At 45.5% G+C, this 57671-nt stretch carries 55 protein-coding genes and 1 pseudogene (1 of these 56 running past the window's edge); 14 read left to right on the top strand and 42 right to left on the bottom strand.

Going from position 1 to position 57671, the window contains the following annotated elements:
• From secG to rlmE, 5 genes and pseudogenes are all read right to left on the bottom strand, one after another.
• Positions 1-249: the 5' portion of a preprotein translocase subunit SecG gene (gene secG, locus H592_RS0106110; RefSeq protein WP_028867988.1), read on the bottom strand. The gene continues 75 nt to the left of window position 1, outside the view; the window shows 249 of its 324 coding nt (coding positions 1-249); the start codon lies at positions 247-249; the stop codon falls past the left edge of the window.
• A gap of 211 nt (positions 250-460) precedes the next feature.
• A complete protein-coding gene (glmM, locus tag H592_RS0106105; protein WP_028867987.1) occupies positions 461-1792 on the bottom strand; it encodes a phosphoglucosamine mutase in 1332 nt (443 codons plus the stop codon).
• Positions 1793-1994: 202 nt separating this feature from the next.
• A complete protein-coding gene (gene folP / locus H592_RS0106100; protein ID WP_028867986.1) occupies positions 1995-2825 on the bottom strand; it encodes a dihydropteroate synthase in 831 nt (276 codons plus the stop codon).
• Between the two features lie 270 nt (positions 2826-3095).
• Positions 3096-4955 (bottom strand): annotated as a pseudogene (ftsH, locus tag H592_RS21620) (ATP-dependent zinc metalloprotease FtsH); the annotation flags it as partial.
• Positions 4956-5006: 51 nt separating this feature from the next.
• Positions 5007-5660: a 23S rRNA (uridine(2552)-2'-O)-methyltransferase RlmE gene (gene rlmE / locus H592_RS0106090; protein ID WP_028867985.1), complete on the bottom strand. Its 654-nt coding sequence runs from the start codon at positions 5658-5660 to the stop codon at positions 5007-5009.
• A gap of 111 nt (positions 5661-5771) precedes the next feature.
• On the opposite strand from rlmE, the gene yhbY reads away from it, so the two are divergent.
• Positions 5772-6068 carry a ribosome assembly RNA-binding protein YhbY gene (gene yhbY, locus H592_RS0106085; protein WP_028867984.1) on the top strand — a complete coding sequence of 99 codons (297 nt, stop codon included), beginning with the start codon at positions 5772-5774 and terminating at the stop codon, positions 6066-6068.
• Between the two features lie 61 nt (positions 6069-6129).
• Here the strand turns inward: yhbY and greA are convergent, their stop codons facing one another.
• The 4 genes from greA to H592_RS0106065 form a co-directional block, all read right to left on the bottom strand.
• Positions 6130-6612: a transcription elongation factor GreA gene (gene greA, locus H592_RS0106080; protein ID WP_028867983.1), complete on the bottom strand. Its 483-nt coding sequence runs from the start codon at positions 6610-6612 to the stop codon at positions 6130-6132.
• Positions 6613-6690: 78 nt separating this feature from the next.
• The gene (locus H592_RS0106075; protein ID WP_028867982.1) at positions 6691-7476 is read right to left on the bottom strand and encodes a TatD family hydrolase; all 786 of its coding nucleotides are present in this window, start codon (positions 7474-7476) and stop codon (positions 6691-6693) included.
• Positions 7477-7792: 316 nt separating this feature from the next.
• On the bottom strand, positions 7793-9379 hold the full coding sequence (prfC, locus tag H592_RS0106070; RefSeq protein ID WP_028867981.1) for a peptide chain release factor 3: 1587 nt from the start codon (positions 9377-9379) through the stop codon (positions 7793-7795).
• Between the two features lie 256 nt (positions 9380-9635).
• Positions 9636-10283 carry a LexA family protein gene (locus H592_RS0106065; RefSeq protein ID WP_000854920.1) on the bottom strand — a complete coding sequence of 216 codons (648 nt, stop codon included), beginning with the start codon at positions 10281-10283 and terminating at the stop codon, positions 9636-9638.
• A gap of 117 nt (positions 10284-10400) precedes the next feature.
• Between H592_RS0106065 and H592_RS0106060 the strand changes: the two genes are divergently transcribed.
• The 7 genes from H592_RS0106060 to eexR are packed head-to-tail and all read left to right on the top strand — an operon-like array spanning position 10401 to position 14073.
• The gene (locus H592_RS0106060; RefSeq protein WP_022609764.1) at positions 10401-10652 is read left to right on the top strand and encodes a helix-turn-helix domain-containing protein; all 252 of its coding nucleotides are present in this window, start codon (positions 10401-10403) and stop codon (positions 10650-10652) included.
• 55 nt (positions 10653-10707) lie between these two features.
• Positions 10708-11577 carry a hypothetical protein gene (locus H592_RS0106055; protein ID WP_028867980.1) on the top strand — a complete coding sequence of 290 codons (870 nt, stop codon included), beginning with the start codon at positions 10708-10710 and terminating at the stop codon, positions 11575-11577.
• Entirely contained in the window at positions 11564-12226 is a 663-nt protein-coding gene (locus H592_RS0106050) for a DUF6475 domain-containing protein (RefSeq protein WP_037071081.1), read from the top strand. Before H592_RS0106055 ends, H592_RS0106050 begins: the two co-directional genes overlap by 14 nt.
• Positions 12213-12761: a lytic transglycosylase domain-containing protein gene (locus H592_RS0106045; RefSeq protein WP_025610846.1), complete on the top strand. Its 549-nt coding sequence runs from the start codon at positions 12213-12215 to the stop codon at positions 12759-12761. The genes H592_RS0106050 and H592_RS0106045 overlap by 14 nt, the downstream gene beginning before the upstream one ends.
• Positions 12758-13057, top strand: a complete 300-nt coding sequence (locus H592_RS0106040) for a flagellar transcriptional regulator FlhD (RefSeq protein WP_000210563.1) — start codon at positions 12758-12760, stop codon at positions 13055-13057. The genes H592_RS0106045 and H592_RS0106040 overlap by 4 nt, the downstream gene beginning before the upstream one ends.
• Positions 13054-13587 carry a FlhC family transcriptional regulator gene (locus tag H592_RS0106035; RefSeq protein ID WP_000566755.1) on the top strand — a complete coding sequence of 178 codons (534 nt, stop codon included), beginning with the start codon at positions 13054-13056 and terminating at the stop codon, positions 13585-13587. The genes H592_RS0106040 and H592_RS0106035 overlap by 4 nt, the downstream gene beginning before the upstream one ends.
• A gap of 54 nt (positions 13588-13641) precedes the next feature.
• A complete protein-coding gene (eexR, locus tag H592_RS0106030) occupies positions 13642-14073 on the top strand; it encodes an entry exclusion protein EexR (protein WP_028867978.1) in 432 nt (143 codons plus the stop codon).
• Between the two features lie 105 nt (positions 14074-14178).
• On the opposite strand, the gene merA is transcribed toward eexR, so the two are convergent.
• The 8 genes from merA to H592_RS0105990 form a co-directional block, all read right to left on the bottom strand.
• A complete protein-coding gene (gene merA / locus H592_RS0106025; protein WP_028867977.1) occupies positions 14179-15852 on the bottom strand; it encodes a mercury(II) reductase in 1674 nt (557 codons plus the stop codon).
• A gap of 37 nt (positions 15853-15889) precedes the next feature.
• Positions 15890-16303, bottom strand: a complete 414-nt coding sequence (merC, locus tag H592_RS0106020) for an organomercurial transporter MerC (RefSeq protein WP_154622165.1) — start codon at positions 16301-16303, stop codon at positions 15890-15892.
• 9 nt (positions 16304-16312) lie between these two features.
• Entirely contained in the window at positions 16313-16588 is a 276-nt protein-coding gene (merP, locus tag H592_RS0106015) for a mercury resistance system periplasmic binding protein MerP (RefSeq protein ID WP_028867975.1), read from the bottom strand.
• 59 nt (positions 16589-16647) lie between these two features.
• Entirely contained in the window at positions 16648-16995 is a 348-nt protein-coding gene (locus H592_RS0106010; RefSeq protein WP_028867974.1) for a mercuric transporter MerT family protein, read from the bottom strand.
• An 84-nt stretch (positions 16996-17079) separates the two neighbouring features.
• Complete coding sequence (merR, locus tag H592_RS0106005; RefSeq protein WP_028867973.1) at positions 17080-17469, bottom strand: mercury resistance transcriptional regulator MerR; 390 nt, start codon at positions 17467-17469, stop codon at positions 17080-17082.
• Between the two features lie 97 nt (positions 17470-17566).
• Complete coding sequence (locus H592_RS0106000) at positions 17567-21136, bottom strand: conjugal transfer protein TraG N-terminal domain-containing protein (RefSeq protein WP_028867972.1); 3570 nt, start codon at positions 21134-21136, stop codon at positions 17567-17569.
• Positions 21137-21139: 3 nt separating this feature from the next.
• Positions 21140-22528, bottom strand: coding sequence for a conjugal transfer protein TraH (locus tag H592_RS0105995; protein ID WP_028867971.1), 1389 nt, complete (start codon positions 22526-22528; stop codon positions 21140-21142).
• 2 nt (positions 22529-22530) lie between these two features.
• Positions 22531-23475 carry a thioredoxin family protein gene (locus H592_RS0105990; RefSeq protein ID WP_037071061.1) on the bottom strand — a complete coding sequence of 315 codons (945 nt, stop codon included), beginning with the start codon at positions 23473-23475 and terminating at the stop codon, positions 22531-22533.
• A gap of 529 nt (positions 23476-24004) precedes the next feature.
• On the opposite strand from H592_RS0105990, the gene H592_RS23205 reads away from it, so the two are divergent.
• The 5 genes from H592_RS23205 (at position 24005) to H592_RS0105965 (ending at position 30671) form a co-directional block, all read left to right on the top strand.
• The gene (locus tag H592_RS23205) at positions 24005-24595 is read left to right on the top strand and encodes a TetR/AcrR family transcriptional regulator (RefSeq protein ID WP_028867969.1); all 591 of its coding nucleotides are present in this window, start codon (positions 24005-24007) and stop codon (positions 24593-24595) included.
• A gap of 34 nt (positions 24596-24629) precedes the next feature.
• Complete coding sequence (locus tag H592_RS0105980) at positions 24630-25760, top strand: efflux RND transporter periplasmic adaptor subunit (RefSeq protein WP_028867968.1); 1131 nt, start codon at positions 24630-24632, stop codon at positions 25758-25760.
• Entirely contained in the window at positions 25760-28801 is a 3042-nt protein-coding gene (locus H592_RS0105975) for an efflux RND transporter permease subunit (protein ID WP_028867967.1), read from the top strand. Before H592_RS0105980 ends, H592_RS0105975 begins: the two co-directional genes overlap by 1 nt.
• Positions 28802-29278, top strand: coding sequence for a small multi-drug export protein (locus H592_RS0105970; RefSeq protein WP_028867966.1), 477 nt, complete (start codon positions 28802-28804; stop codon positions 29276-29278).
• A gap of 244 nt (positions 29279-29522) precedes the next feature.
• The gene (locus H592_RS0105965) at positions 29523-30671 is read left to right on the top strand and encodes a GGDEF domain-containing protein (RefSeq protein ID WP_028867965.1); all 1149 of its coding nucleotides are present in this window, start codon (positions 29523-29525) and stop codon (positions 30669-30671) included.
• A 168-nt stretch (positions 30672-30839) separates the two neighbouring features.
• Here the strand turns inward: H592_RS0105965 and H592_RS0105960 are convergent, their stop codons facing one another.
• From H592_RS0105960 to H592_RS0105895, 14 genes are all read right to left on the bottom strand, one after another.
• Positions 30840-31547, bottom strand: coding sequence for a hypothetical protein (locus H592_RS0105960; RefSeq protein WP_028867964.1), 708 nt, complete (start codon positions 31545-31547; stop codon positions 30840-30842).
• An 89-nt stretch (positions 31548-31636) separates the two neighbouring features.
• Positions 31637-32704 carry a DUF7146 domain-containing protein gene (locus H592_RS0105955; RefSeq protein WP_028867963.1) on the bottom strand — a complete coding sequence of 356 codons (1068 nt, stop codon included), beginning with the start codon at positions 32702-32704 and terminating at the stop codon, positions 31637-31639.
• A gap of 90 nt (positions 32705-32794) precedes the next feature.
• The gene (locus H592_RS0105950; RefSeq protein WP_028867962.1) at positions 32795-33136 is read right to left on the bottom strand and encodes a hypothetical protein; all 342 of its coding nucleotides are present in this window, start codon (positions 33134-33136) and stop codon (positions 32795-32797) included.
• Complete coding sequence (gene radC, locus H592_RS0105945) at positions 33136-33633, bottom strand: RadC family protein (protein ID WP_000797298.1); 498 nt, start codon at positions 33631-33633, stop codon at positions 33136-33138. Before radC ends, H592_RS0105950 begins: the two co-directional genes overlap by 1 nt.
• Positions 33634-33716: 83 nt before the next feature.
• Positions 33717-35372: a VWA domain-containing protein gene (locus H592_RS0105940; RefSeq protein WP_028867961.1), complete on the bottom strand. Its 1656-nt coding sequence runs from the start codon at positions 35370-35372 to the stop codon at positions 33717-33719.
• A gap of 69 nt (positions 35373-35441) precedes the next feature.
• Positions 35442-35882 carry a hypothetical protein gene (locus tag H592_RS0105935; RefSeq protein WP_028867960.1) on the bottom strand — a complete coding sequence of 147 codons (441 nt, stop codon included), beginning with the start codon at positions 35880-35882 and terminating at the stop codon, positions 35442-35444.
• Positions 35883-35943: 61 nt separating this feature from the next.
• The gene (locus H592_RS0105930; protein ID WP_028867959.1) at positions 35944-36897 is read right to left on the bottom strand and encodes a DUF3150 domain-containing protein; all 954 of its coding nucleotides are present in this window, start codon (positions 36895-36897) and stop codon (positions 35944-35946) included.
• A 98-nt stretch (positions 36898-36995) separates the two neighbouring features.
• Positions 36996-37760 carry a hypothetical protein gene (locus tag H592_RS0105925; RefSeq protein WP_425414381.1) on the bottom strand — a complete coding sequence of 255 codons (765 nt, stop codon included), beginning with the start codon at positions 37758-37760 and terminating at the stop codon, positions 36996-36998.
• 2 nt (positions 37761-37762) lie between these two features.
• Positions 37763-38722, bottom strand: coding sequence for an AAA family ATPase (locus tag H592_RS0105920; protein WP_028867957.1), 960 nt, complete (start codon positions 38720-38722; stop codon positions 37763-37765).
• 209 nt (positions 38723-38931) lie between these two features.
• Complete coding sequence (locus tag H592_RS0105915) at positions 38932-39948, bottom strand: YqaJ viral recombinase family nuclease (RefSeq protein WP_028867956.1); 1017 nt, start codon at positions 39946-39948, stop codon at positions 38932-38934.
• 60 nt (positions 39949-40008) lie between these two features.
• Positions 40009-40152, bottom strand: a complete 144-nt coding sequence (locus tag H592_RS24190) for a hypothetical protein (protein ID WP_169727641.1) — start codon at positions 40150-40152, stop codon at positions 40009-40011.
• Between the two features lie 81 nt (positions 40153-40233).
• Complete coding sequence (gene bet / locus H592_RS0105905; RefSeq protein WP_000414662.1) at positions 40234-41052, bottom strand: phage recombination protein Bet; 819 nt, start codon at positions 41050-41052, stop codon at positions 40234-40236.
• A 78-nt stretch (positions 41053-41130) separates the two neighbouring features.
• Positions 41131-41550, bottom strand: coding sequence for a single-stranded DNA-binding protein (locus tag H592_RS0105900; RefSeq protein WP_022614424.1), 420 nt, complete (start codon positions 41548-41550; stop codon positions 41131-41133).
• Positions 41551-41565: 15 nt separating this feature from the next.
• The gene (locus H592_RS0105895; RefSeq protein ID WP_007104995.1) at positions 41566-41892 is read right to left on the bottom strand and encodes a hypothetical protein; all 327 of its coding nucleotides are present in this window, start codon (positions 41890-41892) and stop codon (positions 41566-41568) included.
• Positions 41893-42261: 369 nt separating this feature from the next.
• Between H592_RS0105895 and H592_RS0105890 the strand changes: the two genes are divergently transcribed.
• Positions 42262-42864, top strand: coding sequence for a hypothetical protein (locus H592_RS0105890; RefSeq protein WP_022614423.1), 603 nt, complete (start codon positions 42262-42264; stop codon positions 42862-42864).
• Positions 42865-42954: 90 nt separating this feature from the next.
• Here the strand turns inward: H592_RS0105890 and H592_RS0105885 are convergent, their stop codons facing one another.
• The 11 genes from H592_RS0105885 to H592_RS21605 all read right to left on the bottom strand — a co-directional run.
• Positions 42955-43617 carry a uracil-DNA glycosylase family protein gene (locus tag H592_RS0105885; protein ID WP_000342215.1) on the bottom strand — a complete coding sequence of 221 codons (663 nt, stop codon included), beginning with the start codon at positions 43615-43617 and terminating at the stop codon, positions 42955-42957.
• A gap of 30 nt (positions 43618-43647) precedes the next feature.
• A complete protein-coding gene (locus H592_RS0105880; RefSeq protein WP_001132435.1) occupies positions 43648-43980 on the bottom strand; it encodes a hypothetical protein in 333 nt (110 codons plus the stop codon).
• Between the two features lie 231 nt (positions 43981-44211).
• Positions 44212-47904: a conjugal transfer protein TraN gene (traN, locus tag H592_RS0105875; RefSeq protein ID WP_028867955.1), complete on the bottom strand. Its 3693-nt coding sequence runs from the start codon at positions 47902-47904 to the stop codon at positions 44212-44214.
• 2 nt (positions 47905-47906) lie between these two features.
• Positions 47907-48935: a TraU family protein gene (locus H592_RS0105870; protein WP_028867954.1), complete on the bottom strand. Its 1029-nt coding sequence runs from the start codon at positions 48933-48935 to the stop codon at positions 47907-47909.
• Complete coding sequence (locus tag H592_RS0105865; protein WP_275368401.1) at positions 48919-50046, bottom strand: TrbC family F-type conjugative pilus assembly protein; 1128 nt, start codon at positions 50044-50046, stop codon at positions 48919-48921. The genes H592_RS0105870 and H592_RS0105865 overlap by 17 nt, the downstream gene beginning before the upstream one ends.
• Positions 50047-50053: 7 nt before the next feature.
• Positions 50054-50566 carry a S26 family signal peptidase gene (locus H592_RS0105860; protein ID WP_028867952.1) on the bottom strand — a complete coding sequence of 171 codons (513 nt, stop codon included), beginning with the start codon at positions 50564-50566 and terminating at the stop codon, positions 50054-50056.
• Entirely contained in the window at positions 50550-50897 is a 348-nt protein-coding gene (locus H592_RS0105855) for a hypothetical protein (protein ID WP_001044650.1), read from the bottom strand. Before H592_RS0105855 ends, H592_RS0105860 begins: the two co-directional genes overlap by 17 nt.
• Positions 50890-53289 carry a type IV secretion system protein TraC gene (gene traC, locus H592_RS0105850; protein WP_028867951.1) on the bottom strand — a complete coding sequence of 800 codons (2400 nt, stop codon included), beginning with the start codon at positions 53287-53289 and terminating at the stop codon, positions 50890-50892. Before traC ends, H592_RS0105855 begins: the two co-directional genes overlap by 8 nt.
• Positions 53289-53981 carry a DsbC family protein gene (locus tag H592_RS0105845; RefSeq protein WP_001228924.1) on the bottom strand — a complete coding sequence of 231 codons (693 nt, stop codon included), beginning with the start codon at positions 53979-53981 and terminating at the stop codon, positions 53289-53291. The genes traC and H592_RS0105845 overlap by 1 nt, the downstream gene beginning before the upstream one ends.
• Before the next feature lie 131 nt (positions 53982-54112).
• Complete coding sequence (locus H592_RS21610; RefSeq protein WP_281170597.1) at positions 54113-55039, bottom strand: nucleotidyl transferase AbiEii/AbiGii toxin family protein; 927 nt, start codon at positions 55037-55039, stop codon at positions 54113-54115.
• Between the two features lie 41 nt (positions 55040-55080).
• Positions 55081-57671, bottom strand: a 2591-nt coding sequence (locus H592_RS21605) for a Tn3-like element ISShfr9 family transposase (RefSeq protein WP_037071046.1), incomplete at its 5' end; no start/stop codon positions are given.

The following is a 57671-nucleotide window of genomic DNA, read 5'->3' as shown; positions in this document are numbered from 1 at the left end:
GTCATCGTTTACAGATACTTTATGTGTAGAAAGGTTACCTAGTACTAAGCTTAATACAAAAAATGCTAATGCTAAAACACCCGTAGTACGGGTCATGAAGTTACCAGAACCACCTGCACCAAATACTGTATTAGAAGCGCCAGAGCCAAATGAAGCGCCCATGCCAGCTCCCTTACCTTGTTGGATTAAAACAAAACCAACTAAAATAATTGAAACAATTAAATAAACAACTAACAGTATTTCATACATATTTATATTACCTAATTTATCTTATTAAAACTTTATGCTCTCACAAAGAAGCGGACGAATACTACCCAATGCAAGTGCGGATCACAAGTGAATATTAATACAAATTAATAACTGTTGGTGCTTCTTTACAAAACCGCATAAAAAAGCATCAACATTTTCTATTTTAACAGTATTTTAAATAGATTTTATTATTTGACTCATTTACAAATACTTAAACTTTTACTTTGCTAGCCAATGATTTTGCATAGGCTATCACTTGCTCTTCACTTTCATCAGCTTCAACCATAACTCTAAATACAGGCTCGGTACCTGACTTTCTCAATAAAACACGACCACGGCTGCCTAATAATCCTTCGATACGAGACAGTTCTTCTAACACATCTTTATCTTGTAACGGATCTATTTGATTATTATAGCGAACACTCTCAACGATCTGAGGATATTTACGTATACCTTGTCGTAAGTCATGCAAATTCATTCGGCTACCTTGCATCGCACTGATCACTTGCAAACCAGAAACAATACCATCACCTGTCGCTAAATAATCGGCACAAATAACATGCCCTGAGATTTCCGAACCAATACTCCAACCATTCTTTTTCATGAGTTCCATTACATGGCGGTCACCCACATCAGAACGATCGAAAGGAATACCTAATGTTTTTAATGCTTGCTCCAAACCAAGGTTGGACATTACTGTGCCGACAGCCCCTCCATTTAAAGTACCTTTGCGTAATTTATCACGTGCGATAATGTACAATATCTCATCGCCATCAAGTACATACCCAGTATGATCAACCATCATCACACGATCCCCATCACCGTCAAATGCGATACCAAAATCAGCTTTTTCGTTGATCACACGCTCAGCAATTGCAGCCATGCTAGTCGCACCGCAATTTAGGTTAATATTAATACCATTTGGCTGAACGCCCATGGTGATCACTTCTGCACCTAATTCACTAATCACTAACGGCGCAATATGATAGGTTGCGCCATTAGCACAATCGACAACAATTTTAAGACCACTTAAATCGTACTGCGAAGGAAAAGTACTCTTACAAAACTCAATATACCGACCTGCCGCATCATTAATACGATAAGCTTTTCCCATTTCACTACAATCGACACAAATTAATTCTTTATCGATTTCAGCTTCAATTTCTAACTCTACTTTTTCAGATAATTTAAGTCCTTCCTCAGAGAAAAATTTAATACCGTTATCATAATACGGGTTATGAGAAGCACTAATTACGATACCAGCAGTAGCACGAAAAGTATGTGTTAAGTAAGCAACAGCAGGGGTAGGCATAGGCCCCATTAAGACAGGAATGACCCCTGCGGAAGTAAGCCCTGCTTGAAGTGCAGCTTCGAGCATATAACCTGAAATTCGAGGATCTTTACCAACTAATACTTTTTTATTACCTGATTTAGCTAAGACTCGGCCAGCAGCCCAACCTAGCTTTAATGCAAATTCAGGGGTAATTAAAGACTCACCAACTTTGCCGCGAATACCATCAGTACCAAAATATTTTTTCTTCATTGAAAAGCTCTTATAATAACCAGTAATAACAATTGCATTGAATAAGTACTCTAAATTCTTTGCATTGAATAAGTACTCTAAATTCTTTGCATTGAATAAGTACTCTAAATTCTTTGCATTAAAAGTCTTAGTTTAAGGCGTAAGCCATGTTGATCAGTAAAATAGAGTGCTTAATCAGTGTGGTTGAGTAATACCAATTAAGTTAATTAAAAGTACCTATCTGCTTTAATACTTTCATGACATCAACCGTCTCTGCAACATCATGAACACGAATTATTTTTGAGCCCTGCTGCATAGCAATCATTGCCCCAGCTAAGCTGCCTGCCAAACGTTCATTTATATCACGATTTAGAAGCTGTCCAAACATTGATTTACGAGAAACGCCTGTCAACACAGGAAAACCTAGCGCCATAAATTCCTGCGTAGCCCTTAACAATTCAAAATTATGCTGTAACGACTTTCCAAATCCAAAACCTAAATCGAGAATAATATTTTCAGCTTTAATGCCTGCTTCAATACAGGTCTTACTGCGGTCCATTAAAAACGTTTTTACTTCCGCAACTACATCTTGATAATCAGGTGCTGTTTGCATACTTCTTGGCTGTCCTTGCATATGCATTAAGCAAACAGGCACCCCAGCATCAACCGCAGCTTTTAACGCCCCTTCTTCTCGTAATGCACGTATATCGTTGATGATATCAGCGCCTGCTTGTACAGCTTCCGTCATCACTTTTGCTTTGCTAGTATCAACAGAGATCCAGCAATTAAGTTCTTTTTTAATGGCGGCAATAACAGGAATAACCCGTTCCAGTTCTTCATTTAATAAAACATCACTTGCACCAGGACGTGTTGATTCGCCGCCGATATCAATAATCGTCGCTCCCTGCTCAACCATCTCTTTTGCACGCGAGACGGCTTGTTCAATATGTGCATACTGCCCGCCATCGGAAAATGAATCCGGTGTAACATTCAAAATCCCCATAATTTGGGGTTGTTCGAGGTTAAGTCTATTTTTACCGTTAGTTAATATCATTGCAGTGAACTTTTATTAGTCAGAATTAAGATTAAAAAAAACCTAAGCAAGCTTAGGTTTTTCTAGAGAAATGAAACAATAAATACTTTATTTATTGTCTTTATCTTGATCAGTTAACGTTTCAGTTGTTTCTACCGTTTCAGGTGCTTCAACATCAACAGGCTTTTCAAGATCAACATCTTTTTCAGTGTCTACTTTCTTTTTCTCTGGTCTAGCCATATCGATATTAGATTTTTCAGACTTATCCATATCAATTGTTGATTTTTTTGGTTTAACCATATCGATAGTCGATTTTTTTTCTTTCAGTGATTCAACTTCTTTTTCGTCATCCCAATCACTTGGAGGACGCACAGTTATACGAGCCATTAAGTCATCAACTTGATTGGAATCGATAGTCTCATATTTCATTAATGCTTCTTTCATTGCATGTAAAATATCAATGTTATCTGTTAATAGCTTGTAAGCGCGATTGTAGTTTGTATCGATAAATAGTTTTACTTCATCATCAATCACTTTGCCCGTTTCATGCGACACAACATTAGAACGTAAACTACCTTGCTCACCCGTTAATAGAATAGGGCCTAATTTTTCAGAAAACCCCCACTCAGTTACCATTGCTCGCGCAATAGCAGAAGCTTGTTTGATATCCTGTGATGCACCCGTTGATACTTTTTGTGCACCGTAAATAAGCTCTTCTGCAATACGACCACCATAAGCAACCGAGATACTACTTTCTAGCTCATCTTTGTTTTGAGAGATTTGATCACCTTCAGGCAAGAACTGAGTTACCCCTAAAGCACGCCCACGAGGAATAATCGTTACTTTATGAATGGGATGATGCTGTGGTACTAATTTAGCCACAATCGCATGTCCCGCTTCATGATAAGCAGTTGATTCTTTATCTTTAACCGTCATCACCAAACTACGACGTTCAGATCCCATTAATATTTTATCACGCGCTTGTTCGAAGTCTTCTTTTGACACCGTGCGTTTGTTACCACGTGCAGCAAACAATGCAGCTTCATTCACTAAGTTAGCTAAATCCGCACCAGAGAAACCAGGTGTACCACGTGCTAGGACAGTTGCTTTCACATCTTCATCGAGTGGTATTTTGCGCATATGCACTTTTAGAATTTGCTCTCGACCACGTACATCAGGTAAACCAACAACAACTTGACGGTCAAAACGACCTGGACGTAATAAGGCCGCATCGAGTACATCTGGACGGTTCGTCGCAGCAACCACAATAATACCTTCATTACCTTCGAAACCATCCATTTCAACTAGCATTTGGTTTAATGTTTGCTCACGCTCATCATTACCACCACCCATGCCAGCACCACGAGCACGACCTACTGCATCAATTTCATCGATAAAAATAATACAAGGTGCTGATTTTTTTGCTTGTTCAAACATGTCACGCACACGAGATGCACCCACACCGACAAACATTTCAACAAAATCAGAACCAGAGATTGAGAAGAATGGTACTTTAGCCTCACCAGCAATCGCTTTAGCTAAAAGTGTTTTACCTGTACCAGGAGGACCTACTAATAAAACCCCCGTTGGAATACGGCCACCTAATTTTTGGAATTTAGTTGAATCTTTTAAGTAATCAACCAGCTCCACAACATCTTCTTTGGCTTCATCACAACCAGCCACATCAGCAAATGTTGTTTTAATTTGGTCTTCGCCCATCAATTTAGCTTTACTCTTACCAAATGACATTGCGCCGCCTTTACCGCCACCTTGCATGTTGCGCATAAAGAAGATCCAAACACCAATTAATAACAGCATAGGGAACCATGAAACAAAAATAGACGCTAAGAAACTAGTTTCTTCTGGAGGCGTTCCTTCTACTTTTACATCATTTTTAATAAGGTAATTCATTAAGTCTAAATCTGGCGCAGGGATATAAGTAACAAACGGTGTTTGGTTACTTTTTAACCCTTTAATTTCTTGCCCATTAATTTGTACTTGTTGGATCTGCCCTTGGCTTACTTCTTTATTAAAAGTGGTGTAGTCGATTTGTGATTTTTTTGTTTCGTCTGATCCAAAGCCTTGGAATAAAGACATTAAGACTACTGCGATGACTAACCACAATATCAGGTTTTTTGCCATATCGTTCAAGATGTAAACCTCATGTTAAAAATGAAAAGAATATAATATTAAATCAGATTACTACAGTTTAAAACCAGTCGCCACTAAATAAACTTCTCGTGATCTTGCTCTTGAAGAATCTGGTTTTCTTGTTTTGACGGATTTAAATAGTTTTCGCACTTCGTTAATATAGAATTCATACTCTGCTCCCATAAATACTTTAACGATAAAACTACCGTCTTTCACAAGTACATCTCGGCACATTTCTAATGCTAGCTCAACTAAATACATCGATTTGGGTTGATCAATACCCGTATTGCCACTCATATTTGGTGCCATATCCGATAACACTACATCAACCTTGTTATCACCAATACGTTGTAGTAGTGCATTTAAGACCACTTCTTCACGAAAATCACCTTGCAAAAAATCCACACCTGCAATTGAATCCATTGGTAATATATCACAGGCAATTACTTTACCCTTTGCCCCCACTTTATCAACAGCCCATTGTGACCAACTTCCCGGTGCTGCACCTAAATCGACCACAGTCATACCAGAGCGGATAAGTTTGTCTTTACCGTTAATTTCATCCAATTTAAAAACAGCACGTGAACGTAAACCTTGTTTATTAGCTTCTTTCACATAAAAATCATTTACATGCTCATGCATCCATCTTTTTGAACTGCCCGATGCACTCTTTTTAAGACGATTTGTACTGTCTGGTTTTGCCACAATTACTTCCTTTAGTGGATGAATAGTTAGGATAAATAATAATCTAAATAGTAAAGGTTAATATTTAAGGGTAGAATGAACCGTTTTCAACCCTTAATGAAAGATATTTGCATGAAATTATCAAACAAACAGAAACAATTTTTAAAAGGCTTAGCTCATCCTTTAAAACCAGTTGTATTACTGGGACAAAATGGCTTAACCGAAGGTGTATTAGCTGAGATTGAAAACGCTATTAGCCACCATGAATTAATTAAAGTAAAAATAGCGACCGATGATCGTGAAACAAAACAACTTATTATCGATGCGATTGTACGTGAAACAGAATCACTAGCGATTGCTAAAATTGGACATATAGTTGTTTTATTCCGCCCAAGTGAAGCTAAGAAAATAGAATTACCGCGTAAATAGTTTGCGTTTAATACTATTTGTCTAATAAAAAGCCCAGATAATCTGGGCTTTTTATTATCTATCACAAAGCAATATAATCAACTTTGATAATATCATAATCAATCACACCACCTGGTGTTGTAATTGATATTTCATCATCCACACTTTTTCCAATTAAACCACGTGCAATCGGAGAGTTGATTGAAATTAGGTTCTTTTTAATATCAGATTCGTCATCACCAACGATTTGATACGTAACTTCTTCATCTGTTTCTGCATTAACAATCGTTACCGTTGCACCAAAAATAACTTTACCATTGTTGGCAATTTTACTTACATCAATAATTTGTGCATTTGATAACTTCGCTTCGATATCTTGAATGCGGCCCTCACAAAACCCTTGTTGCTCACGCGCAGCATGGTATTCAGCATTCTCTTTTAAATCTCCATGTTCACGGGCTTCAGCAATAGCGTGAACAATTTCAGGACGTTTTACTGTTTTTAATTGCTCTAATTCAGCACGCAAAATATCAGCGCCTTTTGCTGTCATTGGATATTGAGTCATTAACCATCACCTTATTCTGGAAACAATGTTTCACTAACTGTATTTAGAAAAGCGGCTATTTTACGCTAGTTAATAGCATTAGTCATCGTCTATAGAGAAAATGCTTAAGGTGTTATTATAAAGTTGGTGTTCAAGCACGCTTGCAGACTCTTCACGCAGTTCGCAAAGCGCATTAAAGATGATCGGTAAATTAGCAGGGGAATTACTTGTCGAAATTTGTTGATATACAGGCATATCAGGTGCATCGGTCTCTAAGATTAAGCTTGCAAGAGGCAATTGTTGTAATGCACTTCTGGTTTTCTTAGCACTTGGATAGGTGATCACACCTCCGATACCTAACTTAAAACCTAATTTAATGAACTCGTTGGCTATTTCAACACTTCCTGAAAAAGCATGGTAAACCCCTCCATAACTAAAACCTGCCTGCTTCAATAACTCCAATACTCGGGATTGTGTTTTTACGACATGTAAAATAACCGGAAGTTTTAATGACTGGGCAATGTCAAGTTGCGCTAAGAACACGCTTTCTTGTAAGGCTAACTCGCTATCAATGAGCTTATCTAGACCAATTTCCCCTAGCGCAACACATTTACTTCCTGTTTGTTGACACGTTTTAATTAACAGTTGCTCAAGTTGGACAAGCTGTTGTGGTTCGAAGTCAGTTAAAAAATGAGGATGAAGCCCTAACGCAAAATATAAACCCTCATATTGTTCCGTTAATTGGATGATTTCAGGCCAACGTTGCGCATCTGTACCAGGAATAATGAGTTTATTGATGTGAGCATTTTTAAGTGCAAACATAAGCAATTTACGGTTAACTTTAAAGTGTTCAAAATTAAAATGACAATGGCTATCAATAAACATATTCCACCTTGTTCTAAGGGCCTACAGTGATTGATTATGACATTGTTCCATAATACGCTGAGATATAAACTCAGCAAAGAAAATTTATATAAAAATAACGACACAGTCTATACAAGGGGTATGCCAGGAAATGTCAGAAGAGATAGACAACGTATGATCGGGTAATAAAAAGAAAAAGCGTCCTAAGACGCTTTATTGTTGTAACAATTTACTGTTTATCTGCAATAGGTCCAGTTCAATTTTACCGAGCCATTTAGCTAATGAACGATATTGAATAAACATTCTTAATAAACAATAGCTAATAAACAAGACTTAATTAGTGTTCACGCGTTTTACGGAAACGTACATCCGGATAACGCTCAATCGCTAAGTTTAAGTTTACCATTGTTGGTGCAACGTAAGTTAAATTATTACTACCGTCTAATGCTAAGTTATCGAATGCTTTTTTCTCGAATTCTGCCATTTTAACTGGATTATCGCAATCCACCCATAATGCGGTCGCCACACTAATACCTTCGTAAATAGCATCGACCTTATATTCTGATTTTAAGCGTTGCACAACTACTTCGAACTGCAATACCCCAACCGCACCAACGATCAAATCGTTACTACGTAATGGACGGAATACTTGAACAGCCCCCTCTTCAGATAATTGCATTAATCCTTTCAATAATTGCTTTTGCTTTAGAGGATCTTTTAAACGGATACGACGGAACATTTCAGGCGCGAAGTTTGGAATACCAGTAAATTTAAGATCTTCACCAGTGGTAAATGTATCGCCGATTTGAATTGTACCGTGGTTGTGTAAACCAATAATATCACCTGAAAATGATTCGTCCGCTGCAGCGCGGTCACCCGCCATAAAGGTTACGGCATCTGAAATACTGACCATTTTCCCGGTACGTACGTGGTGCATTTTCATACCTTTCTCATATTTACCAGAGCAAATACGCATAAATGCAATTCGATCACGATGCTTTGGATCCATATTAGCTTGAATTTTAAAGATAAAACCAGAAAATGCTTCTTCCGTCGGCTGTACAACACGTTGCACTGTTTCTCTTGGCAATGGCTTAGGCGCCCATTCAACCAAGCCATCTAAGACATGGTCAACACCAAAGTTACCTAATGCCGTACCAAAATATACAGGCGTTAATTCACCAGATAAGAACAGTGCCTGATCAAATTCATTAGATGCACCAATGACTAACTCCATCTCTTCACGTAAATCATCCGCGTGATTAGGTAATGCTTTATCGACTTCAGGGTTATTTAATCCCTTAATGATACGAACATCTTGGATAGTATGACCTTGTCCAGATTCATATAAAATAACTTCATCACGTAATATATGATAAACACCTTTAAATTCTTTACCCATACCGATTGGCCAAGTAATCGGTGCACAAGCAATATTAAGTACGTCTTCAACTTCATCCATCAAATCAACGGGATCACGTGTGTCACGGTCACATTTATTCATGAAAGTGATGATTGGTGTATCACGTAAACGGGTTACTTCCATTAATTTAATAGTACGTTTCTCAACACCTTTTGCGGCATCGATGACCATTAAACAAGAATCAACAGCGGTTAACGTACGGTAAGTATCTTCAGAGAAATCTTCATGCCCAGGTGTATCAAGTAAGTTAACTAAGCCACCGCCATAGGGAAATTGCATTACCGATGTAGTGATAGAAATACCACGATCTTTTTCCATCTCCATCCAGTCAGACTTTGCATGCTGTCCAGACTTTTTACCTTTAACTGTTCCTGCTTTTTGTAACGCATTACCGAATAAAAGTACTTTTTCTGTGATCGTTGTTTTACCAGCATCAGGGTGCGAGATGATAGCAAAGGTCCTTCGCTTATTGATTTCATTAAGAAAATCTTGGTTTGCCATGTATAAATTCTTTTAGTTTGTACACGGATTTGTACACACTTTTGGAAGTACTCTCTTTTCAGTTCTTCGCTTGTCAAATCCGTCGTGTTAATCGTAATTGGCCGCTATTTTCGCTGATCTTGACTTTATAAACAATCAATGGTTACCTAATCGGTTACCATTTACTCTCAGCGTGCACCAATGCTCAGTTGTAGCTGTTTGCAATCGTTGCTTCTTCAGCTAATGAACAACTGTGGCTAAACCACAAATTCCTTCGCTACCAGAAATCGATGATAGCTTGTCGTACTACACCGATGATGGTGCAGTTGCCGTTGATCGGTATTGCAGGGTATTGCGGGTTCAAAGGTTTTAGATACTTCTGTTCACCATCAATAACCAACTGCTTAAAGGTTGCTTCTTTCGAATCATCCAAACGCGCAACAACCAATGAACCTGAAGAGTAAGGTAACTCAGGATCAACAACGATCACTGCCCCCTCAGGTATGGATTTTTTTCCGCTTGGATTTTCCATACTGTCGCCTTTTACGCGAAGTGCGAAACAACCCTCATGTGCTTTCCCAGTGACTTCACGCCACTCCTCAGCATCTTCATGGGCAAATCCCTCCGCTATTTCAGTCCAATCACCGGCCTGAACCCAGTTAATGAGAGGAATTCTTCCCTTAATATCAGGCCCGACTTCTACATTACCGACCCCCAAGCCAATCTCGCCATCACCTGTGGCGAGCCAATGAGCATTCACGCGAAGCGCCTCCGCGATCTGCATGGTGTAACGAGACCTAGCCGATTTACCAGAGCAAATCTGGCTGATCGACTGCTGTTTGATACCAATGCGACGAGCCAACTCAGACTGAGTTACCCCAGTAAGCTGCAAGGCATGGTTTAGTCGTTCGGATAAAGTTTTCATAAGCCCGCATTCTACAAATAAAACTGTAGTCTTTCAACAATTTTAACTGTTGACTTATCTACAGTTTAAACTGTAACATTCAATCTTGTAACAGTTATTATTGTAACAGGAGACGGTATGGAAGTGTTCAAAACGACACAAAAACATCTCCGCCGTGCCATTGACTTGGTCGGCGGGCAATCAGCATTAGCAAGAGCCATCAACTCAAAACAGCAAAACGTCTGGTTTTGGTTGAATAAATCAGGGCGTGTTCCCGCTGAATTCGTTTTACCCATCGAACAAGCTACGCAAGGACAGGTAACCCGATCTCAGTTAAGACCGGACATCTACCCCGAATGCCAAAGCGAGCTGAAAGCCAGTAACCAGTAGGATTAAGGGCAAGTAATGGTCAGCATTTTACGTAAATACAAAAGCGAGTACCTCCATGCGTGATTATGGCAAGGTCTATACCCGCTTTTGGCTAAAGCAAAACGTTTTGTCCTGGAGTGACTCAGCGAAGTTGCTAGGACTGTATTTGCTTACATGCCCACATTGTAATTTGCTTGGCTGCTTTCGATTGCCGATTGGCTACGTTGCTTCTGACTTGAACTGGGATGAGCAACAGGTTGCCAAGGCTCTAAATGAGTTAGAACAAGATCAGTTCCTCATTCGTTGCGAGGAATCCGGTTGGACTTTGATTCGGAGCTTTCTGAAGCACAACCCAATCGAAAACCCAAACCAAGGTAAAGCAGCCTTTCGGTTGCTTAAAGATGTACCTGCCGACTTCATTGGTATGGTATCACTTTTGAAATCTCTTGCCGCTTTTCAAGCTCGGCTACCAGAAGAATTTTCATCATTGTTTATGCCTGATGGCAACCCGGTAAGGGACTCTCAACGGTCGGATGACTCTGAGGGAAGCAATAAACCAACAGTTAAAACTGTTGATCACATACAGTTTGAAGACTTCTGGGATGTACAAATACGCAAAGAAAAAAAAGCGAAAGCCAAAGAAGAATGGCTACGCATGGGCCTCAATGAAGACCATGAACTCGCCTTGGAAGTGCTAACACGCTGGAAAGAGCAACGAGAAAACCGATTGCAGTATCAAGATCGGACTAAGACCCCTATGCCACATAACTGGCTTTTAAACCGGCAATGGGAAGACGAGTACGTTCGCATTGATGAAGTACAGCAATCATCGACGAGCCTAAAGGGCAGCAATCACCAATTGAATATTGAAGAAAGCAATCGCCGCATTGCTGAAAGCTGGGCCGGACCGGGTATTCGGGAGGTTCGTTCAAGTGCAGGAGGTTGATAAACGCGAGTTTGCTGAAGTTTGGGGAGCTGCTTGGGCCATGTATGGCAAAAGCGTATCACCACAATTGCTATCCATCGCATTTGAAGTCCTTCGTGCTTATAGCATTGAAGAAGTGCGAATCGGTCTGACTCGGCATATTCAATCACCGGATACTGGGCAATTTTTTCCAAAGCCCGCTGACGTCATCAAGCATATCGACGGCAACTCGGGCTCAAGAGCCATGGTTGCTTGGAACAAAGTTGACAAGGCTGTTCGTCAGGTTGGCGCTTGGACATCAGTGATGTTTGACGATGCGCTTATCCACCGCGTGATTTCAGATATGGGTGGATGGGTTGAACTCTGCAAGGTTGATGACAGGGAATACCCCTTTAAGCAAAAAGAGTTTTTAACACGCTACCAGGCTTACTTGCTACGGGACGAAGTGGGTGAATACCCAAGGCTATTACAGGGTATTGCAGACCATCAGAACCAGCAAAAAGGATTTGATATGCAAGCGCCTGTTGCCGTAGGCGACTGGTCAAAAGCGGCACAAGTTTATACGAGAGGCATCGCCGACTTTAGCGCAGTGCCATTAAAAAGAATAAGCCCGAAAGCCATTCAGGCGCTTCTCGGAAATCAATTAGAGGACAAAAATGAAAACGATTAAAGCAAAAACCATTGCCCTAGTGATAGCCATGTCCGCAAGCACTTCAGTCTATGCGTTTCCGGGCTATCAGTGGGAAAAAGCAGCACAAAGTGTTGGTATTGATCCAGTCATGCTCTACGCCGTTGCCTTGGCTGAGTCGGCCTCACATCGAGGTCTTAACATGACCAGTCCATGGCCATACGCAATTCGCAATGGTTCAAATGCAACCTACGCCAAATCTAAGACAGAAGCGGAGCAACTGTTAAACCAAGCACTGCAAGAGAGTGAAAAATACCAGCTCGATATTGGCCTAATGCAAATCAATTTGCATTGGCATGGGCATCGGGTGAGCTCAGCGGCGGAACTGCTAGACCCCATCACCAACCTTACCGTCGGCTCCAGTATTTTGGCCGAAGCAATCAAGTCTTCACCTAACGATTTAGAGCTTGGCATAGGCCGCTATCACAGTTGGAACGAAGAGCGTGCACGCTGGTATGGGCAAAGAGTGCTTTCTATTTATCGCAATATTTTACATGAACTGGAGGTCCGTCAATGACAACCAATCAACAAGACTTCTATCAATTAAACTTGGCGTACCTGCACGCAGCACGGGAATTGGCGCGCATTGATCCGCAAGAGGCTGTCTTGCGCTTTGGACTTACACGCGATGTGGTTGATGCTCTGATTAATGCTGGTGTTGACGACCTGCAACGAGTGGCGACCTCATCATTCATGCTGTTTCAACCAAGGGGTAACCAAAGCCAACTGATTGAGATGGTGAAGAGCAAAGGCACAGGTATCCCAAGAATCGCTTATTTATTATCAACCCTAAACAACAAGGGGGATGCATGATTGATAACCTGTCCAAAAGTGAGCTGTTTACCCGAGCCTCGCTGCTTATTAAATACGGATTTCGAACAACCATTATCGCGCTCGATACAGGTTTGCCAATCCACATTATCAGAAGGCTCCACAAAGAAGTGACTGGCAAGTCACCTTGTCCTGGTCAATTGCCAGAATCTGATGCCATCGTCAAAAGCAGAAGAGCATTAGTTGAAGGCTCCCTGCTTATGGCGCTTTATGTCAATATTGGTGGTGATAATGTCTACAAGCAATTAAATATCGATGCTTTGATGAAGGCTTACGATGCGTATTTGGTTGCAAGAAAAGAAGCAGATCTTCCAGCTGAGATCCCCTGGAAAAAACTGACCATCAATGAAGGTTGGGTTCTAGCTCGTGATTTAAGATCACAGCTAGCATCCTTACACCGGTGTCGATGCGGCAGTCTGTATTTGACGGTATCTCAACAGCGCATTCAGCTTAAATGTCCTGTGTGCGAGATTATGGCCGAGCAAACCACTAGAGCACTTTTTGAGAACTAAAATGCTGATGCATGATTTGATTGTGCACCGCCCGTGCACTTTGAGAGTACTAAGATGATAAAATTACTTAAATCTTTACCAGCACGCTGCTGGTTTATATCACTGGGGCTTTTTCTGGCGACTTTGGCTGCGGCTCATTTTTTTCCCTCAGAAATATTAACGGCATCTGCCAAGTTAGCGGCTTTGCCATTTCTGATTTGCACCATCGTTTTTTTCAGCTACTTGGGATTCAAAGCAATTGCTAGTCCTATCGGCCTTATAACCATCACCACTATGTTTTTAGCAATCGCATATTGGCAAGCGAGTTGGACAATTTTATGTGTCGGTTTAGCCTTCTTAGGCTTAAGCGGACTAATCCATTTATTTCAAAGACAACTGAAAGATACCGGTCGAGAACTAAGCCTGAGCGAAAAAAAATATTGGTACTGGGTAAACGAATTTGCAGATGGTCGCTCATCTATCCTCCCTAAAAAAACAAGGTCATAGTAAATTGACTGCTTTTTTACTTATACTCAAAAAATTGATTGGCACTTTCGTACTACGAATGAAAAATGCCATTTCCATCAATGAATACGGATCAACTCAAGTTCGTTACCCAGCACAACAGGACAGTTCTTTGACATCCTTGTTAAAGGTTTGGGCGCAGAGCTTCAAACCCTCCACCATAGTCAGGTAAGGGAAAAGCTGGTCGGCTAATTCCGTCACCGTCATACGGTTGCGGATCGCCAGCGCCGCACTCTGGATCAGTTCTCCACCTTCATGCGCCAGAATCTGCGCCCCGATCAGGCGGCCAGTGGCTTTTTCCGTCACCAATTTGATAAAACCATCGGTCTCGAAATTCGCCAGTGCGCGCGGCACGTTCTCCATCTCCAATACACGACTGTCGGTTTCAATGTCTTGTGCGTTGGCTTGCTCTTCCGTGAGCCCAACAGTTGCCACCTGGGGATCGGTAAAAATCACTGCTGGCATGGTGGATAGATCCAGTTTGGCGTATCCGCCCGTCATGTTGATGCCGGAACGGCTACCGGCGGCCGCGGCGACATAGACGAATTGCGGCATGTTGCAGCAGTCTCCGGCGGCGTAAATACCGGGAACATTGGTTTCCATGCGTTCGTTAACAACGATTTCGCCCTTTTTGTTGGTCGTAACACCCACCGCGCCCAGATTGAGTTGGCAAGTATTGGCGTGTCGCCCGGTGCTTACCAGCAAACGATCGCAGCGTAGATCGCCCGCGTTAGTTTCCAATGTAAATTGGCTTCCATCGTGGGTCACCTTGGTAGCTTGCGTACTGTTTAATACTCGAATGCCTTCTTTTTCAAAACATCCGGTGAGTTTTTCACCGAGCAAGGGATCTTCCCGATAAAGCAATGTATGTCTTGCTAATATGGTGACTTCACTGCCTAAACGGCGATAAGCCTGGGCAATTTCCAGCGCTACAACCGACGAACCAATCACGACCAGGTGCTGCGGCAATTCCTGAGCAAACAGCGCTTCGGTAGAGGTCCAATAAGGTGTTTCAGTTAAACCATCAATAGGAGGAATGGTTGGCGTGGAGCCGGTAGCGATCAGGATTTTATCGGCGTGAACTGCCTGCTCGGTTCCATCATTTTTTCTGACTATCAGGGTGTTGGCATTTTTAAATTGCGCCCAACCTTTAAGTAAACTAAGCGCAGGATTTGTCTCCAGAATATTCTGGTACTTTGCCGCGCGCAGCTCTTCGACCCGAGCGGTCTGCTGCTGAGTCAACAAGGCTCGACTCAATTGGGGCGCATGATTTTCCAGTCCGGTAAAGGGATTATTGCGTTGCTGCTGAGCCAATTGAGCGGCGCGGATTAGAATTTTTGAGGGTACGCAGCCGACATTCACGCAACAGCCGCCAATCACATCGGCTCCCTCAATAAGAGTGACCTTGGCACCACCTTCAGCGGCTTTAATAGCGCAGGCAAAAGCGCCGGAACCCGTACCGATAATCGCAACGTGTTGAGTTTGGTTGCTTTCAGTGTTGCTTGCATTTTCGTTGTCACAGCAGTCGTTCGGTGAAGTAATTTCTTTTGCAGTGCCAGTGGATTCTTTTGCGATATAACCGAGAGCTTCTATTGCTCCAATGAGAACGGTTACGCTGACCCCACCGTTCGTGGTGATCGTTGCTCTGGCGTTTTCATAAGATATTTCAACCTTATTAACGCCTTCGATCGCATCGAGTGCTTCTTTAACGTGGGCGACGCAACTTGGACAGGTCATCCCTTCTATCGATAGTAAGATCATTCGTTTTCCTCAAATAGTAGTCAGGCATTGCGTCGTGTTAAACAGCACAGCTGTCATCATCACAGCGTTTATTCGCCGGTGAAAAAATATCCCAAAGCGATACGGCAACCATCAGGCCTAATGCTGAATAGGTGACATAGCTGCTCCAGCCGTACTGGAAAAACGGATAGAGCGATAACAGCAATAAAATGGGGCCGGCCACACCCAGCGCACTACGGTGCCATTGCCGGTGGCTGAACCAGCCAAGTCCGTTGAGTACCAAGGCAATCCAGGCAAACAGGGGTAATAGCGTGCTAACAAACAGACCTTCCCATTGGCTGAGAAAACCCAGTCCTACCGCAGCGCCCAGACTGGCAATGGCCGGGAAACACATGGCGCATCCCATAGCAGAAACCAGCGCGCCCAATGAGCTAATCTTATCGCCGAACCGGGTCAGTAACCGTATTAGCATTTCTATGCTTTACTCCTTGAGCGTTGACGGATAACCCGCGTTAGTGGTGGCTTCGGTCAGTGCTTTTACCGTGGTTTTTTCGTCGTCGAAGGTGACCACCGCCAGTTTGGTCTTAAAGGTCACTTCGGCTTTACTGACGCCATCGACTTTTTGTAAGGCTTTTTCCACGGTAAAGGGACAGGTCACACAGTTCATGGTTGGGACTTCCAAAGTAACTGTTTTCGGGGCAGCTAAAGCGTTCAGGCTGGTCAGTACGAACAGGGACATTAGGGCGAGTGTTTTCATAATTTTCTCCAAGAGCAAGCCATAAAGATTTAATCAAAATAAAAGGTTAGAAATCGTCATCAGGCGAACCAGACAATCCAATAATTACTGGTGACTAAAACCAACGCAGTCAGTGCCGTTAACCAAAAGATCACCTGCCGACGTTTTCGCACTTGAGGAACTGCACAGGCGGTGCCTGGCTCACAGTCCTCGACGGGGCGATAGACCTTCCAGCCTGCGAAGCCAAATAAGGCTAAAACCAGCAGGATAAAAATGGGACGATAAGGTTCTAACAAGGTTAAATTACCAATCCAGGAGCCACTCACGCCTAGCAGCAACAAGACGAAAGGACCAGCGCAGCAAAGACCAGCGCCAATAGCGGCAATAACACCGCCGATGATTGGAAAGTTGGGATTACTTTTTGACATAACTCACTCTACTTATCGTACTTTAGTAAAACAAGCTTAAACCCCGTACCCAACTACGGAGTCAAGATAAAATTTGACTCATTATTAATCTTCAGGAAGTAGGGAATCAATAATGGGACAGTGGGATTGGTTAGTATTAGAATTACACTCATTCAATAATTCTGTGAGAACGGTTTCTAAGCGGCGAAGACCTGCTATTTTGGCTTTCACACTTGCAAGCTTGTGTAAAGTCATTTCTTGCACTTCTATACAGGGAGTGTCATTAAGGCTGAGTAAATTGGAGATTTCTTCCAAAGTGAACCCAAGATCTTGGGAACGTTTAATGAATTTTATTCGGTTTAATGTTGCCAAAGGATAAAGTCGGTAGCCTAGATGCGGTTTTTCAGGTTTTTCTATAAGACCACGTCGTTCGTAATAACGAACAGTCTCAACATTGATACTAGCTTGTTCGGCTAATTTTCCAATTGTGTACATGTGTTATATTTCTCCGTATCTAAGTACGGAGAAATATATCCCTATCTACGTAATTAAGCCATAAAACTTCGTTAGCCTTGAGCTTCTACTCCTTGTTTTATTTATTTCCTGATGCCTGGTTATATGCCCTAATATCGATCAAGTTGTTCTGAGCATAATCTCCCGCAAGGGATGCATTTGAGATCACCGCTATCTGCTTATCCACAAATGCTTTATCTTCTTCAGACACACTGTCAGGGATGTAAGCGCCACTCTCATCCTTTTGACGATACTCATTTAGCATTTGCTCCCTTAGGCCAAGCATTTCAGGCGACCAACTCGATGAGTCTTCAGAGTTGAATACGCGCCCCGCCAAACCTTCATTGAAAGCTTGAGCGAACACTTGACTTTGAATCGGGGTCAATCCCATTCTCTGCCCTTCGCTGTATGCTTCCTTTTTAAAATCATCAGCATACTGCTCTAGGAACTCACCATATCGATTGTTAACTGCCGCACCGAATGCCCCCGCCAACATGGCTTCAGACTTAGTGCCCCAGTTTACTTCGGAAGCATACTGCGAACTCGATCCACTGTATGCATCATTAAACGCCGTCAATGGATTTTCCAAAGAGGTTCCGGCATCAACGGCGGCTTTTAAGCCATCCCAGGTTGATTTGCTGGCCACCGTAGCGTTGTGCAAGAAACCTCGTGAGCCAGGATCTTCAAGCGCTTGTTCTTTGTAACTCTCATAGTCTTCGCCAAAGTGATTCAAGGTATGCAGTGCTGCATCAGTATGCTTGCCACTGAAATCACCAATAGCACTGGCGCTGTTGAAGAACATTTCAGCACCAGAAACTCCGCTATCATCAGCCATAATGCGTGATCGCCACTGAGATCCAGCCTCACTGTTTAGTCCAGATTGATAGGTACTTGTGTCAGAAGCTACGGCCTGCTGAGCTTGCTGCTGATGCGCATTCAATTGTCCATCTATACCAGACAGATTGGTTTGGTAAGCCGATTGAGCTGCGTTGAACTGAGTTTGAACTGTTGCTGCATCCTCGTATCCGCCCAATACACCCGATTCAACTTGGCTTTGAATACCACCAAAAGTAGGTGCAGTTGATGACATGCCTTCATTAGAGCGCGGCTGAATTGATCGTAAATCGGCTCCGGTAGCCATGGCCATAACCGTCATTGCAGCTTGATAATCATTGTCGCGTTCAGCGGGCGTTGAAGAGTTGCTATAGGTCAAAGACTCCATAGCTGCGGCCACATACGCCTGATTATCATCAGGTAGCAAGCGCTGATACATTGGAAGGTTTTCACGTAATCGGTTACCGGCTTCAACATGCTGGTTCATATAGCGACCTAAATAATCCATGACTTCAGGATTATCCGCCGCTAGTCGAGTTAACGTCGCACCATCAGTATTTCTTTGTCCTGATAGACTGTAGCTGGCCTGATCAAGCTCACTAAAGCGGTTTGATGCCGTGACAACGTCTTGTGCTGAACTCTGAAGAGACTGATAGTCTTGGTTAGACAAGGACATCTCAACGCCAGAACGTCTTGAATCTGAAAGGTCCTTAACCATTGCATCGCGATACTCAGCGCGTCGTGAATCACTTGATGCCAAGCTTTGCATCTCCCCAGTGAGGGTATTTGCGGTCGTAGATCGAGAACTGCCTTCTGATGACTCAACTTGGCCACTAAAGTTACCACCTAAATCCAAGCCTGCTCGTAACCGTGATATTTTTGGTACACGAGATGAGTCTGGCTTATCGACTCCTGGCAAGTTGCCCTGTGGGGAGTCATTCCCCCCTGTACCAAGTAATCTTCCCAAGAACCCTTTATCTGCTACTTCTTTATCATCGGTATTTGTAATGGTTCCATCGCCACCGACCCTTAAGCCTCCCGATAACACGCCAGATACCAAGCCACGTACAGCATCTTTTTTATCGTCTCCAAAACCATACCGAGTTTGCAGGTCATCAGTAACCTGATTAACAACGGCGCTAGATGCGGAGTTAGATGAGCCGATCTGACGTCCAACCGAAGACAGGTTGTCGTAACTTAGCTTTTCACCAAAAGTTCGACTCATGGTATTCCCAACCTGACGACTAAAGGCTTGGGTTGCCTGAGTCATGGATTCTTTTGCAGAGCCGACCATTGAACCCACTGCGTTTCCGACAGAGAAACTGCTTAGTAGGTTTGACGCGCCGGTCATAGCAGAACCCGTAAGGGCTGAATTTTGGAACATTGACTGTGATTGCATTACCGGGGCATTTTTCGCGACATCTGGACTTGCCATCTTTTCATCAATGGAGTCACCGTTTTGAAGACGCCCAGCCAAGTGGGTAGCGGTTATTGCTGAGCCATACACGAGCATGAGCGAAATCGCTGGAACACTCGACGCCAACATGCCGCCAGTAGCTATCCAGGTTTGCAGCACTGAATCCATCTGCATCATCCCAGCAAAAGATGGCACTTCTGTACCTGCAAAGGCATCAAGCGCCGACATTTTCCCTGCAACGGTTAAATGAATATACAGGTTAATGATGGCCATGACAGGCATCCAAAGTTGAATCCAAAGCAGGATTAACAAGTACTTCCCGGCCATTCGCATCCCGATTTGGCCAAGGGCAATCACAAAGGCCATCAAAGGGGTGATGGCGTAAATGAACCCCTCAAAAAACGTCATCATCGGACGAACGATACTTTGGAACAGGGTCTGCTCCGCCGCCCATTGTGTATTGCGCTGCTCAATCGCTTGGTTAACCATAACGGCTGCGGTGAAAGCTTGATCATCCATATACTTGCCCGTCACGCTTTGCTCATAAATAGGCAAAAGCACTGACGCGGTCATGTACTCTTGGGTGTTAACCGAAGCCAAACCAAGGTTATTCAGCGCATTTCGGATCACGTCATCAGTGTCAGTGGCTGATGAAGTCCCCAATGAGGCTGACAGAACCTGTTTAAGCCTCGGAATGAAGGTTGATTCTGTCATGAGTTTCAGTTGGCTATAGGCATCGGTGCAGTCCAAATCGCTACTGCTACCACTGAGCATGATGCGCGTGCCATAAATGCGCGAATCAAACCTAATCGCAGTCATCGGGTTAGGATCACTCAGCACCTGATCGAGGTTCTTTTGGCCAATGTCGATACCAATCAAGGTGCACTCTTTAATGTAGTTAAACCATGATTGCTCGATATCCGAGCCGCCGACACGATTTGCATCACCCAACCCAGAGCGATCCATCACCTGTTTTCTCACTTTAATCAGTGACTGTAAACTGGATGCAAAGCCGTATTCCGTCATCGCGGGAGTTGAGAACGCCGTTTCAAACAATCGCGTGATTTGAAAGCCAACAGTTGAAATCGTACTACCTGCGGCAGCAACACCGATGGGTACATTATCAACCACTCGAACTTGCCCCGTGTACGCATCCTCAATGCTCACTCGGGTACTGGGTCCAAACATGGTTGCAAAGACTAGCCATGAGACTAAAACGTGTTGAAAGTTAATCCCACGACCACCTTGCATCAATGCCTGAACAGAGACCATCAATACCCCAATGAGCAAGCCAATACGAACCATTGAAGTAAAGTCGCCTGTACCAGTGATCATCGCGACAGCGTTCAAGACCTGCTCTAAAAAAGCCGAATCCCCGATGGAATAGATTTCCCACATTATCTATTCCCCCAGCGCCGTAGATTTAACGGTGTAATAACGCTGTTTGCGAATGGTCTGAATCACCTGATTAAAATGCGCCAGCAATTCTTGCTCTGAACCGTATCTTCGCTGTAACGCGGCGTATTCCTCATTGATTTGGCGACGTGCACGTTCAAGGTCTTCAGTTAACAACTTCGCATAGGCATGATCTTCCACACCAGAGGTGCTTCTAGCAGCATTGAGCATGTCTTCAACCAATGCTCGGGCCATCTCAACAGCAATAAATGGCGCAGCTCTTGAAGCAAACGACCTTGCAGCCCCTTCATTTAATGCAGAAAGTGTTCGAATCATGCCCCCAATGCTCGCAGGAGCCGAGGTCATAAAAGCCTTTTCGGTGGTGCTAGCAGCTCCTGTATTTCGAGCAAACTTAAAAATAATGCCGTTACTAGAACCTGTACCAAGAAGTAAATTTTCTACCTGGGTTGATAACCCGGTTAGGGTCACGTTAGTGATTGTCGGATTCAGACAGCCGTCTTGTGTCACTGTGTCACATAGGTACATAGCGACGTTACCGCCATGAATTAGATGCTCAATAGTCACTTTATTGCCATTCAGTCTGGTCAGTTTTGGGGCTTTACCTTGACCATCAGCCGCATTAGCCAAATCACCAACAATGATCGAACCCGTCACTGACATAACCGCTTCAAGAAAACGGTCATCCCCCGATGCAAACCAGCTTGATGCCGAATGACGTTTCAGTGCTCGCCAGACCAAGTTGCCTTTAATCGTTTTGTTCACATCAGATGCCGCGACACTCGAAGCGTTCTCATATGGGTTCTTACCATTGGACTCACTCCAACTGGTAAAAACGTCTCCAGCCCCTTTAAGTGAGCTCAACATGCTGGCTTCTGTTTGCCCCTTTTTACCAAAAGCAGCTAGGGTATCGTTCACGACTCCCTGAGCCATTTGACAGGAATTGCCAAAATACTCGTTCAACTGCTGGATTTTCTTTTGCAGTGTCTCCATGTGCTGGGAGCATTTCTCACACATAGCACTGAGCGCCAATTGGAATGCGTATCCCTTGGCATTTGCCGCTACAGAGCGAAGTAATTGAACAAACTGATCTGCATTAACAAATGACAAACTTCCAGCGAACATATCAATGCCGCCACAACCGGCTTGGAATGACGGTGGCACCATAGAGACGAGGTTCTCGTTCATGATCCTGTTACGGACAACAACGCTTCCACCAGATATAACCCCACGCCGCTGACTTTCAAATACACCAGGCGCAGTGCTGTTGGTCATTGAACCAAACAACTGGTTCATCTCCTGTTGCAAACTTGCTTGGGTCATAGACGAAAAACCAATCGCACAGGCGATTAGCGATACTTGAAATACTTTTTTCATCGTTATAACCCTCCTTGTGCACGCAGATAGCGAACAAGGAACTCAGGGTCCTGTAATATCTTTTCGTTAAGCTCTTGGGCTGACATCGCGAGTGAAACGCCGGGCTGAACAGGTCTGGTGGCATAGTAAGTTTGATCGTCAATCCAACCGGCTTGATGGGCTGCAAGAATGATTCGATTATTGAGCTCATCAAGGCTCATTGCGCCCTGGCCAATCGGAGTGATGACATTAGGCGGCTCTACTAAGAAGACCGCTGGAACAGTCGTAACGGACAACGATCGTGCTTGTCCTGAATCGACTTTGTAGTTTGGAAACTCTCCACCCGGTAAAGGCAAGCCATCGACAGCAATAGCAAACACCTCGAAACCGTAGTTCAAAGCCATGGATTCGATGATAGGCGCTTGAGCATGGCAGTAAGGGCAATCCGAACGATAGAAGAAGAACAAGCCAGCCCGTTTTGCTACTTCACCTAAAGCAATATCTCGTTGAGCGCCAGCCTCTCGATCCATCCGATTGGCAGCATAGGTAGCCAAGGGTCTGCGACTGATTTCATCCAAGACAGGATCGCCCATGACCACCTGCTGACTAACATCAGCAAACTGTGAGCCCTTATCCATCATGACGCGCTGGAGATACAGGTAGGCTCTTACGTTCTCATTCGTCGGCTCATCAATTGCCTTGTCCATGAACGACTGCATGTGCTCACGAAACCAAGCAGCACTGAAGGGCTTTAGCTCGTCCTGACTGGACTCAACGGAACCAAGTTCCGGCATTATAAGCTCTTCAGCTTCCGTTGGTTCAGGAATGACCTGATACCAAAACCAGCCTTCCTGACCACGCTGATAGAATGGACCATCATTGGCATGGGCGGGCAAGATGAATAGAAAGAAAATAATGATTGGGATGGTCACCCACAGGATAAACCAAGGTAACAAAGGGGTTCTCATTGTCAGCTCCAGAAAATTTCATAGAGCTAACATGCTAAAGATCCCCGTTAGAGCGATTGGACAGATAGATGAAGGAATTGTGTGTGTTTCTGACTAGCTGTTATGACTAGTAGCAACAACTAGCGTTAACGAGCCAAATTTATACTTGGACCGCTTTGAGCGAAAAGAGGAAATGTCATCCGTTCTAAAATGTTCTTGCTAATGTCCGCTTTGTTTTCGCTGTGAACATGATGCTTAAAAGAAAAACCTCAAGAGCTCAGGATTTCAATAAAAATGTGAAAATTTATCGGGCTAACCTGTCAGATCATCAGTATCCAACCAATTGCATTGGTTCATTCAAATATACTTTGGCCATATAGTTTTCCAGTTGCTCGTTCAATTGAGATACTTGTGAGGCCTTTTCACGTTTTAGAAAAATAACAAGGTTGGTAATACTTTGAAAAGTTGGCTTCTAAGACAAACGATATCAGTTGACAAGAATCACCGTCATTTATATGATTGACCACTCACTAAAGTAAGTGGTACTTTTATGTCTAATTTAGGTCGTCCAGTGAATTATGCAGCTCGAGAGGATAAAATCGAGGCTATTCTTGATGGTGCTGTGCAATGCTTTGTTAAAAAAGGCTTTCATGGCGCTGGCATGGCGGAGATTTCTCGTGTTGCAAAAGTCAGCCAGGCAAGTCTCTATCAATACTTCGCCTCAAAAAATGAACTCATTCTGGAAATCGCCAAGCGCTATTCTTCCAGAGATCTCGATGCTTTGAGAAGAATTGAGAGCGCTAGTGATTTCATGGATGCTTTGGAGCAAGAGGCCTATCTCACAGGCGATAAAATAGGAACTATTATGTATCTGGAGATCCTCGCAGAGTCATCCAGAAACCCAGAAATTAAGAAAGCGGTACAGGATTCAGGTCAAGAGCTCTTTGACACCTGTTGTACCATGATCAAGAAATTACAGGATAAAGATGAGACAAGTTATTTGCTCACACCCGAGCAAATAACACACTATATCTTTGCCTACATTGATGGTTTGTCCTGCCAGATAGCGACTGCGGATATCGAGTATTCGCGTGAACTTTTACGTCAGCTTGTTCAGACCCTTCTTACACCAAAAAAGTAATTAATATTTAAGCCATACCTCAAGAGGGTTTGTTATGAGTTCGCCATTTTATATACTCGAACGATCAGTTATATTATTAAGGAAATTTAGTAAATATGCATTAGTTTGCCTACTTGTCTTATTACAGGGTTGTAGCAGTGAAAGTATACCTGAGCCCACTGAACAGAACATTCGAGTGGTAACACTCAACGAAGTGGGTGCAAACGCGCATTACCAAGAATCTCGCTTTTCTGGAATAACACAAACAGAGAGCAGAGCGCAGCTCTCGTTTGGCGTTCCTGGCAAAGTGCAAAAGGTGCAGGTGGATATTGGTAGCCGGTTAAAAGCGGGCGATATCATGGCAACACTGGATTTGGAGCCTTATCAACTAGCAGTTGATAACGCCCGCTCTGAAGCCTCAAAAGCGCAGATCGCGCTTGAAGAACACCAAGCAAACTATGAACGGCTTAATCATCTCAAATCAAATAACGCAGTTTCCCAGCAAGATTTAGAGGCGGCAAGAACACTTTTCTTAACAGCTCAAGCCTCTGTGCGTGAAGCACAAAGCCGAGTCAGACTCACAGAAAGAGAACTTTCTCAAGCAGTAATAAAAGCCCCCTATGATGGTGTTGTCTCTACCAGACAAGTGGAACCCTTTGAAGAGGTGGCTCAGAATCAGGTCATATTTACTTTCGACAGTTCAGCGCAACTTATTGTTGAATCATCAATCCCCGTACCTTTGGCAAATGCTCTACGTTCTACAAATGAACAGATTATCAGTATTAGTCATCAAGGGGCGTCTTTTGAGGCTGAGTTGTCTCATATTGCAGAGCGCGCAAGTAATGGCTTGAGCTTGCCTGTTAAACTGCGTATACAAGTGCCAGAGGGAAATTTTTTACCGCCAGGTCTCGTGGTTGCAGTGAACTATCGTCTGAAAAATAGTGAAAACGTTCTCTTGGTTCCTCACGGCGCAGTTTATATTGAAGCAACAAGTAACAGCGCTTTCCTCTACTCCTTTAACGGTGAGTCCAATACCGTTAGTAAAAAACCTGTACAAATTGTCGATATTCAACCGTCAGGCTACATTATTAATGCTGAGTTGGAACTCGGAGAGAGATACGTAGCAGCCGGAGCAGCCTTTATCAGTGATGGGCAACAGGTTCGTGTTTTAGGGGAGACGCGTTAATGTCCATTACCAACTTCTCACTTGCTAACAGCCGTTTAGTGCTCTTTCTGTTTTTTATGCTTACGAGCATAGGGTTGGCGTTATACCCGAATTACCCGTCACAAGAGGAGCCCACACTCCCGATAAATGTCACTGTGATTACCGCTTATCACCCTGGTTTAGATATTTATCAAACGGAATCGCTATTGGCGCGCCCGGTTGAACGTGCTTTGCGTGAACTGGAAGAAACTAAAAATATCACCACGTCTATTCGTGCTGGAGAGATCCATATCTCTTTGGAAATTAAGGACGGAACACCAGACTACGCGCAATCATGGCTTAGAGTCAGAGCGAAAATGCAGGATGTGCAGAACTCACTTCCCGAGGGTGTATCTGGGCCTTTTGTTAACGATAGTTATGATGCTGTTGCCGTAATGACTGTTGCACTCAGTGCCCCCAATCACACGTTTGAACAACTTAGAAATAAAGCCAGTGAGTTGCGGGATTTTCTTTACGATATCCCAGGTATGGATAAAGTCACCTTGCATGGCGTTACTGAGGAGCAAGTGAACATCAATCTTAAACCGTTTGCTGCGTCGAAATTTTCGATAAAGCCTAATGATATCTACCTGCAATTACATAAAAACAATACGTTTGATGATATTGCCAGAGTGAATTTTAGCGACCAAGAGAGTCGTATTTATGTCAGAGGGAGCTATAACTCTATTGAAGATATTAAAGCGATACCTATTGTGCTGCAAGATGGCAGTCAGTTACCACTTGACACGCTAGCTGATGTGATAAGGACGACAGCACAACCGCTTAATACCGCCGCCTATTTAAACGGGGGACAGGCGATTGTTCTTGCTGGCTATATGACGCCCGGCGTAAATATGGTCGATTTCAATGATCGCCTTCGTACACAAATAGCAAAATGGGAACATGATTTACCTGCTGGCTTTCAATTGAAAATCATCACCGACCAAGGTGAAGTTGTTAATCAAGTCATATCTAAAATGATTTCAACTCTTTTGGAGACGATCCTAGTCGTGACTGTAGTCACTGTTATCGCCTTGGGTTTACGCGCTGGTTCACTGGTGGGATTAGCCGTGCCCATTACAGGGATTATGACATTAGTCGTTTTACGAGTGCTTGGTGTTGAGCTTAATGAGGTGAGTATCGCCTCGTTTATCATTGCACTTGGGATCTTGGTTGATAACCCGATGGTGATTGTTGAGGATATCTCAAAACGTATTAATCAAGGTGAGTCTGGTAAATCAGCAGCCTTACACGCCGGAAAGACACTGGGTACGCCAATGCTGATTGCTAGCCTAACGGTTATCCTGGCATTCGCCCCACCTATGTTCACCGATAATATCACTGCGATTTATATGCAGACGCTAACCATCGTTATTGGCGTCATGCTGATCATTTCCTGGTTTGTTGCCATTATGCTGGTGCCGATTTTGGCGCAGTGGTCTATAAGAAAAGGTAAAAACACTTCTGAGCAAAGTGAGCTCTCGCGCTTAATGATGATCATGTCTCGCTTTTGGGACAAAGTCATTAGCTGGCCAAAAGCATTTTTAGCAGGTGCGACAGCAAGCCTGATCCTATCGTTATTTTTATCTGCGACTATTCCAGAGGCATTCTTTCCACCGTCGGAACGCTCACAAATGCAAATATCCCTTGAGCTCCCAGCAGGTACGCCTGCAAACCGCACAGCTGAAGTTGCACAAGAAATGACGCGATGGCTTGCAGAGGAACAACGTTTTCCGCAGATTACAGGCGCTACTGCGTATGTTAGTGAAGGGGGGCCACGCTTTATCCTAGGCCTGAATCCGCCAGATCCGGCTCCGCATACCGCTTACTTTGTTATCAATCTTAGTAAAGAAACCAATGTTGCGGCTTTTGTAAGCCAACTTAGGGCTGAGATGCCTCCTGTTTTCCCCTATGCCAAGCTCGGGATTAACCCGTTTTTCATGGGCTCCACGCCTCCAGGCGAAGCAGCCATTAGAATCATCGGCAACAACCATAGTAATTTATTACAGGCTGCTGCAACGATTCAAGAGGCGCTTAGCAAAGTAGATGGAACCATTAACATCAAGCAGGACTGGGAACAACCTATCCCCAGCTTGGTGGTAAATGTAGACCAAGCCGCAGCAAGCTATGCCGGAGTCACACGAGGAGACATTTTTTCCGCTCTTAGGAAAAATACTCTCGGAGAGAGTACATCTGAGCTTCGGGAAGGAGAGTTCTTGCTGCCTATTATGCTGGCAATGCCAACAGATAACGCGTCACTGTCGCAGTTAAATAATATTCAGATTTTCTCACAATCTTCTGATAAAACCGTTTATTTATCAGAAATTGCTCGCGCTGACACAGAGTTTCATCCGTCGATTGTGAAGAAAAGAAACTTGCGGCCAACTCTGACGGTGACAGCGCTTAATCCGGCGATGACCTCTAAAGAGTTGGTTTCCAACATAGCAGAAACGTTGGAGCAGGTTCGCAATACCGGCAAAGTGCAAATCGAGTTTGGCGGAGAGATTGAGGAGAGCGAGGTCACCGCAGAAGCTATTTTTGCTTTCCTACCACTTTGTGTACTTATGATGATCATTTTATTCATCCACAAGTACAACTCGTTTCGTAAGGTGGCGATCATTGTACTAAGTATACCCTTCTGTGCCATTGGGTTACTTTTAGCACTGATCATTTTCAGGCTGCCTTTCGATTTTATGGCGAATTTAGCGATATTCGCCCTGATAGGCATTATTGTGTCGAATGCGATGCTAATTATCGAACAAATTGATATCGAGAAAGACGCAGGAAAATCTGAACTTGAATCACTCAAATCAGCTTTAATGCAACGGTTTCGCCCTATTATGTTGACACAAATAACCACTATTTTAGGGCTGCTTCCTTTGCTTATCGCCAATGATCCGCTATGGCGCTCGTTTAACGTTGTGATAATGGGCGGCCTTATTTCAGGCACCATTGCATCCTTTATCGTTGTGCCAAGCTTATATGTTTTGTTCTTCACAAAAAAAGCAGCAAGGGCAATCTAAATGAATGACTTATTACTCTATATCAGTGTCTTTGTGGGGGCGGCAATTCCGGTGCTCGAAGTTTGGATTGCCGTCCCATTGGGTGTTATTGCTGGGTTACCATGGTTTCCGTCTGCACTTGCAGGCTTTTTCGGAAATTTGCTTTCGCTGTTACCCATAATTTATGCCAGTGAAAAAGTTAAGTTATTTATGAAGCGTTGGCGAAATAAACCCGAAACTGAGCAAGCTGCCCCCGACATAATGGATCGTAAACATGTAATTATGGAAAAATTTGGTGTTCCAGGCTTGGCTTTTTTGGGGCCATTTTTGATTGGTATCCATGCCGCTGGAGCATTCGCAATTGCCATGGGGGCTAGCAGAAAGGTTGTTATGTTTTGGTTTACCTTGTCACTGCTGGTTTGTTCGTTACTATTTGGATTTTTGGCATCATTGGGGATTACCCAAGTAGGAGAAGGAAAACAGCTCCCCTTTACGTAATGGTGTCGAAACATGAGCTTTCTGGTAGTCAGACCTGTCGCTGGCTATAGTTACTTAGTAAGTTACCCATACTAATAATGGGTAACTTCACTCCTCGCCAAATTCAGGCACAGCCAAATTCAGGCACATCCCCATACCTATCTCAACTATATAGGCTAAACTGTTAGCACAGGCTAGTAAAATCTGTTAAATCAAAATGAACACACTTATCACGAACGCCCCCCTCACTGAAGTATGGATATAAATGATGTTTCATAAAAATGAGAGTACTTTGACCGCCATAATACAGTTGAGCAAGCTTGAACTTAGTAGTGATTATTTAAACAAAAAATTTAACGACTATCGGTTATATACAGCTGCGATTTTACTGACACTCATTCCTTTGGGGCTTGCCGAAGGTATTTTTGACTACAAATCACATCCTGAAATAAGAAGTGAGTTGTTTCAGCTGAGACTTTACTTTCTTCTATTAGTGATACCTGCTTGGATTATCTTAAAATCAAGCAGTTTGAAATTATCTACGGCAACAATTTTAATAACCCTAGTTTTTTCTGCGTATCTCGGCATAAAAATAATAGAGCATTCTGGCGAAGAATTAGTGACAACAGTGAGTAATGTTGCACTCTATCCCTTTTTTATCTTTTTTGTTCTCATCGGCTTCTCAATCTACATTCAGATTTTATTTCTTACTGTTGCTTTTTCCTTTGTTGTTCTATCCGAAAACCATGGCGTGCTAGATGAGCTGATACAAAACGTTTATTTCCAGATCTCAGTGCAATCGAGCGTTTCAGCTTTATTAATTATGCTTGTTTTTTCATGGAGTTATTATCATCGTTACAACCTTCAACTCGCTTTAGAGAAGTCCTCCCAAACAGATCCGTTAACTGGTGTTGCAAACCGGCGTCACTTTGATAACCAACTTAAATCAGAGACAACTCGGAGTGCTCGCTCGAGCGTTGAATGCGCTCTAATCTTACTCGATATAGACCATTTTAAACGCATCAATGATACTTTTGGTCACCCTACAGGAGATCGCGTTATTTGCGCGCTTGCAGATTTATGTGTAAACCAGTCAAGAGCTACTGACCTTGTTGCTAGGCTTGGAGGAGAAGAGTTCGCAATTATCTTACCTGATACCAATATAACTGATGCGAAAAATCTTGCAGAGAGGATTCGAAAGCACGTCGAGGATGTATACGTGACTAGTGATGCAGGAGAAATTGTAAAATGGACGATAAGTTTAGGGATATCAGCCTTGCCGGTAAATAAAAGGAGTGCCAATACTATCGAAATAGTTATGGAAATGTTTATCCATCAAGCAGATAGCGCGCTTTATGAGGCAAAGAACAAAGGGCGGAATCAAACAGTATTGTCGCAACAAAATACGCTTTAATAGCATATTCAGCTAAGATGATTGAGCAGGTGAAAAAGAGTTAACTCATTTAACATTGGCAGGGAGTATTGACCGCTTTGGATTTTAAAGCGGCCATTAAGGTTTGCAAATGGAATTGACTGCAATTTTCACATAAGTAATATTCATAAATGCGAATACTACATTAACTCACTTTACTGCAAAAACCGTAACCAACGTCTTCATTGAGTCACTCGGAATCATAACAAAGTGCATTTTGCTACCAAGATGCTGCCAGAACTCGGCCTCTTGTGCATATTTTTTGGCTTTTTGGATTGCGACGCTTTCTGGTAACAGGGCTTTAGTTAGCCCCGAGCAAAGTAGCTTTGTGCACAAAGCCTTCCAAGGATGCTTGGGCTCTCCATTAGAAAGCCGTTCCACAAACCGTTCCAGTGCATGACGAGTCACCACGACAGGTCCAATGTTCGGAACGTTGATGACCTCATCGATTTCTCTCACTGTAGCATTATCGACGCTGTATTCTTCGAAGGAATGTGAGAGCCAATCGTCCTGCTTCTCTACCGAGATCTGTGCTTCCTGGTATCGAGTGAGTAAAAACCTAGTCAGGCTGTAAAGTGAATGCTGAGTTGAGCGTTGTTTCTGTAACTTTTTGATAGCTCCTTTACTGACCCGGATTTGAAGCCCATTACCGCTTCGGTTACTCCCCATCACCTCTTTCACTGACAGTAGGTGATGAATCGCATAGAGCTCAGCTGCAATTGGCTTTTGCTGCTCAGCTAGCTTGTCGTATTGCTCACCTAAATCGACCTTTAGTTCACCTCCTCTTCGAAGGCCGGTCTTCCAGTAAACCGTAAACTCACCATCAATCTGCTTTGTTAACAGGGTTAATACCATCATGTTTGTTTCTCCTATTGGTTATCTATTTTTCATTCTCCATGTTTTTTCAAATATGCAAGGCGCAAAAAAAGGGACCGAAGCCCCTTGGATCAGATATGAACTTTCGGAAAGCCCATGGCACCGTAAACATTCAGCACATCATTCCAATCCCAACTTTTCACGCCGAGTGACGTTGGTATCGGGGGGATCAGGACTTGTGTCAGAATGCCTTTTTGCCAGGCTTTTTTCTTGAGTTCATTCGCTGCATTCAGGCCGGTCTCAGAGAGATCGTGATCTGCCCAGATGTACAGCATTTTCACATTACTTGGCGGTTCAAACCTAGCCAGTAGGGTTGCGTTCACAACCGACCAACATGTTTGCCCCGTAGCTCTGGTAACCGCTAAAGCTGTTTCGATACCTTCAGACACACCTAATACCTCACCAGGCTCACCTATAGGAATGGCACCACCAGTGATTGTTCTGTCACTGGGTATCGGCATCATCTTTTTAGGCTTTTCAACCGGCGCTTTGAATCCATCTTCACTTAGGTAGATCCGATGAAACGTAGCCGAACGCCCTTGTCGAGTAACGATTTTACCTAGCAGCGCTGGGTAGCTATCGATAAACAGGCCATCTTCATCATGGTAAGGCAAGTTAGGATGAAACCTCAGCACCGAATCCCATTCAGGACGAAGCCGCGCAACAATGCCACGACGATGCAAGTAGTTCCAAACCGGTTGCGCACGAGTATCTACAAGGGATAACGTTTCTCCCCAGGTTTGATTCAAGCGATGGATAATCGCTTTGTCCTCGTCCTGCTTTTTAGTCTTCCAGTCAACCGCGTTACTCGGTACTGCCCGAGTTGGTACTTGTCCGGGTTGAATACCTAGAACTTGGCCGATTGCTTCAATAGACTGAGCAAAGTTCCATCCATTAATCCAAGACAACAGTTCAAAGCCATCATGAAAGATACCGCAGGTATTACAAACGCCACCACCGGTATATTCAGCATCTTTGAACAGCCTAAAGCCATCACGACCGCCATGAACAGGGCAAGCCACATGACGGCCTTTTCGAGCAATAGCGGCATCAAGTTCTGGCACCAATGCCGCCAAGACTTGAAGCCATTGGCCATTGAGATATGGCCTTACTGTGTCAATTTGTAAAGGTAACGCCATATAACCTCCTTAAGTAAAATGCCGACTCCTACCACAGGAGGTAAAAGTCAGCTTAGGTCCTGCATTAGCCGTTCGGTTAATGCAGGAGCGTTAGTCAAGCCGGATACCATGTCGTCTTAATAGCCACATGATGGAATCACGAAGCACATCAGGATCGACAACCGCAGCCATTGCGCAAACACGAAAGCAAAATGGCGCTAATTCGTCATTTTGAATCCACGACAACACATCCTTGCGCAACCGAGTACTGACACGACCGTCCAGCAACACACGGATCGCATCCAATAGAATGCCTTCGCGTAACTGCCAGATTTCCGTGTCAGACCAAGTGACAGGGGCATCATCAAACTCAAATAGAAATTCAAGCTGTGCTGATGTGTGCTGATGGGACTGCTTTTGTGATGTAGGAGAATGGGCAATACGCCCATTCATTACAGATAACCGCGTTCGGCAAGCGAAACGCAGCCCTCGGATGCGACCACGACATGGTCAAGCGTTCGAATATCAACAAGTGACAAGGCGTCACGAAGTCGATGAGTGATGCGTTTATCAGCTTCACTGGGTTCAGGATCACCCGATGGATGGTTATGAACCAGTATCACTGCTGCCGCATTAAGTTCCAACGCCCGCTTTGTTACTTCCCTTGGATACACGCTCGCTGCATCTAAAGTGCCTTTGAACAGCTCTTCAAATCGAATGACGCGATGCTTTGTATCAAGAAACAGCACACCAAAAACCTCGTGCTCATACTCGTGCATCAGTGTTTGCAGGTATGAGAACGCCGACGATGGCTGTTCAATTTTGCGACCTTTACTCAATCGACCACGGGCAAGCTTAAGCGCCATATCTAAGATATCCGCTTCGGTCACTTGCTCAGGAACGATATAAGTACCGGCTTCTTCGCCAGCTAAGAACTTTCTGTTTTTCATAGGAGTCTCCAAAAAAAAGCGGAGACGAACCCATGCCCTGACGGGGACGGAATCGTCCCCGCAGGGTGGTAAAGTTGATGTGGTTACTGAACTAACAGTTGTTGTGTTACTTCGAATAACTCACGCTTTAGATCTTTGACGTCGTTAATCACGATGCTTTGAGGAAAGAATTTCTCAACACTGCGTGTTTGAATCCCGATCCCCAGCAGCTCAAAGCCACTTCGTCTGCAACGGTCAACAATGTCATGTGTAGCAGCCCAGTCATCTGGGTCACCATCGGTTAGCACTATCATTAGCTTTCGCTTCTGTTTTTGTGCCAACAAACTGTTTGCCGCAAACCACATAGCTTGTGCCATAGGCGTACAACCTCGTGGTTTTTGGTCAAAACAGGCGGCCCGATGTCGAACCGATTGCTTGGGCAATAACGCGATAGATACTTCCTGATGAATACCAGGAAAATAACTGACCGCAGGTACAACACCCGGTATACCTTCCAATGCCATGGCCAAAGCCAAAGCAGCTTCATTGGCAACATGAAAGTACTTGCGATTACCTTCGCCAATGGGCTTACCCATTGAGCCCGATATATCGACAAGCAAGTGCACAGCAGCATTAGGCGCAATGCGCGGCTGCCTTTGAATAAACAATCTCGATTCACCTGCTTGTGAGGCGGCAAGACGATGGGTTGCAACTCGAAGACCGTGCCGTTTGGCATGATTCCGATTGTCCTGACTGGACTGAACCATGCCCCTAAGCCTGGCTCGAATTTGAGCGGACTCAGACGCCGATAAGGTCAAAATGGCCTCATCACCCAACATAGCTTGCTCTGCTTGGGGCAAACTGAGCGGAGTGACGCCCTGATGTCCTTCTGCTTGTTCCGACAACACTTCTGCCACTTGGGCAAAGGTATCGGGTTCAAACTGAGCGGCACTGGCCTCTAAGGCTTGTCGCAAATTGTCAGCTTGATCAGAGTTATCAGAATCACTCGTTTCACCAGCATCCCCTGTTGCAGACGAACCTGTTTCCGGGGTTTGACTGTCACTACTGCTATTGCTGTCATTACTCGCATCTTGTCCAATGTCATCACCGCCATCAACATCAGAATCATCCTGTGGTGGACGAGATTCTTCTTCCAACATGGCAACGATGGCATCGACAAGTTTCAGCACTTCACCTGTAGATGCCAGGCTAGGCACTGCTGTCAGCATGGCGCTTAACCGGCTCATCGCTGCGGCAGGAAAGAGTTGTCTCACTCTTTCATCAACAGCTTGATACAAAGGCGTCAGCGATTTCTGACCCAGAAAATGGCATCTCAAGCGGAACAACAACCATGCTTGCAAGTTAGATGCAGGCTCAGGCTGTTCAGGTACACACATTTGCTGTGTGTCCACCATGTACTCAATCACTTGCGAAATACTGCGCCGGGTTCCGGGGTAATCCTTTGCCAATTCGTTTTCAATGCGAACGTCCTCAATGATATTGAGAAGTGCCTTACGGATCGGCTTAGACGACGCCTTCTGCACCATGTCAAAATTGGTATGCCGAATATGCGCCGCTTCATGAGCCAGATAACCCCAAGCTATCTGTTGATAGTGTGGGTCGTCTGGGTTTGCTGTTGGGATCACAATCCGCTCACCATCGGTAAACGCATCTTGTCCTTGAATAAGCACCTTCACACCAAACTTTTCGCCATAAGCGGCGGCAACGATTGGCAGTGCGTTTTTTAATGGATGATTCATGGGAGTCTCCTAATCATTAGGGGGAATACTCCCTCAGCGGGAGCGTTTCCCCGCTGGGAATGTAAGTGTTTAAACCTGTGCTTTTAGCTTATCCAGGTCGTATTTTTGACCTAACCAAACCACCAATTGAGCTGGACTCTCGTGCTGCTCAAATGACGTTTTAAGCTGGTCTAAACTCAGGATGTCATCCAATGTCAGACCGTACTGGTCTTGTAACTGAGTAGACACCTCGTGTTGATATTGCAGCCAGGCCCGCTCATGAGCGGTTTGCTGCAATGCCATGTTTGGAACAAATACCATGGCCGTTACCCAAGCTCCTTGTGCGTCCGCATCTGCGATCAAAACAGGGTTCTTGGGGATCACGACACTATGTGTTGAGTACGACCGTTGTACTAACGTTCGACAACACGCCACTTCTGGTATCGATTCACTTTCAACCGCATCAGTCACACCACGAAAATGTGCTTCAAACTGGTTCAGTTGGCTGGGGTTATGGATGGTTGATTGCATAATTTCCTCTTACATAGTTCAGAGGACATGCGCCCTTCAGGGCAACATGCCCTCAAGGACGTTAGAAATAAAATGAGTTTGGTACAGTCGAACCAAGGTTTGGTCTGACGGTTGGTTGTGGTATTGCACGTAAGTTATCTGCCTGAGCAGATACTGGCTGTGCGGGTTTAGGTTCAGGTTTGGGCATCAGTTGTCTGATATCCAATTGACCTTCACCGTGCATTCTCATCTTGTCTGGATCAGACAAAATTAAAATGGTCGCCATCAGTTCGTGATAGAGATTATCTGTCACAGGGCCGGTCTTCGGCAGACGAACAAATAAATTGTCCATCGCTTCAACCATCGGCTGAACTCGATGATCCAGGAAGGACAAACCATCCAACTTGTCTCTTAATCGCTTGAGCGGATTAAGGGCTCGCTGACTTATTTGATTCTTACCTGCAACGGAACGCTCAAACAGTTCATTGGCATCACGAGCCACCTCCTTAAAGAGGGTGTGTCCCATACCATTGACCTTGTCATCTAAGCCTCCAGCTTGTTCAGCCGGTTGCATTCGATAGATGGCATAATCGAACTGAAGCCGTTGTTCCACGTCTTCGATGGGTGATAATGCACGTCGGATTGCATCTGCAAATTCCGGGTGTTTCGCAACCCAGTCAAACGTCACCTGATCATAGTTGTCCAAGAACAACTGCTTACACTGCGCAAACTCCTGACCGATCCGGTCAAGCTCTGGAACAATCTGATCAATTCGGTCTTCAGGGACGGCATAGCCACCTAAAAACCGCACACCGACTTGCTCACACAAGCGCTGCGCTTCTTTCTTAAGCCTTTCAAAGTTCGCCAATGCCTCTGGGTCGCAAATTTTTTTGCTCCCTAAGCTGGCAACATCCTTCGGTGGAAGTTGGCTGCCATTGGCTAATCTGAAATCTTCAGGCCTTAGTTTTTTTCTACCGCTCCAGATGGAACAGTCGATGTGACAAATCAAAAGTTTGTCGAGGGTTTGAATACTCATAGTGCATCCTCATGCGAGATGGGGACGCACCACTCCCAACAGGAGCAATGGCCCCCGCTTGGGTGGTAGTAGTTGACGCGCTAATGGCAATACCACTATCAGAAATAGTAATTTTGCGAATCAGGCGACGATTGGTTGAGATCGATTTTCGCAGGCATTAAATCCAGTGCTTCAGCTATCGGGCGAACCCGCTCTAAATCACTGCCTAACAGCCTCAATACATCTTTTTCCAACTTCAGTTGGTCAGATACTTCTATCCCTTCAGGACTCGCTACTGTGAGCGAACACAGTGGTGGTAATTGACGCTTAAAGGCCAGTAACAGCAACAATGGCCACGGGCCATCATCAGTGTTAACAATGCCAGCGCCTTCACCTGACACCATGCTGATTTGATTGGTACTAGGTAATCCGCTTTTGCAAAACCCTAATGACCATTCTCCAATCCTGACCTGGTCATCATCAATAACAGCCAAGCCATAGGCTTCAAGCAGCTTTGCCATATCGAACAACGCTTTTTGCGCCAGCGATATTTGGCCATTGACGTCCTTGCGAGTACGAAACTCCCAACTGACGTTATTGGCGCACGCGACACTATCTAGCGCATTTGAGAGTTCAAATGGCCGCCCTTGATGATCAATGCCGACTTGTCCAACCAATCGATAACCCTTGTTGATTTTCTCATTGATTCGTCGGTCTGCTTCAGCGTTAGGATCAGTCGAATCAATCAATCGCTGCTGCGACAATTGACCGGCTTTTCCAAACCGAACTTCAATCTCCTGGGTATCCGATCCAACGTAAATGGCCCATTCTTTGGCTGTCCCATCAGAATGACTGTAACGGTAAAGAGCAAAGCACTTATCCATCATCAATCCTCCCAATGGTCACCGAAGACATCAGCGGCAATACGGTGAATGGCTTCTCGTTGCTCCAACTCAGCACGAGCCGTCAAAGACCGAACCAGTGCATATTCCACTGCGTTAGGAGCGCCTTTAAAAGCAAGTGTTAACTTTGCCCAGCGCACCAAGGTCCGAGTGGACATGGTGATACTGAGTTCTGCACCGCCATCCGCGCCCCCAATAAAAAGACGACGAATGTCACCAGCCACCTTCACCATTTTTTGGCGAAAGACCTCTGGTAAGCCCGGCGCAACGCTCTCCAGAATGGCCTCCTCTACAGATGGTTCTGCATAGGTCGCCTCAATGATTCTAAAGCGATCAAGGAAAGCCAAATTCTGTTGAAGCACGCCTTGATACAAGCCCGTTTGGTCACCGCTGCCCGCACTGTTGCCGGTAGCAATAAATCGAAACTTGTTGTGTGGCATGATGATCTCTCCGCCATTTTGTGCGATGACCAAAGGGGCACCTTCCAAAATGTCATTGAGTCCAGCCAGTTCAGCAGGCTCAGCAAGATCCATTTCATTAATGATCAGCAAATGGCCATGCTTTACAGCCAGTGCCAGCGGTCCATACACAAAGGTCATGTTGCCATTAACCAGTGTGTGGTGACCGATAAGATCGGACAATTCCAATCGACCATGCGCAGTAATTTGCTGAACAGGCCAATTCAATCGAGAAGCAACTTGGCAAATTAGCGAGGTCTTACCGCATCCAGTGGGGCCTGTAATATACAAACCGTCACCGTCTGGGTTAGACAAGAACGCCAATACGTCACGTAAGTCTTCTTTTCTAAAAACATACTCGTCCTTGCGAACGGGAATGTTTGGATGGGTAGTGTCGGCACTAAATCCTTCCAGAACGAAAGCATCAGGAGCCGGGACATTAAACGCTTGATTCACTTGAACCAAAAATGGGGATTGTTCAGTCATGGTAAACCTCATCAGTTTTGACGAGGCCCCATGCCCCAGCAGGGAATGAAGTCCCCGTCGGGTGGTGTGTGGATTGTGGTATGGCTGTGTATGTAAGAGTTCAGCTCGCTCTATCATTCGTACCCAGCATTGGCTACGAGTGAAACTGCTTTCTGATGCACTCGATGTAAGCGCATGAGAAAGGAGCCGAAATCGGCTCCAAGTGAACGTTAAAAATAAAATGAGCTCGGCGAGTCACCTGGCAGAACCAAGTTCTCTGGCTCAAGGCTGATTTTGATTGGTGTTTCAACGGGCTGCTCTGGCTTATTGGTGCTGATACGCAACCGCTCTTGTGGCGCTTTTCGGTAAGCGGCTAAAACCTGTTCGTCCAGTTCGCCTAATTTATCGGTGGCCAATTGCTTATAGTCCACAGTGCCCGCCATCATGTAGCGGCTGAGTTTGACCCCAGCATAATCCGCATGAGCGTAGTTACCCATCATAGCGACCAATTTCGACTGAGCGTCTCGCATTTCCTCTTTCAAAGATTTAATGTGATTTTCCAGTCGAACCACTTCGGCATGTGCTGAGCAATACTGCCGAGACAGTGATGTCCAGCGGTACTGAGCTTCACCCTTAGGAACAAAACAATCTTGCTCAGGACATTTTGACGGTTCTTTTTTGGTCTGTACTAACTCCCAAAACTGAAGCGCTGTTTCTTGCAACTCAGTTAAGAACGCGGCGTCTCGTTGTATTTCAAACTCAATCAGTTGATCCTCAAAATAGAAAACCAACCAACCACGCGTGCTATTGGCGACCAGTATTTGATGCTGTACTTGCACCCAATACAACTGGTACGCCTCGCTTTGTTCTCGGTGAGCTTGCACATCCTCAAAAACTGACTGGCAAGGACATTTCAATTCAACGGGTTCACCCGCATCGTTGATGCCATCAAAGCTAGCTCGAAAGATTGCGTTATGATCGGCTTCTGCACATAACGGCAAAAGAAAGTCATTATGCGCATTCTCAAATGCTCGCCTTGCTTGAGGCTCCAACCGAATACCGCGAAGTACATTGGGATTATTCGATAGGTCTTCCGGTAATACGAATCCGGTTTTTTCTGCCCATAATCGCCAAGGTGTTTTGTAGGGTGAACGCCCCATAATAATTGGGGCTTCAGATGCCGTAACCCCTGCAACGCGCCACTGGTGCCATGCAGGAGTACGTTGTGATAGGTCGATAACCTTCATATTGCCTCCTTTGAGGGGAGACTCCCCCGAAGGAGAGAACTCCCCTTCAGGGTTAAGTGGTTACTTTGCAGCTTGTGCTAACGCTGTTTGGTGCTGAACAACACTTGCTTGAACCGAATCAATTGCCTCTTTACCGGCTTGAATCGAACCTACGACAAGGGCAACAACCAGTACCAAGCGTAAAAGTGAGGCTGATTTAGTCATGGAAGATCTCCAAAAAAAGACGAGACCCTCCCCCTGACGGGAGAATAATCCCGCCAGGGTTAGTAAAATGAATGCGTGGCGCTAAGAAGCTAAAGGCTGTGTGAGCGCTTTGGCTGCCTGTTGCTGTGCATTAAATATTTCTTGTTTCGCAAACGTCAGTTCAACACCTTGAAAATGTTCATTGGCATATTCCAATGCACTATTCCAAGCGTTTGAAGCTTCGGCCCGCTCGATAAGCTTGTAAACAAGCCCTCGGGTTCGATCATCAACTTGCTCGGGTGGAATCACCGATGGCTCAACAACGTGTGTTGCTTGGCCTTCGATAATTCGCTCTGCTTCGTCTTGATCGAAAATTCCCACAAAGCCAAACGCAATGCGGGAACACTGGATCATGGATTTATGTCTTAGCATTCGCTTAGTGTGCGTCTGCCATGGACCATCTACCCGGTAAGGGCCATTTTTGCCGTTACCTTCAAAAGGCGGTCGATAGACTTCATCCAGATACTCAGTGATTTTGACTGGGTGCGAACGGTCGCGCCGGTAGATGATGCATTCCATCCATTCCGGACATTCTTTCGCGCCATCTAGGGAGACTTTGTTTTCTGAAGTCTTAAACTCCATGCCATCAAACTGGTCGTGTTGATTGATGATGCGAGACCATCCATCGACACCTACCACTGGAATAATTCCAGCTTGTTTATCAGGGAACGCAAAAATCTCTTTGGTGAAAGGGTTCAAGCCGTACTGATCTGCAACCACCAAGAGCGCCATCATCTGCTCATTGGTCGGTGCACTACCGTCACGTTGCTTGAATGCTGTTGCTTTTAGGGTATCGAACAGTTTGTTTGGATCGACACTAAAGCGCTCAGCAAAGCGTTGGATTAGCTTTGGTTTTTCCATTTTGGACTCCGACAATCAAAGTGGGAGTCTGCCCCTGACGGGAAAGTACTCCCGGCTGGGTTAAAGGGTTTTGCTCGGTTAAAAATCTGGTTCAGGATAAGTTTGTGCCCAATTAACTTGGGAGCTCGCATCATCCGCCGCTGATGGCTCAGATGCTTTGTTCACACTATCAAGAAGCAGAAACTCGTCCGCGTCCACTTCGGTCAATCGATGCTTAATACCATCTTTCTCCCATGAGCGCGTGCGCTGAGGCCCTTGTACAAAAAGCTTCGCTCCTTTTTGGATTAAATCTTTTGCCCTTAGCCCTAACTTAAATCCACCACGATCTCGAAAAACGACCCGATGCCATTCCGTATGCTCTTTAAGCTCATTGGATTGACGGTCGCGCCATTTCTCAGAAGTGGCCAGTGAAATACTGGTCACTAAATCACCTGATGGATAGGCTCGCGTCTCTGGCTCAGCGCCAACGTAGCCTATGAGTGTTACTTGGTTTTTCATGATGTTCTCCTCGTCTTAGTTGAACTCTGTGCACACAGTCGCTTCTACCCGGCTGGGCAAAGAAGACTGACGACGCAGATAGGTTGGTATTTCGAGTAAAGCCATGTCGTACTGATGTGGCTCTTTGTAAAACGCAGATGTCAAACGGGGCATACCAGGAGCTTTAGGCACTGCCATTGGACGACGTTTTGGTGTTGGTGTGAGCAATCGCTTGATTTGAGTAAGTACAAATCGAAACGGGCGCACGCTTTGACGAGCAACCAATCGCAAAAGCGACCAGCTCAGTTTTGCAAGCAACATAATGCCTGCGACTTGGATAATAAATCCGAAGATATATTCCATTGGTGACTCCTTAATTAGGTTGTGAAGGAGTCACCCCCAACTGGGGAAAACTCCCCCAGTTGGGTGGTGAAAAGGCGAACCGCAAGGAACGCATGGTTGAGCATGTAAAAACATGCAGGCTATTTGTTTAAGGAGGCTAGCTACCTCTTAGTACCACTGAGAATACTCAGCGGCGGGCTTCCTTTGAGCTCATGCTCTCAGGCGCAGATATCACTGAAACAGATCAGCAATATTTGATAGTCATTGTAACCGTCTTATCCAGACAGGATAGTTAGAAAGATGCTCAATTCTTCCACCTAGCTGAAAGGCCATTACCGCACAGAGGATTAGGCTAGGGACTGATTATTGTCATATCAGGAGCAAAAACTTATGGCCCAAGCAAAACCCAATTACTCAAAACCCATCTTTGAACAATCATTCACAATTAATAGCTTACAGGCGCAACGTGTCGTTGACCGTGTTTTTAGACGGACGGTCAGTGCGCTTTACGGAATCGATGTCATCCTGCGCATCATTGGCGATGAGAACGAAATTGATGAAGTGGAACAGATCATTAGCCAGTTGATCGAGGATTGCGCTAAGGCGGTAGACAACGAACAATCTCGTTTGGACAAATTGATGGAGTCCAACGGCATCGATGAAGTACCTGACTACACCGACCCGATTACCTTCAACGCTAAAATCAGCTCGCCTCAGGTTGGCCAGTTTGTCGGCTTAGTGCGCAAACTCGATTCGTTGATGATCTCAATGGACACACTCTGGTTATCTAGCGTGCTTAGTAACAAGCAACGTGTTGATGGCAACTACGCATGGCAACAGCGCATTATCAAACTTGCACGACGCATTATTGATATCGAAATTCGTGCACGAAAATCAGCCCAAGCTAAGGGTAAAGAAGCAGAAGTTGAGCAAGCGGTGCCTTCAACCGATGACGATATCACTGAAGAGGAAACAGATACTCCCGCCAACTAGCGAACGGCTCCCATCACACAGCCCCTCTTGAAGGGGCTTTTTCAAGATACGACGCAAGGCTTGCGCTGCATATAACTATTCAAGCATTGGTTATATATGATTTTTGTAAGCGTGGTAGTTATCGAGTACTTGATGATAAAGCATGGCCGACTTTTTTCTTGCGGCAGGATGGAAGGCATTGATGAAGACAACCCCGTCATTAACATGCACTCGTTCGCTAACTTTTTTAAGCTCAGGGAATACGTAACGTTTAACTTGATTATATGTGCCGCAAAGCACAACAATATCAGGGTTAATCAACTCAATTTGCCTTCGAACAAAAGGGGCAAACTCTTTGGCATGGGCGTCAAACGACTTTTGGTCGGTTCGCGCACTTCCAGATGTTTTCCTTATATTTATGTATGCAATATTCTTAACTGCATTTTTTTCATTTAATTTAGCATCTCTCAGTGACGGCACAGCCCCATCATATTTTTGAAGTCCGTAAGCCCAACGCCCCACCCGACGAAGAACCTTTCCTCGCCACCATCCACTTGCCTTCACCTCAATAGCCCTATTAATAGCGTTGACAATATTTTGCTTTGCTTCATTTGTTTCCTTTAAAACAAACAAAACTTTTTTACCACAACTATCCCAGTCCTCAGTTGAAATCACTCCATCGTAGTTGAAATACCAATCCTTCGGGAATGCCTCTGACCATGCAACCATTAACTTATCAAGACAGTCTATTTCTGAAACATATTTATCATCCATAGGAAAACTCAGGCTGGTTCTTATAAAACATCATTTGGATAGATGGGTAGTTCCATTAGGTAGCCATTCAATATTTAAAGTGCCACCACCAAAACGCACAATCCCTTCCTTTTTCGGCAGCTCGTTACATTGACCTCGGTATTCTATGAAATTATCCAGAAGTTCAAGCAAGTGTAATTTGAAGCCTGATTCGGTGACCTGATCAAAAATGTCATCTTCAAGAGTCCAAGATGTTCCGCTTAGGCGGTCTTCGTCATCTTCCGCACGAAACACCACCTCACCCGACACCTTCACAATGTCAGGGTGTTGTTTTGAAAGCATAGACAAACGAGTAGCTTCAAAGTTTTGATCGAAATTAGGCATTATTAATTTTCCTTTTATCATAAATTTTATATGTGCCAGACTATCAGCTTTTCCTTTTTGCAGCAGCCTCCTAAGTCTGAAAATGGTAAAAAAATAAGAGCAAATTGCGCACACGCTGAACAGAAAGTATAAGAGGCCCAAAGTGCCAAATTGGTTACCTTAAGGCGCAATAAGCTCATTAAAGTAACCATGATGGAACATTATTGGCAAAGCTGTTTTAGATGGATACGCTCAATTATTCCCCGAAATTTCTTCCGTCGCCTCCTGGCGTAATTTCTGAGCATCCATTCCGTTTAGCCTTTCAATGGCTCTATCTGCGGCACTTTGACGATTTCCATCAACGTTTAGCGTACTTCCTGAGCCTGTGAGTCGTTCCAGATCCAGTGACGGTACTTCGGGTAGGTTGCCTGTTATCGACAAGATACCTATCCATTCATCCAGATTGACTTGGCTCCAATCTACCTGGTTTAACTGACTCGCGGTCAAACCTTCACAGTTTGGTGACTTGGCACTGCCCCAACCAAGGCCCAATTGAGGACGTACTTGTTCTTGAATGATCCGTGAAAGTGGCGAAGTAAAGCAGCAATATGATTGCCGTTTCTCAACACAGGCACCTAAGAACTTAGACTTGCAGTAAGAGCCCACGTAATGGCAACTCTTCAATACCCGCTTGGCGTTCATCTCAAACTCACTTTGCTCACATTTCCAGATTAGCTGAATGAGGATCATGGTGACTGAATAAATCATGTAGGCCGTCATAACCGTACTCAGAACCGCGCCCGCAGCGCCACCGAGGGCAAAGTTGCCACCCGAAACAACACCATCGGCTCCAACCGCGCCACCAACGTTGCTAAACAGTGCCGATTGCGCCCCCGAACCAAAGGTCGTACCTACCCATTCAGCCGTCTTGTTGGTCAACACCTGCATAAAGCCAGTCGCAGCTTGCTCCGCTCCCGCGCCAGCAGCCGTTGATGGCCCAGCCCCCATGAGAGAGTCCCATGCAGACACAAAAGGCTCTTTGACCGCACTCCAAGTGCTCGTGATTGGCTCCCTGAGCGTATTCCAGGAACCATAGATTGCCGACGACGGATTCATGGCCATGACTGCCGTATCAAGCTTGTTGACCGCAACTATCATTGTGATGTAATCCGATAACGACACGCCACTTGGCTTTTCACAGCAATCCACTATGCCGCCAACGGCTTTTTTGCACTGGCCAGCATTACCTTTAAAGACCGTACACTCGACGTTATCTTGGCCATCAGCTCCCGTGCATGACATATCATTGGTCATAAACTGCGCTGCATTAAGCATCGCAGCGGCCTCTGCAAAGTTAGCCTGCTTGATTGACTCTGGCTCTAAACAATCTGTGCCCATACAGCGAACTGGCCCCTCACAGTTGTATTGAGTTTCCATTCGTGCATTTTGCACTTCGACGCTTTGTCCGCAGTCATACACCAAACTTTGGATATAGCAGAAGCCTTCATGACCAGCCCCGCCTTCAGTGCATTCGGTTCTGACGTACTGGCAGGCCGGGTTTTGCTCTAGCGCGGCACACGTATTGGTGGTCGTGTTTTGTCCGTTATTGACGATAGTTTGAGTATTACCATTGGCATCTACCCAGCTATCTGAGCTGCCCATGTTGAACTCAGGATGAGCAGTCGAAGCATTGTAGGTCGCTCTTGCCCTCCAACATGAGAGCCCCAGTCCATCAGAGCTTCCACGACTGGTTAAATGAGCAGGAGACGAAACAACCGCCGGATAAAGGCTTCCAAGCTTCGCCAACTCGCCACTACCAACCGTTAACCCGTCGATTCGTTTTGTGCCCGTATCCAAACACTGCCACTGCACCGCAGTGAACTGATCCGTTTGCATCAAGCATTGGTCTATGCCCGGATCACTTGATTGATGAACAATGTCTTGCTCTAAGTACTTGCCAGAGAAGGCCAATGAAGCGCTCAGTTTCGCAGGAACCAAACACTTCTGAACTTCTCGGCTGCAAGTGTCTAAATCGACTTTGTTCCAGCCGGATTCGCATCTGGAACGAGTGACTTCCTGAGGTTCATGCCACGAAATAATCGAACCATTAACGACCTTGCACAATGAGCCAACCAAGGTTCCTTTTGGACAGGTCATTTCAGGGTATTTAATGGACGGTTTCGTCTCAGTCACCGCCTCCTTATTGCCCGTCAATGAGAGTGTCGTTTTCCAACCATTTGCCTTGGATGGCGACTCGGTGATTTTTATCTCAGTATTTTGATTATCAAAAATCCTCAGTGTCGCGTTTCCAGTTTGCATAGTACTGCTGTGCTGTGGAACAAAGCTGAGCGTTTCAGAGCTAAAGCAACCGCGCTCAATGGACCAGCTTTGTTGATGGGTTTCAGCGGATACACGTCGCTCTAACTGACACTGAGTAAGCGTGCTGATCTTTTCGCACACCTGGTAATCAGGTACATGCTTGGTTTCAGTAAATGGCGTAATCGTCTGAGTAGGCTCACAGGCCTCAAAACTACTCGGCATAAGATTGGATACCACGCACTTTGGATCGCTGGTTTGCAATCCACAGTCATAGGTATCGGTAAAACGCATGCATTCACCTTTATCATTGGTTTCGGCACATTCTGACGACATGAAGCCACAGGAAGGGTTCGCTTCAAGCACTTGGCAGGCCTGATTTTCAATCCCCTTATAGCTTTCGTCATCCACACTCACTTGTACACGCCGACACAAAGGTGATATGCCAGCCACAGGGCTTGGGGCAAAATAGGATTCACAAACTGAAACACCATTGACCACCGTACATCCGTTGGTTGAAGACGGCTGATCCGTGCATTGAATGCTGTAGTCTGAAAACTTCGTCGGGATATCCGCTGCTTGTTCGATACAGGATTGTGGCGACCAACTATCATTCATCACCACCTTGGTTGGATCAAAGCGCACCTTGATGCGTGCATACCCCTCACCACTACCCGTAACCGATACGCGAATTTTTACCGGCACTTCTAAACCTGGTTCTACCGCTTTTAGCTTGGCAGTGAGATCGGTATTTAGATTGCGCTCCCAACTGGTACTGAGCTCGCAACGACCTGCCGTTTCTGGTGGAAAGTTATTGTTCGGCCCAGACCAGACTTTCTGATCACCAAGCCACACTTGCATGTAGTCATCCCATTTGGCGTATTCAAGAACGGCTGAGGTAATCGCATCGGGGTTCACGACTTTGAGTGTGATGGCCTGTTCAAACACTTTACAACGGCCACTCCAGTAGTTGTCGCCAATTCGTCCAATCCAAACTTCAAGACATCCCTCACCACAAGAGCGAAGGTTCATTGGTCCTGAAACATGCTCAATAATGCCTGCCGTGTAATCGTGAGTAATCGTGCAGCTGTTCACCGCTGTATTGAGCCTGTCGCATTGCTGGTAATTTGGGCTACCTTCACCTTGAGACTCACAGCCTGGGAAGCTTTGTGTTAATAGATTTGGGTCAGTTTGAACCGCATCGGTTAATGCCCAAAGCGGATCATTGACCATATCTGGCCGCGACCTGTCTTTGATTTGCTGTAGCGAACGAAACGCTTCACCCGTAGCGCCACTTTCGGATGCCATGCTCTCTTGGCGCTGCGTCCCCAATTGATTCATGCTGGTATCAGAGCCATAAACGCCCGTTAAGACATCCAATGAGCCCTGATCCATACCAGGGAAAAGCTCTTGCAAGTTAATGGACTCATTACCACTGCCATTCGGCACCGACAATGTATTGCCATTGAGCGCGGGCATCGTCCAGTTTTGCAGCAATTGCTTACCTTCCTGTTGTCCGCTTAGACCGGATTGGCGCTGCACATCAGCGGCCACACCATGTAAGGGCAAGCACGCCATAGTGATAGATAAAATACCCGCTAACACTCGGGTAAAAAATGTTGGTTTCATAGTTAACCTCCCGAGTTACAGCAGTCTTGCCAGCGCCACAAAATGTAGAGTGCATCTTCACCGGCACCTGGGATTGTTCGCCACTCTCCCCATTTCATGGTGCTTTCACCGATGACATGCGCACTTTCAGTTTCCGGCACAGGGAAGAACATACTCATCTTGTATTGGGATTTCGGCAGCATGGGTTCGATAACAGGTCGGCATAGCGCACTGTTCCCCATTGTTCGCCTAGCAAGACCACGCCTGTGTTGAGCCGCGATTGCACGCGCCGCTAAATGGCTGGTGTTTTCTGCTAATGAGCCGAAGGCTAAGGTGTAGCCAGATAACGGGTAGAGATGGCCCCAACTGCCAGCACACCAAAACAACTGGTCGATGGGTTTACCAAGCGTTGATGAAGCAGCGTCAGCGGTACAAGCAGATATAGCCAATGGATTGGCAACGGCAGCCGCTTCAGGCTGAGTAAAAAAGGCCAGTTCATCGTTCAGCCATGTTGGGTCCAATTCCGACAAATACATCAAGTCAAAGTCCATGTAACCATCAGCATTGCAATTGCCATCCATGAACAAATCGAGCATGACCAAAAGCGGAAAGGCGTAATAATGGTAATGGTAGAAAGCGAGATCACCGGTATCGTATTCACCTTCGCCATGACCACCTTGCAGTCTCCTATCACCTAACGGTAAACGAATCCCTCCCAGGGAAGGCGAACAACCCGGCGTTCTGACCAATTCAATCAGACGCGCTGGCTCCCACATGCTGGTAACAATACCTGGCCTTGGCACGCCTAAGTTGTCTTCACACAAGCAAAATGACTTGTTTGATGCGCCGCTTGGGACATTGCCAGAGCCAAGAGGAAGCCCTGCAACCCGGATAGGAAAAATGCATGACCAGCAAACATCCGTCAGCAACTTGCCCGATAATAAACCCGCGTCTGGGCAGGTCAGTTCGGCTTTAGCAGGAATAGATGCGCCCAGGACAAGCATGACAACGAGAGTACGCAACCGACGATACGTATTATTGAGCTTTTTCATGAACAAGCTCCTTTGCTGGAATTTCTTCTATTTCAAACGCAAACCCCTTTGCTTGAACAAACGATGGGGTGACTTGCAGATCAAAGCGCTGCTTTAGCGAGGCATTGAGAAGGTAAACCGGACTGTCCAATGTCTTTTCGAGCGCATTGAGGCGATTCCAGCCTTGGGCACGGTCGAGCTGCGTGGTGATAAGCGTAATGCGGCGCAGTGTCCTATCTTGCGTCTCAAGCCAATGCGCTACTGCGTCCACTTCTTCAGCGTTCGACGCATTAAACACCACAAGCTGCTGAGTAAATGGCAAGGCTTTTAGCGGGTTAATACGCGTTCCTGCTGGGATCAATGTTCGGCCATTGGCATCCAATAGTGGCCGCTGCATGACGATGGTTGGATCAACCATTCTTATCCGATACTGCGTGGCTTTGGGTAAGTCAGTAAATGTTTGGCGAGACCAGAAACGCTCAATGGCTTTTTTCTTTAACGCGCCCAGGTCAAGCGACTGTAAACGCTGCATCGCCACTTGCATCAAATCCGGTTCTAAAATCGAATGAATCGGACCGCGTTGACCCAATGAACCGCTATTGCCAGTTTCAATTTGGCGCTGCAACCAGTCCTTGCTGTAAACCCCTAGTGCACTTGCAGTCACCTTGTCATCTTTTATGCGGAAAATTGCAGGCACGCTAGTCACCCGCCAGTGCACAAAGGCTTTCGGATCGATTCGAACCTGAGGAACAGGATCAAGTCCCGCCATCAGGGTATGCCAATCACGGATAGCCGCCCCCAAAGTCTTTCCTTCAGGAATTCCCCGAAACAACACAATAGCGCCGGTAGCACTGGCCTCTTTAAATAGCTGCTTCAGTGACGAATCACCCAATGAGGACGATGCAAATATCAACCATTCATCGCTGTGTTTGAGCGACACAGGTTGTTCAACCGGTGCAAAAGGCTCAATAAATTCAGATGAGCCATGCACAGCACTTTGTAAAATGCTGCGGCTCATTTCGACGATCTTTTTGTCCTCGTCAGACAACGGAAAAGGCTCTTGTGCCCAGGAAACTTGCACCCAAGACAATGGAGCAACCAATAAAAATAAGAGACATAGTCTTTGCATCATCTACCTCCTACCAAAGCGGCCAAGCGCGACCGACAATCTGCTCGCGCTTAACGGTATTCCAATAGCGGGAGTCGAAACTCGTTGCAGCCTCGCCGGAAAACCAATATTCGTTTTCTTGCAGCGTCAATGAACGGCTAAATTCTGTTTCAGCCACACCAAGACGCTGGGCTAATGCCATGCCGGTAGAGACTTCAGTACCATTCACCAGCACATGCTCAGGCGTCACCTTGACTTCATCCCCAGGCATCCCTGTTAGGCGTTTCAGCATCCGATTACCGTCGTTATATAACGGAGCGAGTCCTTTTGAGTGGAAGGCATACAAACCATCCTTAACGAGCTCTTTATTCCATAGGTCAATCAGATACACCGTGGTATCAGGCAGGCAGCGCTCTTGCTGGGTATCAATACCTATTCGGTAGCGCATCATGGCGTAGGTGCCTACCAAGGCCATGATTAACGCAAGAACGGTCAACCGGATGAGGTATGGCCGCCAAGGCATTCTTTTACGGAGTATCTGCATGAGACACCTCCTTTGAGCCTACTGGCACAAATACAGAATCATCAGCACCCACCACCGCTTGGGCATCCAGCACGATAAAACCGGCTGCTTTTAGCTTTTCAATTTGCTGATTGGTCTGAAGCAACCTGGATTCGATGTCTTGTTCGCTGGCATTGGGGCCCAGTGACAACACCGCCTCCCCAAAATCCACGACTGCAATGGGCGTACTTAACGCCAACTGGCTGTGGATGGGTTCGAGTGTTTTCATTAAGAGCCAGCTGGTCATTAAACCGCTACCAGCAATAGACAAAGTAATAGAAGCCATAAATGGCCAAAGCGTGGTCTTATTCATAGCCTCGCTCCTTTAACAACTGGGAGATGGCATCAGCAACAGAAAGGCCTTTGCGCGTTAACTGCTTAATCGCGTTTACATCTTCTGCACGGGACGAGTACAACAGCTTGTGAAACGGATCGACGATGAGGCGGCCAATCCCGGTGCCCATCTCGGTAATAAAGAAAATTTCGGAATAGACACCCGTGACGGTATGAACCGTTTTCAGGTATTCATAGCCGCCTTCACCGAGTGGCAAACGGCCTTCTTTTTTGAGCGCGTTGATGGTTTCGGCTTTTTGGCCAAGCAGGTACATATTGGCCGAGTTTTCAGCGATGGCTTTACCTGTTGGGCTGTCATACAAATCGTTGACCGACTGCGTTACCGTTACAGCACTGCCACCATATTTTCGAAATCGCCGGTAACCCGTCTCGATGAACTTACCGACATCACCTTGAGTCAGCAGATCCCAAGCTTCGTCGATGAACACAATCTTGCGACGATCCCGCTCACCTAAATACATCTCTTGTTGGATTTGGTAGATAAGCTGAAGCAACACCACTTGTTGCAGGTGCTTGCGCCCCTTGAGCTCTTCTAACTCCAAAACGGTGAAACGGTTTTTGAAGCGAATATTGTTGTGGCCATTAAAGAAGCGGCCATATTCGCCCTGTGTCGTAAACGGATAGAGCTGCTCACCCACGTCCTGCACACGTCGGTCTTCATGATTTTTTAAAGCCTCTGCCACATCATCAACCAACATGGCACGACCTTTTTTCTCCCACAGTTCACGGGTCTGACGCTTTAGATTGGCCATCTGAAAATCGGTTAATGACTGAGTAGGCGCGGCCATTGCGGCCAATAGCCCAACCAGTACATCCGCTTCTTCGTCATAGTCCTCAACGATTTCAAACGGATTTAAGCAAATGCCACTGTCTCGCCCGAACTGTAAGAACTCACCGTCATAAACTTCACACAACTTTTCATAGGAGCGGCCAACATCAATCACCCAGCATTGCCCACCTTCAGATAAGTAGGAAGAGATGATTTCGTTCACCAGGAAAGACTTGCCCGACCCCGATTGCGCCGCGATGCAACAGTTGTAATTACTGCCCGAGTCATAAAGGGACACACTCATGATCTGGCCATTACGGGAAACAAAGTTAATCACTGGCGTGCCAGTGCCTTTCCAATCCGCAAACAAAGGCAAGAGAGGGATCACATGCCTTGTCGCCATGGTCTTGAATCGAAACAAGTCGTTCATCGCCTGGCGGTCAGCACCAAATGGCAGGGCATTCAGAAAAATGGGCAAACAGAAGTACTTGTCTTCCATCAGCTCAAATCCAAGTTCTTTGAAGTAAGTTCGGGCATTTGAAACAGAACTGATGGACGCTTCTTCCGTTGGTGAAAACAGCGTCAAAGTCATATTTGCCCGAATAGGACGATCACCTTCTTGCAAGGCTTCAAAAAGAACATCAAATCCCTTTTTCTTGGCTGCAAGCACCGGCACAAACTTGAGCATCGGGCCATAGGCCTGATTGACCGCCCATTGACGCTTCGTCTCTAGACGAGATCGCATGGCCTCGGCTGAGGGAAAGTGAATGGTGACATTCAGTAAAAAGCTTCCGCGTAAACCGCGACTACCCGTCATCATATCGCCCGCAAAACTTGCGGCATGACCAAACCAGATCCGCTCAGGCAAGCGCTTAAACGATAAGGTTTTAATTCGGTAATCGCCCAGCATCAGACCTTGGCTATCCACCTTGATAGCTCGGTCATAATCCAACACTTGCTCTCGAAGTGGTTTATCTGCCTCACTGCGGATTGGTGATGGATTGCGCCAGGAAGCATCTTTTCCCCAGTTAAGCTGAGCACTTAATGCTGCGAGCCAATTTCGGTCGGTCATCTCAGTAACACGAAAACCAACCGTTGCCAGCGCTTGCGAGAAAGAAGCCCGAAGCGCGGATGCTCGACTCAACTCACGCTCCGTCGGTATAGGACTTTCCAAAGGCAATTTGCAGGTGACGATCAGTTGAAAGTTGCGTACCTGAGTCTGGGTCGATTCTTCTATCGGTTGAACCGTGCCCCCATCGAGGAAATCCGCACGTTTGCGTATCGACGCCCTAAGCAATGGATCGGATTGACGATGCCGTAAGCCCATCATGCGCTGAAGGTCGGTTTGAATATCAGGGGATGCGTACAGGCCAAATTGCAGCAAAGTGTCTTTTGGCCAGTCGTTGTTGAGTAGAACATTAACCCTGTCTGCAACAGACTCATCACCACCGGGCAAGGGGTCACATAGAAAACCAAAGCCAACACTCTGGTCTTCCATGAAAAACAGTTGCTCATCGTCTGAGTAGGCCAACACAGGCAATAGCTCAGAAGCGCGTTGCCCTGAATACAGAGAGGCTTTCATTAACGCCCCTCCAACCAAGCAGAAAGGTCATAAGGACGACCTCTGCTGATGCGACCATCATTGGCGACAATGAAAGGTACACCTTGAATGCCCAGAATTTGAGCCGTCACCAAAGTACGCTGCATTGGCTCCAAGTTGCAGGCATCATCCTGTTCTAGGTTACCAATCCGGCCATTCAGCAATGCATCGGTGGCCGCTTTCTTGTCACGCGCACAGCCAAGCTGGCGAACCTGACGCTCTGAATCAGGACCAAGCACTGGCACAGGGAGAATTTGGAAGGTGTATTCTTTGGTTAGAGGTAAAGCTTGTTTCAAAAGCTCATGGCAATGCGGGCATCGTGGATCAACAAAGACCACCACTTTCTTTTTGCCTTCACCCAGCGTCAGTGGATTCAAATCATCCATTTTTAAGCCAAGACGACTTAAGTCCAGCGTGTTACCCGCTTCACGAATTTCTTCAAGGCTGGTAAGCGGCTTTTTCGACCAGGCATCATAGAGCGTGCCATCAATGACGAACCGGCCACTGTCTGACATGAAAACAATACGGCCATTGCTTTCGACCGCTTTCATACCCGTGACAGGTAAAGAAACCATGCCGTCAATTTTGCCAACGGGCGACACTTCAGACACAGGTTCAGCTTGAACCAAAGGAGAAAGCGCAAGCGCCAGAATAATTGGAGATAGTTTTCGCATGAGGAGTCCTCGTTAATGTAAATCGAGGCTCCAGTCTATGCAGTTGTCCTATGTGGACTCGGTTAGATAGATTGAAGAAATCGCAATCTAACTAGGGGGCTTATAGCTCGTTGAGGTTTGTTATAAACGAATTACTCGGCGTTTGCGTTAACAAGCCAATCATCAAGCACTTGCTTCAATTTATCTAATTGCTCTTGATGTTTTGCTTGATTCTTTGCCAATTTGTTAATGTTCTGTAACTTCCAACGAATCGCTGGCAAGTCTGCTGCATTAGGATAGTCAAACAATGCCCAGTCAGGTTGCCCTCTTTTGAATGACATAAGGAAAGCATGATCCCTTTCTGTGAAATGTTTTTGCAGTTCAATTAACATCATGGGCCTAACAGAGGCTAAGTCTTCGCATTCAACTTTTTCAAAAGTCATTCCGTCAAATTCTGCCTGAAATTTCTCATTTAGAGGCTGCCAGTTTGGCGACATGACTTCATTAATAGGCCGAGGGTGACTTAATGTATAGGTTAAAAAACCCACCAAAATCTCTCTCGAAATCCCTTCACTGCCAAGTAACATACGCACATCAAATAAGTCGCGAGGATGTTGGCGATCCATAGCAGCACACAATTTTCCACCATACAGATCGGGAAGACTGACTACCTGAATCTCAGCATAACCAAACTCGTCTTCAACAGACTCTTGAACTGGCATTATTTCTGCACTTTGCAATGTACCTCTGGCGACGGGCGACACTTCAATTTTAATCGTCGCAACCGGACTGGATACAACTATTCTCAGTTCATCAGCTTTATTATCCTGAAATGCCGCTCGGATATCTGGTTGAGTATTGATTCTGTCTGTAATGCGCTGCAATGCAGCCTTGACATTAATCAAAGCCTCATCTCTTGGTTCAAGTGGAAGATAAGCAAGATCAATATCTACAGATAACCGAGGAAAATCTCTCACAAATAAATTAATGGCGGTGCCACCTTTAAGTGCAAAAACCGTCTCTGTTGGGGTTCTAGGGATTTTCCCCTCTAAAAAGACATAATCCTCTGTAGACCACACCAATAAATGGCTGCGGAGGTGGTTTACTTTCAGCTTGGAGCCTAATCATCCACTATCGGCCTTGTTATTTCGCCAATATTGGGCAATTTCCCAGTATTAGTGAAGTTATACGTTCCGCTTAAGTTGATATTTTGCCACGCAACGGGCGAAACAGCACGAGTGATACCCGCTTTCTCTTCATCTCCTCTCGCTTCAAAGTGTCCCAGCAGATGACTCAGTATCGCGGAGTTGAAGTAGATGATCGCGTTGGCAAGCAATCTTGCACATTCATTCCAGATAGCGATTTCACTCTCGTTTTTGCCTCGGAACTGATCGCCATTCACCGACGCAATAGCCCGTCTCAGGAAGTGCCACGCTTCTCCCCGGTTAAGGGCACGCTGAACGTACTGCCGCAAACTGGCATTGTCTATGTAATCCAGTAAATATTGCGCTTTGACCAGTCGATTATACTCCGTCAGCGCCTGTAATGTCGGGTGCCCCGAAGGATAACCAGACAACTTTCTTACCAGCATTGCCTGTGTCGTTCGCTTTGTCTGAAGTGACAGAACAATGCGCCTAATATCCTGCCATCCCGTTTCGATGACATTCGTCCTGATGGGCTTTTTCAGGGCAAGGTTGGTGCCGCCGTGTTCATTTTCAGTTACGTCAAACAGATCATTGATGACACTACTGAACTGCGCGTATCGCGGTGCAAAACTGTAACCGCATAGATCCAGTAAGGCGAAGTTAACATGATTGACACCGTGTGTATCTGTCGAGAGTACGTCAGGTTTGATTTCACTGCTGTTGGATTGTAACAGGTCATAAATATAGTGTGATTCGTGCTCGTTGGAACCGATGATCCGAGCATTGAGGGCGCTGTGGTTGGCCACCAGTGTCATGGCCGTGATCCCTTTGTTGGTGCCGAAATACTTAGAGGAGTACCGGGTTTTAAAGGTTTCCAGATGGGTTTCGAATTTCTGACCATCCGCACTGGCATGCAGCTGGTCCTCCTGAATATGGTAGTGGCGGAAGATGGGTAGCGCTGCAACCGCATTATTGATCACGTCGCTGGCGTCATGCAGCGTTTCAGGCCGGATATAGTTGGCCTGCACCGTACTCAGGTGTTCATAGCTTCGATCGGAGATCTGCGCCATGCCATACACACCACGGTGAGTGGCGTTGGCAATCAGAATGGCCAGTAAATCATCCTGATGAGTGAACCCTTGTTTTTGTATCGGAAGTACATGAGTCAGACATTTCATGAACCCGGTTTCGCGCTCTACATACCGCAGTACATCCGCGATACCGACCGGTTGCATTCGCTTAAAAAAGGGATTGTTGACCAGAGATGTAGCGCTTTTGGTCGGCAGACGCCAGCGGGTACCGGTACGATTTTTCATGATCACATTTCGATTGTCTCCCTCATCAATATGGAGAGCAACGTCTTTGAGTGCACTTTCCAGCCGGTGTTGTTTCTCCTGTAACAATAACTCTGCGGGCTGTTTTAGTCTGTCCAGTGTTGATGAGGCCAGCAAGGTATCCTGCGATGTCTGGGGGATCAGGTCGTCTTCCAGTGCGCGGTATTTGGTAACATTTGGCAAATAAATGCGTCCATTCAGTCGTGAGGTTAACTGCCGGTAGAGCAGCCATTCGTAACGTTGCGGGTTAACGTTATCCTGTTTAACCAACCATGGGAGGTGCTTTTTCGGGATGAGCGACGTATCCATCGTCTTCAGTGGTCCACCGAATGCGATTTCCGTCTGCATCTGTTGAAGTTGGGCGACGACGGCTTCTGAGCCTTTACCGGCCTCACATTCAAGGCACAAGAACACCTGCCTTAACAGTTGCTCCAGGAGATTGCATTGTTCATCGTAATGTTGCCACTGGTACTCTTCCACGGTCCGTTTCTGTTTTTTCAGGTAAAGGCAGAGGGTCTGGATATCCCTGTCATTCATGACCTTCAATGCCTGTTGTCTGACTACTGAGAAGGGTTGATTATCATCAATGTTCTCATCCACAAACAGATGCAGTAACTCTGCCGCTTTCGTGACATTGTCCGCGGCTGACTGCCAGGACAGGAACACTGCTTGTTGTGCAAAGGTGTTGGCAGCTTCTTGTTGCTTGCGGATATGGTAAATGAACCCATCAGTTAACCGTTCCAGTGCCAGTTGTATCCGCTCTGTCAGGTGACATAGCAACCATAGATGCTGCTGTGCGCGTTTGAATCGTTTGAGTTTACTACCGTAATAGTTGATGAGCTCACCGAAGTGTTGTCGATTTTTAAGAGACAGATTAAGCCCATCGATAACGCCATTGATTTGCGTGCGCCATGGCGCTAACTGATGATAAAGGGCAAGCTCTTTTTTAAGTTCAGGTACGGTCAGACTTTTTGCACCGCCTCTGAGCTGGTTCAGGCTTAGTCCGTCATCAATGGCTGTTATGCTGTCCAGAAAGACGTGAAGTTCAGGACTGGTGAGTTGATTAAGTTGGTGCGCCAGGTCTTTTCTGACCTGCTGCATCGCTCTGCTTATCAGTCTCTGGAGTACGGTGTACCTAGGGATAGCAATGCTGTGACTGGTTAGGAATTCAATAGCAGTATCAAAGAGGTAACGCGGCTCCAGCCAGGCATTGCCCACCTGAACAAGGTGGT

It is taken from the genome of Psychromonas arctica DSM 14288, assembly GCF_000482725.1.
Taxonomy (GTDB): Bacteria; Pseudomonadota; Gammaproteobacteria; order Enterobacterales; family Psychromonadaceae; genus Psychromonas; species Psychromonas arctica.
The sequence above is the reverse complement of the archived record's forward strand: the minus strand, read 5'-3'. Positions and strand labels throughout refer to the sequence as shown.

What these genes read in the sequence shown, in the direction of transcription:
- H592_RS0105870 (WP_028867954.1), bottom strand. Translation starts at nt 48,935, where the DNA reads ATGAAAAAGCTCAATAATACGTATCGTCGGTTGCGTACTCTCGTTGTC.
- H592_RS0105920 (WP_028867957.1), bottom strand. Translation starts at nt 38,722, where the DNA reads ATGACTGAACAATCCCCATTTTTGGTTCAAGTGAATCAAGCGTTTAAT.
- folP (WP_028867986.1), bottom strand. Translation starts at nt 2,825, where the DNA reads ATGATATTAACTAACGGTAAAAATAGACTTAACCTCGAACAACCCCAA.
- H592_RS0105925 (WP_425414381.1), bottom strand. Translation starts at nt 37,760, where the DNA reads ATGGATAAGTGCTTTGCTCTTTACCGTTACAGTCATTCTGATGGGACA.
- H592_RS0106065 (WP_000854920.1), bottom strand. Translation starts at nt 10,283, where the DNA reads ATGAAAACTTTATCCGAACGACTAAACCATGCCTTGCAGCTTACTGGG.
- merA (WP_028867977.1), bottom strand. Translation starts at nt 15,852, where the DNA reads ATGATCTTACTATCGATAGAAGGGATGACCTGTCCAAGTTGCGTCGCC.
- prfC (WP_028867981.1), bottom strand. Translation starts at nt 9,379, where the DNA reads ATGGCAAACCAAGATTTTCTTAATGAAATCAATAAGCGAAGGACCTTT.
- merR (WP_028867973.1), bottom strand. Translation starts at nt 17,469, where the DNA reads ATGTACACAATTGGAAAATTAGCCGAACAAGCTAGTATCAATGTTGAG.
- merP (WP_028867975.1), bottom strand. Translation starts at nt 16,588, where the DNA reads ATGAAAACACTCGCCCTAATGTCCCTGTTCGTACTGACCAGCCTGAAC.
- H592_RS0105860 (WP_028867952.1), bottom strand. Translation starts at nt 50,566, where the DNA reads ATGCAGATACTCCGTAAAAGAATGCCTTGGCGGCCATACCTCATCCGG.
- H592_RS0105975 (WP_028867967.1), top strand. Translation starts at nt 25,760, where the DNA reads ATGTCCATTACCAACTTCTCACTTGCTAACAGCCGTTTAGTGCTCTTT.
- H592_RS0105895 (WP_007104995.1), bottom strand. Translation starts at nt 41,892, where the DNA reads ATGGAATATATCTTCGGATTTATTATCCAAGTCGCAGGCATTATGTTG.
- H592_RS0106055 (WP_028867980.1), top strand. Translation starts at nt 10,708, where the DNA reads ATGCGTGATTATGGCAAGGTCTATACCCGCTTTTGGCTAAAGCAAAAC.
- H592_RS0105935 (WP_028867960.1), bottom strand. Translation starts at nt 35,882, where the DNA reads ATGCAATCAACCATCCATAACCCCAGCCAACTGAACCAGTTTGAAGCA.
- H592_RS0105915 (WP_028867956.1), bottom strand. Translation starts at nt 39,948, where the DNA reads ATGAAGGTTATCGACCTATCACAACGTACTCCTGCATGGCACCAGTGG.
- H592_RS24190 (WP_169727641.1), bottom strand. Translation starts at nt 40,152, where the DNA reads ATGACTAAATCAGCCTCACTTTTACGCTTGGTACTGGTTGTTGCCCTT.
- H592_RS0105930 (WP_028867959.1), bottom strand. Translation starts at nt 36,897, where the DNA reads ATGAGTATTCAAACCCTCGACAAACTTTTGATTTGTCACATCGACTGT.
- H592_RS0105990 (WP_037071061.1), bottom strand. Translation starts at nt 23,475, where the DNA reads ATGAGAACCCCTTTGTTACCTTGGTTTATCCTGTGGGTGACCATCCCA.
- radC (WP_000797298.1), bottom strand. Translation starts at nt 33,633, where the DNA reads ATGAAAAACAGAAAGTTCTTAGCTGGCGAAGAAGCCGGTACTTATATC.
- H592_RS0106060 (WP_022609764.1), top strand. Translation starts at nt 10,401, where the DNA reads ATGGAAGTGTTCAAAACGACACAAAAACATCTCCGCCGTGCCATTGAC.
- H592_RS0105865 (WP_275368401.1), bottom strand. Translation starts at nt 50,046, where the DNA reads ATGATGCAAAGACTATGTCTCTTATTTTTATTGGTTGCTCCATTGTCT.
- H592_RS0105965 (WP_028867965.1), top strand. Translation starts at nt 29,523, where the DNA reads ATGATGTTTCATAAAAATGAGAGTACTTTGACCGCCATAATACAGTTG.
- merC (WP_154622165.1), bottom strand. Translation starts at nt 16,303, where the DNA reads ATGCTAATACGGTTACTGACCCGGTTCGGCGATAAGATTAGCTCATTG.
- H592_RS23205 (WP_028867969.1), top strand. Translation starts at nt 24,005, where the DNA reads ATGTCTAATTTAGGTCGTCCAGTGAATTATGCAGCTCGAGAGGATAAA.
- traN (WP_028867955.1), bottom strand. Translation starts at nt 47,904, where the DNA reads ATGAAACCAACATTTTTTACCCGAGTGTTAGCGGGTATTTTATCTATC.
- greA (WP_028867983.1), bottom strand. Translation starts at nt 6,612, where the DNA reads ATGACTCAATATCCAATGACAGCAAAAGGCGCTGATATTTTGCGTGCT.
- H592_RS0105970 (WP_028867966.1), top strand. Translation starts at nt 28,802, where the DNA reads ATGAATGACTTATTACTCTATATCAGTGTCTTTGTGGGGGCGGCAATT.
- H592_RS0105950 (WP_028867962.1), bottom strand. Translation starts at nt 33,136, where the DNA reads ATGAATGGGCGTATTGCCCATTCTCCTACATCACAAAAGCAGTCCCAT.
- H592_RS0105955 (WP_028867963.1), bottom strand. Translation starts at nt 32,704, where the DNA reads ATGGCGTTACCTTTACAAATTGACACAGTAAGGCCATATCTCAATGGC.
- H592_RS0105960 (WP_028867964.1), bottom strand. Translation starts at nt 31,547, where the DNA reads ATGATGGTATTAACCCTGTTAACAAAGCAGATTGATGGTGAGTTTACG.
- H592_RS0105890 (WP_022614423.1), top strand. Translation starts at nt 42,262, where the DNA reads ATGGCCCAAGCAAAACCCAATTACTCAAAACCCATCTTTGAACAATCA.
- H592_RS0106075 (WP_028867982.1), bottom strand. Translation starts at nt 7,476, where the DNA reads ATGTTTATTGATAGCCATTGTCATTTTAATTTTGAACACTTTAAAGTT.
- H592_RS0105900 (WP_022614424.1), bottom strand. Translation starts at nt 41,550, where the DNA reads ATGAAAAACCAAGTAACACTCATAGGCTACGTTGGCGCTGAGCCAGAG.
- glmM (WP_028867987.1), bottom strand. Translation starts at nt 1,792, where the DNA reads ATGAAGAAAAAATATTTTGGTACTGATGGTATTCGCGGCAAAGTTGGT.
- H592_RS0106010 (WP_028867974.1), bottom strand. Translation starts at nt 16,995, where the DNA reads ATGTCAAAAAGTAATCCCAACTTTCCAATCATCGGCGGTGTTATTGCC.
- yhbY (WP_028867984.1), top strand. Translation starts at nt 5,772, where the DNA reads ATGAAATTATCAAACAAACAGAAACAATTTTTAAAAGGCTTAGCTCAT.
- H592_RS0106035 (WP_000566755.1), top strand. Translation starts at nt 13,054, where the DNA reads ATGATTGATAACCTGTCCAAAAGTGAGCTGTTTACCCGAGCCTCGCTG.
- eexR (WP_028867978.1), top strand. Translation starts at nt 13,642, where the DNA reads ATGATAAAATTACTTAAATCTTTACCAGCACGCTGCTGGTTTATATCA.
- H592_RS0105845 (WP_001228924.1), bottom strand. Translation starts at nt 53,981, where the DNA reads ATGCGAAAACTATCTCCAATTATTCTGGCGCTTGCGCTTTCTCCTTTG.
- bet (WP_000414662.1), bottom strand. Translation starts at nt 41,052, where the DNA reads ATGGAAAAACCAAAGCTAATCCAACGCTTTGCTGAGCGCTTTAGTGTC.
- H592_RS0105880 (WP_001132435.1), bottom strand. Translation starts at nt 43,980, where the DNA reads ATGCCTAATTTCGATCAAAACTTTGAAGCTACTCGTTTGTCTATGCTT.
- H592_RS0105855 (WP_001044650.1), bottom strand. Translation starts at nt 50,897, where the DNA reads ATGAATAAGACCACGCTTTGGCCATTTATGGCTTCTATTACTTTGTCT.
- H592_RS0105980 (WP_028867968.1), top strand. Translation starts at nt 24,630, where the DNA reads ATGAGTTCGCCATTTTATATACTCGAACGATCAGTTATATTATTAAGG.
- H592_RS0106045 (WP_025610846.1), top strand. Translation starts at nt 12,213, where the DNA reads ATGAAAACGATTAAAGCAAAAACCATTGCCCTAGTGATAGCCATGTCC.
- H592_RS0105940 (WP_028867961.1), bottom strand. Translation starts at nt 35,372, where the DNA reads ATGAATCATCCATTAAAAAACGCACTGCCAATCGTTGCCGCCGCTTAT.
- H592_RS0105995 (WP_028867971.1), bottom strand. Translation starts at nt 22,528, where the DNA reads ATGAAAAAAGTATTTCAAGTATCGCTAATCGCCTGTGCGATTGGTTTT.
- H592_RS0106000 (WP_028867972.1), bottom strand. Translation starts at nt 21,136, where the DNA reads ATGTGGGAAATCTATTCCATCGGGGATTCGGCTTTTTTAGAGCAGGTC.
- H592_RS0105885 (WP_000342215.1), bottom strand. Translation starts at nt 43,617, where the DNA reads ATGGATGATAAATATGTTTCAGAAATAGACTGTCTTGATAAGTTAATG.
- H592_RS0106040 (WP_000210563.1), top strand. Translation starts at nt 12,758, where the DNA reads ATGACAACCAATCAACAAGACTTCTATCAATTAAACTTGGCGTACCTG.
- traC (WP_028867951.1), bottom strand. Translation starts at nt 53,289, where the DNA reads ATGAAAGCCTCTCTGTATTCAGGGCAACGCGCTTCTGAGCTATTGCCT.